This is a genomic window from Pantoea sp. X-Soil-ISGK-259, from assembly GCF_059730705.1.
Window position 1 is genome coordinate 691,823 of record NZ_AP035986.1, and the last position, 57,671, is coordinate 749,493.

At 55.2% G+C, this 57,671-nt stretch carries 50 protein-coding genes and 1 pseudogene (2 of these 51 running past the window's edge); 30 read left to right on the forward strand and 21 right to left on the reverse strand.

Annotated features, from left to right (window positions below; translation table 11 throughout):
* The 16 genes from AC6I77_RS03075 to mutT all read left to right on the forward strand — a co-directional run.
* On the forward strand, positions 1–414 hold the final stretch of the coding sequence (locus AC6I77_RS03075; RefSeq protein WP_003854762.1) for a peptidoglycan glycosyltransferase FtsI. Its footprint begins 1,353 nt before the window's first position; 414 of the gene's 1,767 nt are visible here — the last part of the coding sequence; its start codon lies beyond the left edge, outside the window; it ends in the stop codon at positions 412–414.
* Positions 401–1,888 (forward strand): UDP-N-acetylmuramoyl-L-alanyl-D-glutamate--2,6-diaminopimelate ligase, encoded by a 1,488-nt coding sequence (gene murE / locus AC6I77_RS03080; protein ID WP_105099553.1) that lies wholly within the window; start codon positions 401–403, stop codon positions 1,886–1,888. Before AC6I77_RS03075 ends, murE begins: the two co-directional genes overlap by 14 nt.
* Positions 1,885–3,243: a UDP-N-acetylmuramoyl-tripeptide--D-alanyl-D-alanine ligase gene (gene murF / locus AC6I77_RS03085; RefSeq protein WP_283543814.1), complete on the forward strand. Its 1,359-nt coding sequence runs from the start codon at positions 1,885–1,887 to the stop codon at positions 3,241–3,243. The genes murE and murF overlap by 4 nt, the downstream gene beginning before the upstream one ends.
* On the forward strand, positions 3,237–4,319 hold the full coding sequence (gene mraY, locus AC6I77_RS03090) for a phospho-N-acetylmuramoyl-pentapeptide-transferase (protein WP_013356763.1): 1,083 nt from the start codon (positions 3,237–3,239) through the stop codon (positions 4,317–4,319). Before murF ends, mraY begins: the two co-directional genes overlap by 7 nt.
* 2 nt (positions 4,320–4,321) lie before the next feature.
* The gene (gene murD / locus AC6I77_RS03095) at positions 4,322–5,638 is read left to right on the forward strand and encodes a UDP-N-acetylmuramoyl-L-alanine--D-glutamate ligase (protein WP_003854752.1); all 1,317 of its coding nucleotides are present in this window, start codon (positions 4,322–4,324) and stop codon (positions 5,636–5,638) included.
* A complete protein-coding gene (gene ftsW, locus AC6I77_RS03100; protein WP_003854750.1) occupies positions 5,638–6,852 on the forward strand; it encodes a cell division protein FtsW in 1,215 nt (404 codons plus the stop codon). The genes murD and ftsW overlap by 1 nt, the downstream gene beginning before the upstream one ends.
* The gene (gene murG / locus AC6I77_RS03105) at positions 6,849–7,907 is read left to right on the forward strand and encodes an undecaprenyldiphospho-muramoylpentapeptide beta-N-acetylglucosaminyltransferase (protein WP_003854746.1); all 1,059 of its coding nucleotides are present in this window, start codon (positions 6,849–6,851) and stop codon (positions 7,905–7,907) included. Before ftsW ends, murG begins: the two co-directional genes overlap by 4 nt.
* Before the next feature lie 70 nt (positions 7,908–7,977).
* Positions 7,978–9,456: a UDP-N-acetylmuramate--L-alanine ligase gene (gene murC, locus AC6I77_RS03110; RefSeq protein ID WP_008925575.1), complete on the forward strand. Its 1,479-nt coding sequence runs from the start codon at positions 7,978–7,980 to the stop codon at positions 9,454–9,456.
* A complete protein-coding gene (locus AC6I77_RS03115) occupies positions 9,446–10,366 on the forward strand; it encodes a D-alanine--D-alanine ligase (RefSeq protein ID WP_008925576.1) in 921 nt (306 codons plus the stop codon). The genes murC and AC6I77_RS03115 overlap by 11 nt, the downstream gene beginning before the upstream one ends.
* A 1-nt stretch (position 10,367) precedes the next feature.
* The gene (gene ftsQ / locus AC6I77_RS03120) at positions 10,368–11,207 is read left to right on the forward strand and encodes a cell division protein FtsQ (protein ID WP_003854740.1); all 840 of its coding nucleotides are present in this window, start codon (positions 10,368–10,370) and stop codon (positions 11,205–11,207) included.
* A complete protein-coding gene (gene ftsA, locus AC6I77_RS03125; RefSeq protein ID WP_003854739.1) occupies positions 11,204–12,460 on the forward strand; it encodes a cell division protein FtsA in 1,257 nt (418 codons plus the stop codon). Before ftsQ ends, ftsA begins: the two co-directional genes overlap by 4 nt.
* A gap of 71 nt (positions 12,461–12,531) precedes the next feature.
* Positions 12,532–13,686 carry a cell division protein FtsZ gene (gene ftsZ, locus AC6I77_RS03130; protein WP_003854738.1) on the forward strand — a complete coding sequence of 385 codons (1,155 nt, stop codon included), beginning with the start codon at positions 12,532–12,534 and terminating at the stop codon, positions 13,684–13,686.
* 101 nt (positions 13,687–13,787) lie between these two features.
* Positions 13,788–14,705: a UDP-3-O-acyl-N-acetylglucosamine deacetylase gene (lpxC, locus tag AC6I77_RS03135; RefSeq protein ID WP_008925578.1), complete on the forward strand. Its 918-nt coding sequence runs from the start codon at positions 13,788–13,790 to the stop codon at positions 14,703–14,705.
* Positions 14,706–15,006: 301 nt separating this feature from the next.
* Entirely contained in the window at positions 15,007–15,513 is a 507-nt protein-coding gene (gene secM / locus AC6I77_RS03140) for a secA translation cis-regulator SecM (protein ID WP_003854732.1), read from the forward strand.
* Positions 15,514–15,587: 74 nt separating this feature from the next.
* Complete coding sequence (gene secA, locus AC6I77_RS03145; protein WP_003854731.1) at positions 15,588–18,293, forward strand: preprotein translocase subunit SecA; 2,706 nt, start codon at positions 15,588–15,590, stop codon at positions 18,291–18,293.
* Positions 18,294–18,446: 153 nt separating this feature from the next.
* A complete protein-coding gene (gene mutT, locus AC6I77_RS03150; protein WP_003854730.1) occupies positions 18,447–18,842 on the forward strand; it encodes an 8-oxo-dGTP diphosphatase MutT in 396 nt (131 codons plus the stop codon).
* A gap of 30 nt (positions 18,843–18,872) precedes the next feature.
* On the opposite strand, the gene yacG is transcribed toward mutT, so the two are convergent.
* Genes yacG through coaE form a run of 3 tightly spaced genes read right to left on the reverse strand, consistent with a single transcriptional unit; the run spans position 18,873 to position 20,435 of the window.
* Entirely contained in the window at positions 18,873–19,070 is a 198-nt protein-coding gene (gene yacG, locus AC6I77_RS03155; protein ID WP_003854728.1) for a DNA gyrase inhibitor YacG, read from the reverse strand.
* Positions 19,071–19,078: 8 nt separating this feature from the next.
* Positions 19,079–19,822 (reverse strand): cell division protein ZapD, encoded by a 744-nt coding sequence (gene zapD, locus AC6I77_RS03160; protein ID WP_003854726.1) that lies wholly within the window; start codon positions 19,820–19,822, stop codon positions 19,079–19,081.
* 4 nt (positions 19,823–19,826) lie between these two features.
* On the reverse strand, positions 19,827–20,435 hold the full coding sequence (coaE, locus tag AC6I77_RS03165; protein WP_110411653.1) for a dephospho-CoA kinase: 609 nt from the start codon (positions 20,433–20,435) through the stop codon (positions 19,827–19,829).
* 233 nt (positions 20,436–20,668) lie between these two features.
* On the opposite strand from coaE, the gene AC6I77_RS03170 reads away from it, so the two are divergent.
* Positions 20,669–21,709 carry a GMP reductase gene (locus AC6I77_RS03170; protein ID WP_008925582.1) on the forward strand — a complete coding sequence of 347 codons (1,041 nt, stop codon included), beginning with the start codon at positions 20,669–20,671 and terminating at the stop codon, positions 21,707–21,709.
* Positions 21,710–21,733: 24 nt separating this feature from the next.
* Here the strand turns inward: AC6I77_RS03170 and hofC are convergent, their stop codons facing one another.
* From hofC to nadC, 4 genes are all read right to left on the reverse strand, one after another.
* On the reverse strand, positions 21,734–22,933 hold the full coding sequence (gene hofC / locus AC6I77_RS03175; protein WP_110411652.1) for a protein transport protein HofC: 1,200 nt from the start codon (positions 22,931–22,933) through the stop codon (positions 21,734–21,736).
* The gene (gspE, locus tag AC6I77_RS03180; RefSeq protein WP_110411651.1) at positions 22,926–24,311 is read right to left on the reverse strand and encodes a type II secretion system protein GspE; all 1,386 of its coding nucleotides are present in this window, start codon (positions 24,309–24,311) and stop codon (positions 22,926–22,928) included. The genes hofC and gspE overlap by 8 nt, the downstream gene beginning before the upstream one ends.
* A complete protein-coding gene (gene ppdD, locus AC6I77_RS03185) occupies positions 24,298–24,753 on the reverse strand; it encodes a prepilin peptidase-dependent pilin (RefSeq protein ID WP_003854719.1) in 456 nt (151 codons plus the stop codon). The genes gspE and ppdD overlap by 14 nt, the downstream gene beginning before the upstream one ends.
* Positions 24,754–24,927: 174 nt before the next feature.
* Positions 24,928–25,824: a carboxylating nicotinate-nucleotide diphosphorylase gene (gene nadC / locus AC6I77_RS03190; RefSeq protein WP_105099559.1), complete on the reverse strand. Its 897-nt coding sequence runs from the start codon at positions 25,822–25,824 to the stop codon at positions 24,928–24,930.
* Positions 25,825–26,021: 197 nt separating this feature from the next.
* On the opposite strand from nadC, the gene ampD reads away from it, so the two are divergent.
* On the forward strand, positions 26,022–26,573 hold the full coding sequence (gene ampD, locus AC6I77_RS03195; RefSeq protein ID WP_008925586.1) for a 1,6-anhydro-N-acetylmuramyl-L-alanine amidase AmpD: 552 nt from the start codon (positions 26,022–26,024) through the stop codon (positions 26,571–26,573).
* 16 nt (positions 26,574–26,589) lie between these two features.
* The gene (gene ampE / locus AC6I77_RS03200) at positions 26,590–27,444 is read left to right on the forward strand and encodes a beta-lactamase regulator AmpE (protein WP_003854716.1); all 855 of its coding nucleotides are present in this window, start codon (positions 26,590–26,592) and stop codon (positions 27,442–27,444) included.
* Here ampE and AC6I77_RS03205 read toward each other — a convergent pair.
* The 3 genes from AC6I77_RS03205 to aroP all read right to left on the reverse strand — a co-directional run bounded on the left by AC6I77_RS03205 (position 27,426) and on the right by aroP (position 31,329).
* A complete protein-coding gene (locus AC6I77_RS03205) occupies positions 27,426–28,385 on the reverse strand; it encodes a glycoside hydrolase family 43 protein (RefSeq protein WP_497816716.1) in 960 nt (319 codons plus the stop codon). The genes ampE and AC6I77_RS03205 overlap by 19 nt on opposite strands.
* Complete coding sequence (locus tag AC6I77_RS03210; protein ID WP_003854714.1) at positions 28,382–29,794, reverse strand: glycoside-pentoside-hexuronide (GPH):cation symporter; 1,413 nt, start codon at positions 29,792–29,794, stop codon at positions 28,382–28,384. Before AC6I77_RS03210 ends, AC6I77_RS03205 begins: the two co-directional genes overlap by 4 nt.
* Before the next feature lie 179 nt (positions 29,795–29,973).
* Complete coding sequence (gene aroP / locus AC6I77_RS03215) at positions 29,974–31,329, reverse strand: aromatic amino acid transporter AroP (RefSeq protein ID WP_003854713.1); 1,356 nt, start codon at positions 31,327–31,329, stop codon at positions 29,974–29,976.
* Positions 31,330–31,843: 514 nt separating this feature from the next.
* On the opposite strand from aroP, the gene pdhR reads away from it, so the two are divergent.
* The 5 genes and pseudogenes from pdhR to AC6I77_RS03240 form a co-directional block, all read left to right on the forward strand.
* Positions 31,844–32,608, forward strand: a complete 765-nt coding sequence (pdhR, locus tag AC6I77_RS03220) for a pyruvate dehydrogenase complex transcriptional repressor PdhR (RefSeq protein ID WP_008925589.1) — start codon at positions 31,844–31,846, stop codon at positions 32,606–32,608.
* Between the two features lie 101 nt (positions 32,609–32,709).
* The gene (gene aceE, locus AC6I77_RS03225; protein ID WP_003854711.1) at positions 32,710–35,376 is read left to right on the forward strand and encodes a pyruvate dehydrogenase (acetyl-transferring), homodimeric type; all 2,667 of its coding nucleotides are present in this window, start codon (positions 32,710–32,712) and stop codon (positions 35,374–35,376) included.
* A 14-nt stretch (positions 35,377–35,390) separates the two neighbouring features.
* The gene (gene aceF, locus AC6I77_RS03230) at positions 35,391–37,295 is read left to right on the forward strand and encodes a pyruvate dehydrogenase complex dihydrolipoyllysine-residue acetyltransferase (RefSeq protein WP_110411649.1); all 1,905 of its coding nucleotides are present in this window, start codon (positions 35,391–35,393) and stop codon (positions 37,293–37,295) included.
* Positions 37,296–37,455: 160 nt separating this feature from the next.
* Positions 37,456–38,880, forward strand: coding sequence for a dihydrolipoyl dehydrogenase (gene lpdA, locus AC6I77_RS03235; RefSeq protein WP_033763238.1), 1,425 nt, complete (start codon positions 37,456–37,458; stop codon positions 38,878–38,880).
* Positions 38,881–39,108: 228 nt separating this feature from the next.
* Positions 39,109–39,555: pseudogene (locus tag AC6I77_RS03240) on the forward strand (transposase family protein); the annotation flags it as partial.
* 266 nt (positions 39,556–39,821) lie between these two features.
* Here AC6I77_RS03240 and AC6I77_RS03245 read toward each other — a convergent pair.
* The 3 genes from AC6I77_RS03245 to AC6I77_RS03255 all read right to left on the reverse strand — a co-directional run bounded on the left by AC6I77_RS03245 (position 39,822) and on the right by AC6I77_RS03255 (position 42,163).
* On the reverse strand, positions 39,822–40,475 hold the full coding sequence (locus tag AC6I77_RS03245) for an Ssp6 family T6SS pore-forming effector (RefSeq protein WP_008925593.1): 654 nt from the start codon (positions 40,473–40,475) through the stop codon (positions 39,822–39,824).
* Positions 40,468–40,869 (reverse strand): hypothetical protein, encoded by a 402-nt coding sequence (locus AC6I77_RS03250; RefSeq protein WP_008925594.1) that lies wholly within the window; start codon positions 40,867–40,869, stop codon positions 40,468–40,470. Before AC6I77_RS03250 ends, AC6I77_RS03245 begins: the two co-directional genes overlap by 8 nt.
* 388 nt (positions 40,870–41,257) lie before the next feature.
* Positions 41,258–42,163, reverse strand: coding sequence for a LysR family transcriptional regulator (locus AC6I77_RS03255; RefSeq protein WP_003854707.1), 906 nt, complete (start codon positions 42,161–42,163; stop codon positions 41,258–41,260).
* 105 nt (positions 42,164–42,268) lie between these two features.
* On the opposite strand from AC6I77_RS03255, the gene AC6I77_RS03260 reads away from it, so the two are divergent.
* The 3 genes from AC6I77_RS03260 (at position 42,269) to yacL (ending at position 46,534) form a co-directional block, all read left to right on the forward strand.
* Complete coding sequence (locus AC6I77_RS03260) at positions 42,269–42,778, forward strand: phenolic acid decarboxylase (protein ID WP_003854706.1); 510 nt, start codon at positions 42,269–42,271, stop codon at positions 42,776–42,778.
* A gap of 591 nt (positions 42,779–43,369) precedes the next feature.
* Positions 43,370–45,967 (forward strand): bifunctional aconitate hydratase 2/2-methylisocitrate dehydratase, encoded by a 2,598-nt coding sequence (acnB, locus tag AC6I77_RS03265; protein WP_008925596.1) that lies wholly within the window; start codon positions 43,370–43,372, stop codon positions 45,965–45,967.
* A 189-nt stretch (positions 45,968–46,156) separates the two neighbouring features.
* Positions 46,157–46,534 carry a protein YacL gene (gene yacL / locus AC6I77_RS03270; RefSeq protein WP_039658763.1) on the forward strand — a complete coding sequence of 126 codons (378 nt, stop codon included), beginning with the start codon at positions 46,157–46,159 and terminating at the stop codon, positions 46,532–46,534.
* Positions 46,535–46,582: 48 nt separating this feature from the next.
* Here the strand turns inward: yacL and AC6I77_RS03275 are convergent, their stop codons facing one another.
* The 5 genes from AC6I77_RS03275 to AC6I77_RS03295 all read right to left on the reverse strand — a co-directional run bounded on the left by AC6I77_RS03275 (position 46,583) and on the right by AC6I77_RS03295 (position 52,000).
* Positions 46,583–47,254, reverse strand: coding sequence for an SDR family NAD(P)-dependent oxidoreductase (locus tag AC6I77_RS03275; protein WP_179291181.1), 672 nt, complete (start codon positions 47,252–47,254; stop codon positions 46,583–46,585).
* 8 nt (positions 47,255–47,262) lie between these two features.
* On the reverse strand, positions 47,263–48,459 hold the full coding sequence (locus AC6I77_RS03280; protein ID WP_008925597.1) for a sialidase family protein: 1,197 nt from the start codon (positions 48,457–48,459) through the stop codon (positions 47,263–47,265).
* 1 nt (position 48,460) lies between these two features.
* The gene (locus AC6I77_RS03285; RefSeq protein WP_003854696.1) at positions 48,461–49,876 is read right to left on the reverse strand and encodes a sodium:solute symporter family protein; all 1,416 of its coding nucleotides are present in this window, start codon (positions 49,874–49,876) and stop codon (positions 48,461–48,463) included.
* A gap of 79 nt (positions 49,877–49,955) precedes the next feature.
* Complete coding sequence (locus tag AC6I77_RS03290) at positions 49,956–50,840, reverse strand: dihydrodipicolinate synthase family protein (RefSeq protein ID WP_003854693.1); 885 nt, start codon at positions 50,838–50,840, stop codon at positions 49,956–49,958.
* Between the two features lie 11 nt (positions 50,841–50,851).
* Positions 50,852–52,000 (reverse strand): iron-containing alcohol dehydrogenase, encoded by a 1,149-nt coding sequence (locus AC6I77_RS03295; protein ID WP_039658758.1) that lies wholly within the window; start codon positions 51,998–52,000, stop codon positions 50,852–50,854.
* A 187-nt stretch (positions 52,001–52,187) separates the two neighbouring features.
* On the opposite strand from AC6I77_RS03295, the gene dtnK reads away from it, so the two are divergent.
* From dtnK to AC6I77_RS03310, 3 genes are read left to right on the forward strand one after another with little or no spacing between them, the layout of a single operon-like run.
* Positions 52,188–53,456 carry a D-threonate kinase gene (gene dtnK, locus AC6I77_RS03300; RefSeq protein WP_039658756.1) on the forward strand — a complete coding sequence of 423 codons (1,269 nt, stop codon included), beginning with the start codon at positions 52,188–52,190 and terminating at the stop codon, positions 53,454–53,456.
* Positions 53,449–54,429 carry a D-threonate 4-phosphate dehydrogenase gene (locus AC6I77_RS03305; protein WP_003854687.1) on the forward strand — a complete coding sequence of 327 codons (981 nt, stop codon included), beginning with the start codon at positions 53,449–53,451 and terminating at the stop codon, positions 54,427–54,429. Before dtnK ends, AC6I77_RS03305 begins: the two co-directional genes overlap by 8 nt.
* 6 nt (positions 54,430–54,435) lie before the next feature.
* Entirely contained in the window at positions 54,436–55,200 is a 765-nt protein-coding gene (locus AC6I77_RS03310; RefSeq protein ID WP_003854682.1) for a DeoR/GlpR family DNA-binding transcription regulator, read from the forward strand.
* An 80-nt stretch (positions 55,201–55,280) separates the two neighbouring features.
* Here the strand turns inward: AC6I77_RS03310 and AC6I77_RS03315 are convergent, their stop codons facing one another.
* The 3 genes from AC6I77_RS03315 to speE form a co-directional block, all read right to left on the reverse strand.
* Positions 55,281–56,573, reverse strand: a complete 1,293-nt coding sequence (locus tag AC6I77_RS03315) for a glycoside hydrolase family 28 protein (RefSeq protein ID WP_008925602.1) — start codon at positions 56,571–56,573, stop codon at positions 55,281–55,283.
* Positions 56,574–56,747: 174 nt separating this feature from the next.
* Positions 56,748–57,557, reverse strand: coding sequence for an adenosylmethionine decarboxylase (gene speD / locus AC6I77_RS03320; protein ID WP_003854677.1), 810 nt, complete (start codon positions 57,555–57,557; stop codon positions 56,748–56,750).
* Positions 57,558–57,584: 27 nt separating this feature from the next.
* A protein-coding gene (gene speE, locus AC6I77_RS03325; RefSeq protein WP_008925603.1) for a polyamine aminopropyltransferase crosses the window boundary here: on the reverse strand, positions 57,585–57,671 show its end. Its footprint extends 777 nt past the window's final position; 87 of the gene's 864 nt are visible here — the last part of the coding sequence; its start codon lies beyond the right edge, outside the window; it ends in the stop codon at positions 57,585–57,587.

Genomic DNA, 57,671 nt, shown 5'->3' on the forward strand with positions numbered 1-57,671 from the left:
CCCGTCGCGGGACAACGCGTTTTCGATGAGTCACTGGTGAAAACCGTGATGCATATGATGGAAAGCGTGGCGCTGCCTGGTGGCGGTGGGGTCAAAGCGGCCATCAAAGGTTATCGGATTGCGATAAAAACCGGTACAGCGAAAAAAGTCGGGCCCGATGGTCGCTACGTCAACAAATACATTGCCTATACCGCAGGCGTTGCGCCTGCCAGTCATCCCCGATTCGCGCTGGTGGTGGTGATCAACGATCCCCAGGCCGGCAAGTATTACGGTGGTGCGGTTTCTGCCCCGGTGTTTGGTGCCATCATGGGCGGCGTACTGCGCACCATGAACATCGAGCCGGACGCGTTACCGACCAATGACAAGAATGAGTTGGTGACTAACAGAAGTGAGGAAACAAGTGACAGATCGTAACCTGCGCGACTTACTCGGCCCCTGGGTGCCAGGCGCGCCGGCGCGCCCACTGCGCGACATGACACTGGATAGCCGCATTGCGGCTTCTGGCGATCTGTTTGTCGCTGTTGCAGGCCATCAGGTCGATGGACGCCGCTTTATCCCGCAGGCGATTGCTCAGGGCGTCGCCGCCGTGGTGGCCGAAGCTGAAGGCGAAGCCGCCGACGGCGAAATCCGTGAAATGCACGGCGTACCGGTTATCTATCTGGCCCAATTGCCTCAGCGTCTTTCAGCCTTAGCAGGCCGTTTTTATCAGCAGCCGGGTGAGAAACAGACGCTGATTGGCGTTACAGGTACAAATGGTAAAACCACCACGACCCAGTTGCTGGCGCAGTGGGCAACGCTGCTGGGTGAAACCAGCGCGGTCATGGGCACCGTCGGGAATGGGTTGGTGGGTCACTTGTCCGCGGCAGAAAATACCACCGGCTCAGCAGTTGATGTTCAGCATCTGCTGAACGATCTGGCGGAAAAAGGGGCGACCCTGACCGCAATGGAAGTCTCGTCACACGGACTGGTTCAGCATCGCGTCGCGGCGCTGCCGTTTGCCGCAGCGGTCTTTACCAATCTCAGCCGCGATCACCTCGATTATCACGGTGATATGCAGAGCTACGAGTCAGCCAAATGGCTGCTGTTTTCTGAGCATCAGGTCGGGCAGGCGATTCTTAACGCCGATGATGAAGTCGGTCGTCGCTGGCTGGCGCGCTTACCGGATGCGGTGGCAGTCACCATGGAGAATAACCTCCAGCCTGGCTGCCATGGCCGCTGGCTGAAAGCCGATGCGGTGGAGTACCACGATAACGGCGCACACATCCGTTTCAGCTCCAGCTGGGGCAACGGAGAAATCAACAGTCCATTAATGGGCGCGTTCAACGTCAGCAATCTGATGCTGGCGCTGGCGACGCTGCTGTCACTGGATTATCCGCTGGCGACGCTGATCAACGTTGCACCGCAGTTGCAGCCGGTCAACGGGCGTATGGAAGTGTTCAGCGCCGCAGGAAAACCGACGGTCGTGGTGGATTATGCCCATACGCCGGATGCGCTGGAAAAAGCGCTGGAAGCAGCCCGCCTGCACTGCAAAGGCAAACTGTGGTGTCTGTTTGGCTGCGGTGGCGATCGTGACAAAGGCAAACGACCATTAATGGGCGCGATTGCTGAGCAATATGCGGATGTGGTGGTGATTACCGACGACAATCCGCGCAGCGAAGATCCGCAGGCGATTGTTAACGATATTCTGACCGGTTTGCTGGATCCGGGCCGTGCACGGGTGGTGTCTGGCCGCGCGCAGGCCGTCACTAACACCATCATGCAGGCTCAGCCTGACGATATCGTACTGGTGGCCGGTAAAGGCCACGAAGATTATCAGATCATCGGCAATCGCCGTCTCGACTACTCCGATCGTGCCACGGTTGCGGCACTGCTGGGAGGCGCAGCATGATTCCGGTTTCATTAAAAACGCTTGCGGAGATCACCGTCGGAACGCTGCACGGCAGTGATTTAACCCTGAATGACGTAACGACGGATACCCGCAAAGTGACAGCAGGCAGTCTGTTTGTCGCGCTGGTGGGCGAACGTTTTGATGCCCATGACTTCGCTGAAGAGGCCATTGCCCGTGGCGCACAGGCGTTACTGGTCAGTAAGCATTTACCTGTCTCTGTGCCTCAGGTCGTCGTGGAAGATACCCGACTTGCTTTTGGCCGACTGAGTGCCTGGGTTCGTCAGCAGTCCACTGCCCGCGTCGTGGCGCTGACCGGCTCGTCCGGCAAAACGTCGGTTAAAGAGATGACGGCAGCGATTCTGCGTGAGTGCGGTGAGACGCTCTACACCGCAGGCAATCTCAACAACGATTATGGCGTGCCGATGACGCTGCTGCGTCTGACCGCAGAGCATCAGTATGCGGTAATTGAGCTTGGCGCTAATCATCAGGGCGAAATCGCCTACACCACCGACCTGGTTAAACCGGAAAGCGCGCTGGTGAATAACCTGGCAGCGGCCCATCTGGAAGGCTTTGGTTCGCTGGCGGGTGTCGCTAAAGCCAAGGGCGAGATTTTTCAGGGCTTACCGGCGAATGGCATTGCGATTCTCAATGAGGAAAGCAACGACTGGCCAAACTGGCAGACCACGCTGCAGGACAAAACCGTGTGGCGCTTCTCGCCGCAGGCGGCAGCGTGTGATTTCTCTGCCCGTGATATCCGCATTGCCCAGGACGGCACCCATTTTGTGATGAAGACACCGCGTGGTGAGGCTGAGATTGTGCTGCCGTTGCCGGGTCGGCATAACATCGCCAACGCACTGGCTGCGGCGGCTCTGGCCCTGTCAGTGGATGCCCCGCTTAGCGCCGTTCAGCAGGGGCTGAAAAACCTGCAGTCGGTGCCAGGTCGCCTGTTCCCGGTGCGCCTCTCTGCGCATCAGCTGCTGCTGGATGACAGTTATAACGCGAACGTCGGATCGATGACCGCCGCCGTCCAGGTCCTGTCAGAGATGCCGGGCTACCGGGTGCTGGTCGCCGGCGATATGGCGGAACTGGGTGATGAGACCGAAAAATGCCACCGCGAAATCGGGGATGCGGCACGTGATGCAGGTATTGATCGCGTACTGAGCTGCGGAAAATTCAGCCATTTTATTAGTGAAAACAGCAAAGCTGGCGAACATTTCAGCGATAAGACAGCGCTGACTGAACGTTTGCGTCAATTGTTGTCCGAACACTCAGAAATTACCGTCCTGATAAAAGGCTCGCGTAGTGCCGCCATGGAGCAGGTAGTACAGAGCTTAAAGGAGAAAGGAACATGTTAGTTTGGCTGGCCGAGCATCTGGTCGCTTTTTATTCGGGCTTCAACGTCTTTTCCTATCTGACGTTTCGCGCCATTGTCAGCCTGCTGACAGCACTCTTTATCTCTCTCTGGATGGGGCCGCGTCTGATTGCGTGGCTGCAGAAATTACAGATTGGTCAGGTTGTCCGTAACGATGGCCCGGAATCGCATTTCAGTAAGCGCGGAACGCCCACAATGGGCGGGATTATGATTCTGACCTCCATCACCATTTCGGTGCTGATGTGGGCATATCCGTCGAATCCCTATGTCTGGTGCGTGCTGTTCGTGCTGGTCGGCTTTGGCATCATCGGCTTTGTCGATGACTACCGCAAAGTGGTGCGCAAAGATACTAAGGGCCTGATTGCCCGCTGGAAATATTTCTGGATGTCGGTGATTTCTCTGGGTGTCGCGTTTGGGCTTTATGCAGCAGGTAAAGATACCCCGGCGACCCAGCTTGTGGTGCCCTTTTTCAAAGACATCATGCCACAGTTAGGCCTGTTTTATGTGCTGCTGGCCTACTTTGTGATTGTCGGAACGGGTAACGCGGTCAATCTGACCGATGGTCTCGATGGTCTGGCGATCATGCCCACCGTCTTTGTCGCCGCAGGCTTTGCGCTGGTTGCCTGGGCCACCGGTAACGTGAAGTTTGCTGAATATCTTCATATTCCTTATCTGCGTCACGCCGGTGAGCTGGTGATTGTCTGTACCGCCATCGTCGGGGCAGGGCTGGGCTTCCTGTGGTTCAACACCTATCCGGCTCAGGTCTTTATGGGTGATGTCGGCTCACTGGCGCTGGGCGGCGCGCTGGGAACCATCGCCGTGTTGCTGCGTCAGGAATTTTTACTGGTGATTATGGGTGGCGTGTTTGTGGTTGAAACGCTGTCGGTAATCCTGCAGGTGGGATCGTTTAAGTTGCGCGGCCAGCGTATTTTCCGCATGGCGCCGATCCATCACCACTATGAACTCAAGGGCTGGCCGGAACCGCGCGTCATTGTGCGCTTCTGGATTATTTCGCTAATGCTGGTGCTGATTGGCCTGGCCACGCTGAAGGTGCGTTAATCATGGCTGACTATCGGGGTAGAAAAGTTGTCATTATCGGGCTGGGCCTTACCGGGCTCTCCTGTGTTGATTTCTTTTTAGCGCAGGGCGTAACGCCCCGCGTGATGGACACCCGTGTCTCGCCGCCGGGGCTGGATAAATTGCCCGGGCAGGTTGAACGTCACCTGGGCGGCATCAACGGTGACTGGCTGCTGGCGGCCGATCTGATTGTTGCCAGCCCTGGCGTCGCGCTGGCGCATCCGATTCTTAGCGAAGCCGTCGAAGCCGGAATCGAAATCGTCGGTGATATTGAGCTGTTCTGCCGCGAGGCGCAGGCACCTATCGTGGCGATCACCGGTTCCAACGGCAAAAGCACTGTTACAACGCTGGTGGGTGAGATGGCGAAAGCCGCGGGCTGGCAGGTGGGCGTTGGCGGCAATATCGGTCTGCCCGCGCTGAGTCTGCTGCAATCACCCGCGCAACTTTATGTACTGGAACTTTCCAGCTTCCAGCTTGAGACCACATACAGTCTGAAAGCGGCTGCGGCAACCGTGCTCAACGTCAGTGAAGATCATATGGATCGCTATCCGCTGGGTATGCAGCAGTATCGCGCCGCCAAGCTGCGGGTTTATGAGAATGCACAGATCTGCATCGTTAACGCCGATGACGCACTGACAATGCCGGTCCGCGGCGCAGATACCCGCTGTGTCAGCTTTGGTGTCGATTTTGGTGACTATCACCTGAATAAGCAGCAAGGCAGCATCTGGCTGCGGGTGAAGGGCGAGAAAGTCCTGAACACCGCTGAAATGAAGATGGTGGGACAGCACAACTATACCAACGCGCTGGCGGCACTGGCGCTGGCCGATGCGGTCGGTCTGCCACGCGCTTCAAGCCTGGCGGCCTTAACGCACTTTAACGGTCTGGCGCATCGTTTCCAGCTGGTCCATGAACATCAGGGCGTGCGCTGGATCAATGACTCCAAAGCGACCAATGTCGGCAGCACCGAAGCGGCGCTCAATGGCCTGCAGGTTCAGGGAACGCTGTGGCTGCTGATGGGCGGTGATGGTAAGTCAGCCGATTTTACGCCGCTGATCCCCTGGCTGCAGGGCGACAACGTGCGTCTTTACTGCTTTGGCCGCGACGGTGATGCGCTGGCCGCGCTGCGTCCTGATATCGCCGTGCGCACAGAAACCATGCGGCAGGCGATGGAGCAGATCGCGCCGCAGGTTAACGCAGGCGATATGGTTCTGCTGTCGCCGGCCTGCGCCAGCCTTGACCAGTTCCGTAACTTTGAGCAGCGCGGTGAGCAGTTCGCGCAACTGGCGAAGGAGTTGAGCTGATGCGTATTCCTGGTGCCGGACTGGCGGGATATTTCTCAGGACGCCTGAAAGATTGGGTCATGGGCGCACGTGAAAGTGATGACTCTTCACTGGTGCTCTATGACCGCACACTGCTATGGCTCACGCTGGGCCTGGCGGTGATTGGTTTTGTGATGGTGACGTCGGCATCAATGCCGGTGGGTCAGCGTCTGAATGACGATCTCTTTTACTTCGCCAAGCGTGATGCTTTCTACATCGTGCTGGCATTAGGTATGGCACTGGTCACGTTGCGGGTGCCGATGGATTTCTGGCAGCGCTACAGCAACGTGATGCTGATGGTCACGGTGGCGATGCTGCTGATTGTTCTGGTAGTTGGTAGCTCGGTAAACGGTGCATCGCGCTGGATTGCACTGGGTCCACTGCGTATCCAGCCGGCTGAGTTGTCGAAGCTCTCTCTGTTCTGTTATCTCGCCAGTTATCTGGTGCGCAAAGTGGAAGAGGTGCGTAACAACTTTTGGGGCTTCTGTAAGCCGATGGGCGTGATGGTCGTGCTGGCCGTGTTACTGCTGGCACAGCCGGACCTCGGTACGGTGGTTGTGTTGTTTGTGACTACGCTGGCGATGCTGTTCCTGGCAGGTGCCAAGCTGTGGCAGTTCATGGCAATTATCGGCTCCGGCATTTTTGCGGTAATTCTGCTGATCATTGCAGAACCCTACCGTATGCGCCGTGTGACGTCGTTCTGGAATCCGTGGGAAGATCCCTTTGGTAGCGGCTACCAGCTGACTCAGTCGCTGATGGCATTTGGTCGCGGTGAATTCTGGGGGCAGGGGCTCGGTAACTCTGTGCAAAAGCTGGAATATCTGCCGGAAGCCCATACCGACTTTATTTTCGCCATCATCGGGGAAGAACTCGGCTACGTCGGTGTGGTATTGGCACTTTTAATGGTATTCTTCGTCGCTTTTCGTGCGATGTCGATTGGCCGTCGTGCTCTGGAACTGGATCAGCGTTTTTCCGGCTTTTTAGCCTGTTCGATTGGTGTCTGGTTCAGCTTCCAGGCGCTGGTTAACGTCGGGGCTGCCGCGGGTATGTTACCGACCAAAGGTCTGACCTTACCGCTGATCAGTTACGGTGGGTCGAGTCTGATCATTATGTCGACCGCCATCGTTTTTTTATTACGCATAGATTATGAAACGCGCCTGGCGAAAGCGCAGGCGTTTACCCGAGGTGGTCGATGAGCGGTAAGCGATTGATGGTGATGGCAGGCGGAACCGGCGGACATGTCTTTCCCGGTCTGGCTGTCGCCCATCACCTGATGGAACAGGGCTGGCAGGTTCGCTGGTTAGGCACCGCCGACCGTATGGAAGCCGATCTGGTGCCGAAGCACGGCATCGAAATCGACTTTATCCGCATCAGCGGACTACGCGGTAAGGGCATGAAAGCGTTGCTGCTGGCACCGCTGCGCATCTTCAATGCATGGCGTCAGGCGCGTCGCATCATGAAAGCGTGGAAGCCGGATGTCGTGCTGGGCATGGGCGGCTACGTTTCCGGTCCGGGCGGCTTAGCGGCCTGGAGCTGCGGTATTCCGGTTGTGCTGCATGAGCAGAACGGTATTGCCGGTCTGACCAATAAATGGCTGGCGAAAATCGCCACCAAAGTTTTGCAGGCGTTTCCGGGCGCGTTTCCTGCCGCCGACGTGGTAGGAAATCCGGTTCGCACTGACGTTCTGGCACTGCCTTTACCTGCGCAACGTCTGGCAGACCGTCATGGCCCGATTCGGGTGCTGGTGATTGGTGGAAGTCAGGGCGCACGGATACTGAACCAGACGCTACCGCAGATTGCGGCGCTGGTGGGTGATGAGATCACCCTGTGGCATCAGACCGGTAAAGGGGCGTTGCCTGAAACAGAGAAAGCGTATCAGCAGGTCGGTCAGACGCAGCATAAAGTGACCGAATTTATTGATGATATGGCTGCTGCCTATGCCTGGGCTGATGTGGTGGTATGCCGCTCCGGTGCGTTAACCGTGAGCGAAGTTGCTGCCGCTGGTTTACCGGCCATTTTTGTGCCGTTTCAGCACAAAGATCGCCAGCAGTACTGGAACGCGCTGCCGCTGGAAAAAGCGGGCGCCGCCAGAATTTTTGAGCAGCCGCAATTTACTGCGGAGGCTGTAGCGGATCTGCTACGCCACTGGGATCGTGCAACACTGCTGACGATGGCTGAACAGGCCCGTCAGGTGGCTATCCCCGATGCGACTGAACGAGTCGCTCAGGAAGTGGCTCGCGCCGCAAAGTAATCATTCCGGTCAGCGCGTCTGACCTGTACCCGGACTGGGTACAAACTGAAATAGCAGGTAACAGAGAGCGATGAATACACAACAATTGGCAAAACTGCGTTCTATCGTGCCCGAGATGCGTCGCGTCCGGCACATCCACTTTGTCGGCATCGGCGGTGCTGGCATGGGCGGTATTGCCGAAGTGTTAGCAAATGAAGGCTACCATATCAGCGGTTCAGATCTGGCCCCTAACCCGGTGACGCAGAATCTGATTGCGCTGGGTGCCACTATTTATTTTAACCATCGCCCTGAAAACGTGACCGATGCCAGCGTGGTCGTGGTCTCCAGCGCCGTTTCGCAGGATAACCCTGAACTGGTAGCGGCACGTGAACAGCGCATTCCGGTGATCCGTCGCGCGGAGATGCTGGCTGAACTGATGCGTTTCCGTCACGGCATTGCCGTTGCAGGGACCCATGGCAAAACGACGACGACGGCGATGGTGTCGAGCATTTATGCGGAAGCGGGTCTCGATCCGACCTTCGTTAACGGCGGACTGGTTAAAGCAGCTGGAACCCATGCCCGTCTGGGTAACAGCCGGTATCTGATTGCTGAAGCGGATGAGAGCGATGCGTCGTTTCTGCATCTGCAGCCGATGGTGGCGATTGTGACCAACATTGAAGCTGACCATATGGACACCTATCAGGGCGATTTTGAGAACCTGAAGCAGACCTTTATTAACTTCCTGCACAACCTGCCGTTTTACGGTCGTGCGGTGATGTGCGTGGATGATGCAGTTATTCGTGACCTGCTTCCTCGCGTGGGCCGTCATATCACCACGTACGGTTTCAGTGACGATGCGGATCTGCGCATTGAAAACTACGAGCAGAGTGGTGCGCAGGGGCATTTCACTCTGATTCGTCAGGATAAAGCGCCGCTGCAGATTACGCTGAACGCGCCGGGCCGCCACAATGCCCTGAACGCAGCCGCCGCTGTCGCCGTCGCCAGTGAAGAAGGCATCGAAGACAATGCGATTCTGGCCGCACTGGAGAGCTTCCAGGGCACAGGTCGTCGCTTTGATCTGCTGGGTGAATTCCCGACCGAGCCGGTCAATGGACAACCGGGCACCGCGATGCTGGTGGATGATTACGGTCATCACCCAACCGAAGTTGACGCGACGATTAAAGCCGCGCGCGCAGGCTGGCCAGATAAAAAGCTGGTGATGGTGTTTCAGCCGCACCGTTATAGCCGTACCCGCGATCTGTTTGATGATTTCGCCAACGTACTGTCGCATGTCGATGTGTTGCTGATGCTGGATGTGTACTCCGCTGGTGAGACCGCGATTCCAGGCGCTGACAGTCGTTCGCTCTGCCGTGCCATTCGTAACCGGGGCAAGGTCGATCCGATTCTGGTGCCGGAACATGACGCACTGCCGGAGATGCTTGCACCGCTGCTGTCAGGCAATGACCTGATTCTGGTACAGGGTGCCGGGAACGTCGGCAAGGTTGCCCGCAAGCTGGCGGACACGAAGCTCCAGCCGGAACGCAAAGCGGAGGATCGTCATGGCGGATAAAGTTGCAGTATTAATGGGTGGCACGTCGGCAGAGCGCGAGGTTTCGCTCAACTCGGGTCAGGCCGTGATTGCCGGATTGCGGGAAATGGGTATCAATGCACATGGCATCGATACCCGCCATGTCTCCGTGCTGACGCTGAAAGAGCAGGGGTTCACCAAAGCCTTTATCGCGCTACATGGTCGCGGCGGTGAAGATGGCACGATGCAGGCGGTGCTGGAATTCCTGCAACTGCCTTACACCGGCAGCGGCGTGATGGCATCGGCGGTGACGATGGATAAGTTGCGCACCAAACTGCTGTGGCAGGGTCGTGGTTTACCATCAGGAAAATTTGTCTGGCTGACGCGTCAGCAGTTTGAGGGCGGGCTGGATGAGGAGAGCAACGCGGCGATTGCAGCGCTTGGCCTGCCACTGTTTGTGAAGCCAGCCTGTGAAGGCTCCAGCGTGGGCATCAGCCGTGTTAACGATCTGCACGCGCTGCCAGCGGCACTGGAGATGGCGTTTAAGTACGACAATGACGTACTGGTCGAGGCGTTTCTCAGCGGCGCGGAGTATACCGTCGCGATTGTGGGCGATCGTATCCTGCCCTCAATAGAAATAAAGAGCGCCAGCGAGTTCTATGACTATGAAGCTAAATACATTTCTGACGATACTCAGTACGTCTGTCCGGCCGAGTTAAGTGCTGAACGTGAAGCTGAATTGCAGCAGCTGGTGCTGGCGGCCTGGCGTGCGCTGGGCTGTCGTGGCTGGGGACGGGTTGATGTGATGACCGACGGGGAAGGGCGCTTTCAGTTACTGGAAGCCAATACCTCGCCGGGCATGACCAGCCACAGCCTGGTCCCTATGGCAGCGAAACAGGCGGGCATGAGCTTCCCGCAGCTGGTTGCTCATATTCTGGAGCTGGCCGACTGATATGTCACAGGCGGCGATGAGAGTTCGAAACCGTGAACCGCAGGAGCGTATTCGCACCGGGCGCAGTAACGGTGCCCGACTGTTCGGCATTTTTTTCCTGCTGATCGTTATCGGGATTATGGTTGCCGGCGGGCTGGTGGTGCTGAAGTGGATGAACGATGCGTCCCGGCTGCCGTTGTCAAAACTGGTGGTGACAGGACAGACGCATTACACCACGCACGACGATATTCGACAGGCGATTTTGTCGCTGGGTCCGCCCGGCACGTTTATGTCACAGAATGTGGACATTCTGCAGCAGCAGATTGAGCGGTTGCCGTGGATTAAGCAGGTCAGTGTGCGTAAGCAGTGGCCGGACGAACTGAAGATCCACCTGGTGGAGTATACGCCGGTGGCGCGCTGGAACGATTTGCATATGGTGGATGCAGAAGGTAACGCCTTCAGCGTACCCGCCAGTCATGTCGGCAAAGAGACACTGCCGATGCTGTATGGGCCAGAAGGGAGTGAAAAAGAGGTCCTGGCAGGCTATCACAGCATGGATGATGTGCTAAAAGCCCGGAAGTTTACTCTGAAGGTGGCGTCAATGACGGCCCGTCGTTCATGGCAGCTGGTCACCAGTGATGATGTACGCATCGAACTGGGACGCAGCGACACCATGAAACGACTGAATCGCTTTATTGAGCTCTACCCGGTACTGCAACAGCAAGGTCAGAACGAGAGCAAACGTATCAGCTACGTGGATTTGCGATATGACTCGGGCGCTTCTGTTGGCTGGACACCGGTCGTGATGGAGCCACAGGACAGTAATCAGCAACAGAACCAGGCACAGGCTAAACAACAATGATCAAGGCAACGGACAGAAAACTGGTAGTTGGACTCGAAATCGGCACTGCGAAAGTTGCCGCCCTGGTTGGGGAAATTCTGCCCGATGGTATGGTCAACATTATTGGGGTGGGCAGCTGTCCTTCCCGTGGTATGGATAAAGGTGGCGTAAACGATCTTGAGTCGGTGGTGAAATGCGTTCAGCGCGCCATCGATCAGGCTGAGCTGATGGCGGATTGCCAGATCTCCTCCGTCTACCTTGCTTTATCGGGCAAACATATCAGTTGTCAGAACGAAATCGGGATGGTTCCGATTTCAGAAGAGGAAGTGACTCAGGATGATGTAGAGAATGTCGTACATACCGCTAAATCGGTGAGAGTGCGCGACGAGCATCGCATCCTGCACGTTATTCCTCAGGAATACGCGATCGACTATCAGGAAGGGATCAAGAATCCGGTTGGGCTTTCTGGCGTGCGTATGCAGGCGAAAGTGCACCTGATCACCTGCCACAACGACATGGCGAAGAACATCGTTAAAGCCGTTGAGCGTTGCGGACTGAAAGTAGATCAGCTGATTTTTGCCGGTCTCGCCTCCAGTTTTGCCGTTTTGACTGAAGACGAACGTGAGCTGGGCGTGTGTGTTGTCGATATTGGTGGCGGTACAATGGACATAGCCGTATATACCGGCGGCGCTTTACGGCACACTAAGGTTATTCCGTATGCAGGCAACGTTGTCACCAGCGATATCGCCTATGCGTTTGGCACACCGCCAACGGATGCTGAAGCGATTAAAGTGCGTCATGGTTGCGCGCTGGGCTCGATTGTCGGCAAAGATGAGAACGTTGAGGTACCGAGCGTGGGCGGACGTCCACCACGTAGCCTGCAACGTCAGACGCTGGCGGAAGTGATTGAGCCGCGTTATACCGAACTTTTGAATCTGGTTAATGACGAGATTCTGCAGTTACAGGAACAACTGCGTCAGCAGGGCGTAAAGCATCACTTAGCCGCAGGCATTGTCCTGACCGGTGGTGCAGCGCAAATTGAAGGACTGGCGGCCTGTGCGCAACGCGTATTCCATACGCAGGTGCGTATCGGACAGCCGCTGAATATTACCGGCCTGACTGACTATGCGCAGGAATCGTACTACTCCACTGCCGTGGGACTGTTGCATTACGGCAAAGAGTCGCACATGAACGGTGATGCAGAGACCGAAAAACGGGTCTCAGTAGGTAACTGGTTCAAGCGTATTAACAGTTGGTTAAAAAAAGAGTTTTAATTTTTGTGAAAGGGGATCATGCTGTTTTCTTTAGTGATCTCCAGGCGACAGGCACATAACGGAGAGAAATCATGTTTGAACCTATGGAATTAACCAACGACGCGGTGATTAAAGTCATCGGCGTCGGTGGCGGCGGCGGTAACGCCGTAGAGCACATGGTACGCGAACGTATCGAAGGTGTGGAATTCTTTGCTGTGAATACCGACGCGCAAGCGCTGCGTAAAACAGCTGTCGGCCAGACCATTCAGATCGGTAATAACATTACCAAAGGTCTGGGTGCGGGTGCGAATCCGGAAGTAGGCCGTAACTCAGCAGAAGAAGATCGCGAAGCACTGCGGGCTGCGCTGGAAGGGGCAGACATGGTCTTCATCGCAGCAGGCATGGGCGGCGGTACCGGTACCGGTGCAGCCCCTGTAGTTGCTGAAGTGGCTAAGGATCTCGGTATCCTGACGGTGGCCGTTGTTACCAAGCCGTTCAACTTCGAAGGCAAAAAGCGCATGGCGTTTGCTGAGCAGGGGATCGCTGAACTTTCTAAGCACGTCGATTCACTGATCACTATTCCCAACGACAAGCTGCTGAAAGTGCTGGGCCGTGGTATTTCCCTGCTGGATGCATTTGGCGCTGCTAACGACGTGCTGAAAGGCGCAGTCCAGGGTATTGCCGAGCTGATCACCCGTCCGGGCCTGATGAACGTCGACTTTGCTGACGTGCGTACAGTGATGTCCGAAATGGGCTATGCCATGATGGGTTCAGGCGTTGCGTGCGGTGAAGATCGTGCGGAAGAAGCGGCTGAAATGGCGATCTCCAGCCCACTGCTGGAAGATATTGATCTGTCAGGCGCCCGTGGCGTGCTGGTCAACATTACGGCGGGCTTCGACCTGCGTCTGGATGAGTTTGAGACCGTGGGTAACACTATCCGCGCCTTCGCCTCTGACAACGCAACCGTTGTAATCGGTACCTCTCTGGATCCGGAAATGAATGACGAACTGCGCGTCACTGTCGTGGCAACCGGTATCGGCATGGACAAACGTCCGGAAATCACGCTGGTCACCAACAAGCCAGCCAGCCAGCCAGTGATGGATCATCGCTATCAGCAGCACGGTATGTCACCGCTGCCGCAGGAGCAAAAACCAGCTGCCAAAGTCGTTAACGACCAGGCTGCGCAGTCGAACAAAGAGCCTGACTATCTTGATATTCCGGCCTTTTTGCGTAAGCAGGCCGATTAGGATTAACCCTATAATTGGGATTATCCGCTCTTTGTGCTAAAGTGTCTGTCCGCTGGTAAAGTATACTGGCGGTCGGAAAGGTGATACTGCGAGATAATGCGATGATCAAACAAAGGACATTAAAACGTATTGTTCAGGCGACGGGTGTCGGTTTACATACCGGCAAAAAAGTCACACTGACATTACGCCCTGCGTCGGCTAATACCGGGGTCATCTATCGTCGCACCGACTTGAATCCACCGGTAGATTTTCCGGCTGATGCAAAATACGTGCGCGACACCATGCTGAGTACCTGCCTGGTGAATGATGAAGGCGTGCGTATTTCAACGGTTGAACACCTCAATGCCGCCCTGGCGGGTCTGGGTATCGACAACATTATTGTTGAAGTCGATGCGCCGGAAATCCCGATCATGGATGGCAGCGCAGCACCGTTTATCTATCTGCTGATGGATGCGGGTATCGAGCAGCTCAACAGCGCGAAGAAATTTGTGCGTGTTAAGCAGACCGTGCGTGTGGAAGAGGGTGACAAATGGGCCGAGATCAAACCGTACAACGGTTTCTCGCTTGATTTCACCATCGACTTCAAACACCCGGCTATCGACTCCAGCTCACAGCGCTATGCGATGAACTTCTCTGCTGACGCCTTTGTTCGTCAAATCAGCCGGGCGCGTACATTTGGCTTTATGCGTGAAATCGAATATCTGCAGTCTAAAGGCCTGTGCCTGGGCGGTAGCTTAGATTGTGCGATAGGTCTGGATGATTTCCGCGTACTGAATGAAGAAGGTCTGCGTTTTGAGGACGAGTTTGTTCGTCACAAAATGCTGGACGCGATTGGCGACTTGTTTATGTGTGGTCACAACATCATTGGCGCATTCTCTGCGTTTAAATCGGGTCACGCGCTGAATAACAAGTTGCTGCAAGCGGTTCTGGCTAAGCAGGAAGCCTGGGAATGGGCAACCTTCGAAGACGAAGCTGAACTGCCAGTGGCATTCAAAGCACCGAATCTGGTTCTGGCTTAACTACCCCAGAACGTGAAACGGCTGGTTATGCTGACACCCTCTCCGGTCAGCGGCGCCAGCCGTTTTTTTATGGCTTTCTGTCATACTCCTGACGATTGCGACGTCGCTCGCAACACATTGTCTGTTCTGCTGAATTGCTGAACAATCACACGCGTTTTCTCACACCGCCACTTTAATCCCAGGTGTGGATGCCCCACATTAATGTTACTATCTGTGGCGCTTTTACAGGCCGAAATCCGTTGCGGCTCGCGGCGGGTACACGAAAACAAGAGCGCAACAGAGCGTGCGCGATGGAAAGGTTGTGATCGGGATTCTTCAGCGCTGGCGACAATTAGGTAGACGCTATTTCTGGCCTCATCTCCTGTTAGGGATGGTAGCGGCCAGCTTTGGCCTGCCAGCCTGTGCGCAAAGCGCCGAACCCAACGCGTCCTCTGAATCGCCAGCCAGCAGCCTCTTTCTTGGCAATGCCACACGCTTTGATCATTTAATCCGGCTCCAGGAAGCGTCACGGCGCCCGAGCTTCAGCGTGGATTACTGGCATCAGCACGCCATCCGCACCGTTATTCGTCACCTCTCTTTCACGCTTGCTCCCCAGGCGCAGGCGGAACAACAGCAGTTACCGCTGGCGGCCCAAAAGCTGGCGCTTATTGACTCACTGCATAATTTACTGACATCGCATTCTGCGCTGCATACCGCACCGCAGCAGATGGCAACACCGCCTCTCTTCATGGCCGTTACCCGTTCATGGGTAGAATGGCATGCCAGTGTGCATGGCATCCGCGCCGGACCCGCCCGATTGTTCTGCTAATAGTATTGGTTTTACTCACTCTGTTTAGATTTCGCAGTCCGGAATATTCCGGCTGAATTGAGAATATATTTATTATGTTTAGCAAAATATTAACCAAGGTTTTTGGTAGCAGTAACGATCGTACGCTGCGTCGTATGCGCAAGGTGGTAGATGTCATCAATAAGATGGAGCCTGATTTTGAGAAGCTCTCTGACGATGAACTGAAAGCTAAAACCGACCTGTTCCGCGAGCGTCTGAAAAAAGGCGAATCGCTGGAAAGTCTGATCCCGGAAGCGTTCGCGACCGTACGTGAAGCGAGTAAACGTGTGTTCGGTATGCGTCACTTTGATGTGCAGCTGATCGGCGGCATGGTGCTGAACGACCGCTGCATCGCTGAGATGCGTACCGGTGAAGGTAAAACCCTGACCGCAACGCTGCCAGCCTACCTGAATGCGCTGTCTGGTAAAGGTGTTCACGTGGTGACCGTCAACGACTATCTGGCACAGCGTGATGCGGAAAACAACCGACCACTGTTTGAGTTCCTGGGTCTGACGATTGGTATCAACATGTCGGGCCTGCCGGCTGTGGCGAAGCGTGAAGCATATGCAGCAGACATTACCTACGGCACCAACAACGAGTATGGCTTCGACTACCTGCGTGACAACATGGCGTTCAGCCCGGAAGAGCGCGTACAGCGTAAACTGCACTATGCGCTGGTGGATGAGGTCGACTCCATCCTGATCGATGAAGCGCGTACACCGCTGATCATCTCCGGTCCGGCAGAAGACAGTTCTGATCTCTACACCAAAGTGAACAAGATCATCCCTCACCTGGTTCGCCAGGATAAAGAAGATACCGAAACCCATCAGGGTGAAGGCGACTTCTGGGTCGATGAGAAAGCGCGTCAGGCTCATATGTCTGAACGCGGTCTGGTGAAAGTGGAAGAGCTGCTGGTCAGCCAGGGCATTATGGAGGCGGGCGAGTCACTTTACTCGCCGACCAACATCATGCTGATGCACCACGTCACTGCGGCACTGCGCGCGCATGCACTCTTTACCCGCGATGTTGATTACATCGTGAAAGATGGCGAAGTGGTAATCGTTGATGAACACACCGGCCGTACCATGCAGGGTCGTCGCTGGTCAGATGGTCTGCATCAGGCGATTGAAGCGAAAGAAGGCGTAGAGATCCAGAACGAGAACCAGACGCTGGCCTCTATTACCTTCCAGAACTACTTCCGTATTTACGAAAAGCTGGCCGGTATGACCGGTACTGCTGATACCGAAGCGTTCGAATTCAGCTCTATTTACAAGCTCGACACCATTGTCGTGCCGACTAACCGTCCGATGGTGCGTAAAGATCTGGCTGACCTGGTCTACATGACAGAGAAAGAGAAGATCGATGCGATTATCGAAGATATCCGTGAGCGTACAGCCAATGGACAGCCGGTACTGGTGGGCACGATCTCGATTGAAAAATCAGAAGTGGTCTCTAATGAACTGACCCGCGCCGGTATCAAACATAACGTCCTGAACGCCAAATTCCACGCCCGCGAAGCGGACATCGTGGCGCAGGCTGGTCAACCGGGCGCGGTCACTATCGCGACCAACATGGCCGGACGTGGTACGGACATTATGCTGGGCGGTAGCTGGCACGCTGAAGTGGCCGAACTGGAAGAGCCAACTGAAGCGCAAATCGAAGAGATTAAAGCGGCCTGGCAGATTCGTCATGACGCGGTGCTGGCGTCAGGTGGTTTGCATATTGTGGGTACCGAGCGTCACGAATCGCGTCGTATCGATAACCAGCTGCGTGGTCGTGCAGGTCGTCAGGGTGACGCCGGTTCTTCACGCTTCTACCTGTCGATGGAAGATGCGCTGATGCGTATTTTCGCCTCAGACCGCGTGTCAAATATGATGCGTAAACTGGGCATGAAGCCAGGCGAAGCGATTGAGCACCCGTGGGTGACTAAAGCGATTGCCAACGCGCAGCGTAAAGTCGAAAGCCGTAACTTCGATATCCGTAAGCAGCTGCTGGAATATGATGATGTGGCTAACGACCAGCGTCGTGCGATCTACAGTCAGCGTAATGAGCTGCTGGATGTGTCTGATGTGAGCGAAACCATCAACAGTATTCGCCACGATGTCTACAAAGCCACTATCGATACCTACATTCCGCCACAGTCGCTGGAAGAAATGTGGGACGTGCCTGGCCTGGAAGAGCGTCTGCGCACTGACTTCGATCTTAACCTGCCGATTGCAGAGTGGCTGGACAAAGAGCCCGATCTGCATGAAGAAGTGCTGCGTGAACGCATCATGACCCATGCCATGGAAAGCTACGCAGAGAAAGAAGAGATCGTGGGCGCGGAAATGATGCGCAACTTCGAAAAAGGCGTGATGCTGCAGACGCTGGACTCTCTGTGGAAAGAGCATCTGGCAGCGATGGACTATCTGCGCCAGGGTATCCATCTGCGCGGCTATGCGCAGAAAGATCCAAAGCAGGAGTACAAGCGTGAATCCTTTGCCATGTTCGCCGCAATGCTTGAATCACTGAAGTATGAAGTGATCAGTACGCTGAGCAAAGTTCAGGTGCGCATGCCAGAAGAAGTTGAAGCGATGGAGCAACAGCGTCGCGAAGAAGCTGAACGTCTGGCACAGCAACAGCAGCTGAGCCATGTGGAAGAAGATCTGCTGGCAGCTGAGCCTGTGGCTGAGCAAAGTGGAGAACGCAAAGTGGGCCGCAACGATCCCTGCCCATGTGGTTCCGGTAAAAAGTATAAGCAGTGTCATGGCCGTATCGCCTGAGGCTAAATGCTGATAAAAAAGGAGCCGCTGGCTCCTTTTTTTATGGCCTTTGCCACTACGATGACTATGCCCATGCTGAGCTAAAGCGGTTAACTTCCGTTACGGCATGCTCTAAAATTAGCCTTCATTCACCATTACTACCGGATAGTCTTCATGAAGCACCTGCAGGTTGCAGTTGGCATCATTCGCAATGCCAATAAACAGATTTTCCTTGCCCAGCGCGCATCGACCTCTTATATGGCAAATAAGTGGGAGTTTCCTGGCGGTAAGATTGAAGCGGGCGAAAGCGCCGAACAGGGACTCATAAGGGAGCTCCAGGAAGAAACCGGGATCGATGTCACCGAGGCTCGCCCGATTGGTCATGCAGATCACAGCTATGACGATCTGCGCGTAACGCTGCACTTCTTTCTGGTTGAAGGGTGGAAAGGGGAGCCGTGGGGCAAAGAGGGGCAACCGCAGCGCTGGGTTGATCAGCATGCGCTGGTCGCGGAGGAGTTTCCGCCAGCGAATCATCAGCTGATTGCGCGTCTGGTCGCCGGCGAACTCTGAGTGGATGGGGCAGCGCGCCCCATCCTGTTATCAGCGCTCTTCTTCACTCCAGTTGTCACTGTCGTTCATATCGTCGCTGCTGGGAATGCGTTTCTCTTCTGCGGCCCACTCGCCTAAATCAATAAGCTGACAGCGCTTACTGCAAAAAGGGCGCCACGGGCTGAGCTCATCCCAGATGACATCTTTGCCGCACTGCGGACAGGAAACGGTCATGACTTCTTGCTGCATGTTTACCTCTAACAACAGGCCAACTGGAAGTTAAGGCGGGCCGGAACTTCACCGCGCTCACTATCAAATGGCATAAAACGGATGGCGTAGCGGCTTTTATGTCCGGACACCTGTGGATAGAGGGCATCGTCCAGCGATAACTGCAATCGCAGCAGATCGGCACCCTCGGCATTATCCTGATAAAAACCGTTCAGACTGGTCTGCATATGGAATGCGCCGGACTGGCGGATCAGATCCAGTATCATCGCCAGCGCATGATGCAGGGGCGCGAGCGTCTGCATCCAGGCTTCGACCTGCGCATCGCGTGTTTCCTGCGGCAGATGGAGCCAGATGTGCAGGCCTGGCAAATCAAAGCTGCAGCATCCGCCGGGAATGCTGAGTCGCTGGCGCACCAGGGCAATCAGACGATCTTCACGGAGCTGTTGCCCCATACGCGGGGCATTCATCAACTGCGTTGACTGAATTTTTAGTTTATCGTGCAGAGCATCCACCAGCGTCATGTCGACACCCGGCACATCAGCCCAGGCACGTAATTTTTGCTGCTGACGCTCCAGCTCTTTCAACAGTTCAGTCCGCATATCGCCGCGCTCGAAAATGTCGAGCAACTCGCCAATCAGGCGAAAAAAGGTCAGCGCATTAACGGTTTTATCCAGTGGCGTGGTTTCATCTAACTGATTAATCAAAAATTCAACCCGCAACCAGGTTCGCATTTTTTCATTCAGTGGGTGTTCAAACAGAACGGGTGTACTCATGGTATTAATCCTGTTTCGTTGCCGCCAGCCTGAGATAGCGCTGATGGAGTTCGGCAACCTGTGGCAGGGCGTCGTCGGGCTCGCCGCTGTTATCAATAATGTCATCGGCACAGGCGAGGCGTTGCTGGCGCGTGGCCTGTGCGGCAAGAATACGTTTCGCCTGTTCGACGGAAAGATGGTCACGCTGCTGAGTCCGCGCTAACTGCGTTGCCTCATCAACATCCACCACCAGTACCCGATCAGCCTGGTGCTGTAATTGATTTTCCACCAGTAATGGCACTACCCAGAGCACATAAGGTGAGGTGGCCTGGGCGATCAGCTGTCGCGTCCGGGCGTTTATCAGCGGATGAAGCAGTGCGTTTAACCAGCTTTTCTCTTCCGGCTTCTGGAAAATAATGTCGCGAAGCTGTTTACGATCAAGCATGCCCTGCTCCGTCACTATCGACGCGCCATAGCGCCCCTTTATAGCCTGCAAAGCGGGCGTGCCGGGTTCAACAACTTCACGGGCAATCAGGTCAGCATCAATAATGTCCACGCCAGACGCGGCGAATGCCTGGGCAATCGTACTCTTTCCACTGCCGATCCCCCCTGTAAGCGCGACGATATAGGGCATGTTTCTCACCTGACTTCTTTTACGACATGGGTTCAGGGTAATGATCTGACTAAAAAAGGCAAAAATGGGTGTCAGATCACACCGATAAATCACAACTAAATTTAACGGATTGTAGCGTAAATAAAGTGAAATTCGCAGTCTTGTCGCACAGCGAGAGGCGCGTATCATAACGCTACTGGAGCTGTGCTTACTTCGCGAACGACGATTCGTTGCCACTTACCAGGACACTATTTATGCGTATTGAAGAAGATCTGAAACTGGGCTTTAAAGATGTCTTAATCCGTCCCAAACGCTCCACGCTGCAAAGTCGCTCACAGGTTGAGCTGGAACGCAGCTTTACCTTCAGACATTCGGGCCTGAGCTGGAGCGGCGTACCCATCATCGCCGCCAATATGGATACCGTCGGCACATTTTCGATGGCCGAGGCGCTCGCCAGCTTCAATATCCTTACTGCAGTCCACAAACATTACAGCGTTGATGACTGGCGCGCGTTCATTCAGCGCGTGCCTGCGACATGCCTTAAACATGTTATGGTCTCCACCGGCACTTCAGAGTCCGATCTCAGTAAACTGGTCGCCATTATGGCGCTGTCAGACGATCTGCAGTTTATCTGCATCGACGTGGCCAACGGTTACTCACAACATTTTGTCGATTTTCTGCAACGCGCGCGTGAAACTTTCCCCTCTAAAACAATCTGTGCCGGTAATGTCGTCACGGGCGAAATGGTGGAAGAGTTGATTCTTTCCGGCGCGGATATTGTCAAAGTGGGCATTGGCCCGGGTTCGGTCTGCACAACCCGGGTAAAAACCGGTGTAGGTTATCCGCAGCTTTCTGCCGTTATCGAGTGTGCTGATGCGGCGCATGGTTTAAGCGGACAGATTGTCAGTGATGGCGGTTGTTCAGTGCCGGGGGATATCGCCAAAGCCTTTGGCGGCGGTGCTGACTTCGTGATGCTGGGTGGCATGCTGGCGGCACATGATGAGTGCGAAGGGCAGGTTGTTGAAGAGAATGGCGAAAAATCCATGCTCTTTTATGGCATGAGTTCCGAATCGGCGATGAAGCGTCACGTTGGTGGTGTTGCGCAGTACCGTGCGGCAGAAGGCAAAACGGTCAAGCTGCCCTTAAGAGGTCCGGTGGCGGAGACAGCACGCGATATCCTGGGTGGGCTGCGTTCCGCCTGCACTTACGTAGGGGCCGAGCGCCTGAAAGAGCTGACCAAACGCACGACCTTTATTCGGGTTAACGAGCAGGAGAACCGGGTTTTCAACCGATAGCCATCCGGGGCGCAGCGTGCGCCCCTAATGCATCGCATCACCCAGCCCGAAGACCGGCAGATACATGGCAATCACCAGTGTGCCAACAATGCCGCCAATCACCATCATCATCATCGGTTCCAGCGAAGCCGCCAGTGTGTCAGCGCGCTCTCGCGTTTCGGCCTCATGCCATTCAGCCAGACGTGCCAGCATCAAATCCAGGGCGCCCGCCTCCTCACCGACGCGAATCAGCTGACCACATAATGGCGTGAACAACGGATGCTGCATCAGCGCCTGATGCAGAGGACTTCCCTCAGCAATATGTTGCTGCAGTCCGGCTATCGCGTCCCGCCAGAGCAATGAGGAGAATGTTACCTTAACGGCGGATAGCCCCTGTAACAGCGTTAACCCGGCGCTCTGTGTGAGATGCAGAATGGTATAGATCTGCGTCAGTTGTGTGCCGCGCCACAATCCGGAAAGCAGCGGGATGCGCAGGAAAAATGCCTGCTCACGGCGTTGCCAGCCCTCAGATCGTCGTCGCAGCTGATGCCATCCAGTCAGCATCAGCGAGACACCCAGGGCCAGCACACCTCCCCATTCCTGAAGCGCGGCAGATAACTGCATTACCGCTGCGGTAAAGGCGGGCAGGGGCGCATCAAAGGCGTCATAAACCGCAACGAACTCCGGCAGCACGAAGAGCAGCATGCCGCAGGTGACAGCCATCGCCACCAGCAGAATAAAAAGAGGATAGCGCAGCGCTTTACCCACCTGATGCCATAACTGCTGCTGGCGGATCTGCTGCTGAGCCAGTTCGCTGCAACAGACATCCAGCTGACCGGTGAGCTCACCTACCTCCATCAGGGACGGATAGAGTGCCGGAAAGATCTGCGGCCATTCACGCAAAGCCTGTGAAAAAGGCGCACCGCTGAGTACCCGATGATGCAGAGCTAGCATCAGGGCCCGCCAGCCAGCATGCGGCTGCCCCTCCGCCAGCAAAACCAGACTCTCTGCCAGCGGCAGGCCCGCTTTGAGCAAGGTGGCCAGTTGGCGAATGAGATCGGTTTTGTGCTGCCACTTCCAGTCCGTCGGACGCCAGACTTTTTCACGCTTCCAGCTCACCGGCAAAAGATCACGCTGCGCCAGCATCAGCAGCAGATTGTCACTGTCGATAGCCAGTAGCTGACCGCTGAGTAACTGACCCTGACTGTCGACCGCCTGCCAGCTGAATAAAGAGGCATTAGCCATCGTCCAGCCCAATCACCCGTTGCATCTCCTCCAGGGAGGTATCGCCCCGACTTACCGCTTCTAAACCGGAAACCAGCAGGGTGCGCAATCCCTGCTGTTTCGCCAGATTCAGCAGATTCTCCAGCGGCATCTCGGCGGCGATCGCATTTTGCAGTCTGGCATTAATGGGCAGCAGTTCAAACAACGCCAGCCGGCCAAAATAGCCGGAAAAGCAGTGGTCGCAGCCTGGGGCACGCCAGGTTTGCAGGGTGCCAGGCCAGAGTTCCGGAGGATAGTGTGCCACTGCCTGAGCAGGCTGACGGCAGTGAGGGCAGAGGCGTCTGACCAGACGCTGAGCAACGATCAATTTCAGTGCTGACCCAAGCAGATAACCGGGAATTCCCATCTGTCGAAGCCGGGTCAGCGTCTCGGCGGTGGAGTTAGTGTGCAGCGTGGAAAGGACCAGATGTCCGGTTTGTGCTGCTTTAACCGCAATCTCTGCCGTTTCGGCATCGCGAATTTCGCCCACCATGATGACGTCGGGATCCTGTCTCAGCAGCGCCCGCAGCACGCGGTTAAAATCGAGCCCGTTTTTAGCATGGATCTGTGTCTGATTGATGCCCGGCAGTGGGATCTCAATCGGATCCTCAACGCTGCAGAGATTTTTTTCAGGCTTATTCAGCGCACTAAGCCCGCTGTAGAGCGTGAATGTCTTGCCGCTGCCGGTGGGGCCCGTCACCAGAATCAATCCCTGCGGCTGGGCCAGCGCAGCGCAGAACAGACGTAGCTGCGCAGTGGGTAAACCGAGCTTATCCAGTGACAGCGCCGCGCTTTCACTCTGCAATAGCCTGACTACGGCTTTCTCCCCGCCGTAGATGGGCAACGTGGCCAGACGAAACGAGGCGGGTTTACCGGCGATCTCCATGCTGAACTGCCCATCCTGCGGTAACCGTCGTTCGGCGATATCCAGCCCGCCGAGAATCTTCAGTCGTGCCAGCAGCGCCGCAGGTTGAGTGGCAGGTAATGAAGAGAGCGGATGCAGTACGCCATCAATGCGCAGTCGCACGCGTAAACCCTCGCGGCAGGGTTCGATATGCACATCGGAGGCGCGGCGTTCGAGTGCCTGACGCAGGATCAGCTGTGTTGCCTCAATCGCTGACTCTGCGGGCGCCTCTTCACGCGCCACCAGCGGTGTGTCGGCATGCCGAAGCTGGTCGAGCCGGGCCTGCGGCCAGCATTCGATCTCAATCTTACACTGGCTGGCAAAATGAAGCGCTTCAGACAGTCCGGGCGGCACGCTTTCTGCGACGGCCACACGCAGCTGACTGGCATCATGGTGTAACACCAGGGCGCGATAGCGCTGACATAAAGCCGCGATCGCTTCATCAGGCTTGTTCATCGCTGGCCCCTTTATCCGCAAAGCGGAACTGATCCTGACAATTGTCGCGCAGGCTATTGTTGCTACTGGTGCAACTGCGTTGCCATCTGATGCCGCCATCCGTGCTGTCCCAGACCGGCAGCATTTCAACGCTCAGGCCATTGAGACTTTCCTGGCCAGTCAATGCAATCACACCGTTGGTCACGCTCAGTGCCGAGACATAGCGCGATCCTCTGGCTGCCGGAATGCCCGCTTCTCCTGCATGACACTGGGTTGGGCCACCACGCTCCATGGCGCAGAGCTCTACCGCAGTTTTAAACGGCACCATTGTTTGCAACATGTCGGTGAGGGCAGCGCGCTGCAGATAATTTTGATAAGCGGGCAGGCCGATGGCACTTAAGATCGCCACAATACCGACCACAATCATCAATTCAACCAGCGTAAATCCACGTTGATGATTCATCACATCGTCTCCTGATTAAGAAGGCGACAGGTTAAAAATCAGTAGCAGTAAAAGACAGTCAGAGAGGGGAAAACTGGAAAGTGTGGTGTGAACAGATTTCAGGATTGCAGCGCAGTCGAAACTGCGCCGGAAGCGGGGTCGCAAAATCGCCGGGCCGGGTTACGGTAGCGCAGGCTACTTTTGTTTGAAACGCATCGAGAGATCCAGCGCCCGCACATGCTTGGTCAGTGCGCCAACAGAGACATAGTCCACGCCGGTCAGAGCGATCTGTGGCAGGGTTGTTTCGGTAACGTTACCGGAGACTTCCAGCAGCGTCCGACCCTGGTTGATGTCGACGGCGGTACGCATTTCTTCCAGGCTGAAGTTATCCAGCATCACAATATCGGCTTCGGCTTCCAGCGCCTGACGCAACTCCTCCAGTGATTCCACTTCAACTTCAACCGGCACATCGGGTTGCAGCCATTGCGCTCTTTCCACTGCCTGCGCAATTGAGCCGCTGGCAATAATATGGTTCTCTTTAATCAGGTAGGCATCTGAGAGGCCCAGGCGATGATTGCTGCCACCGCCACAGAGCACGGCATATTTAAGCGCGGTCCGCAATCCGGGCAGGGTTTTACGCGTGTCCAGCAGCTGTGTCTGGCTTCCCGCCAGCAGTGCGACATAGCGGCTGACTTCGGTGGCAACGCCCGAGAGTGTTTGCACAAAATTAAGCGCGGTACGCTCCGCAGTCAGCAGCAGTCGGGCAGGACCCTCGATTTCAAACAGCAGCTGGTCTGCCTCGATCTGATCACCATCTTCGACATGCCAGCTCAGTGTCGCGTGCGAGCCGAGTTGAATGAAGACTTCTTCCACCCAGCGTTTACCACAGAAAACACCCGCTTCACGGGTAATGACCTGCGCATGAGCCTGGATATCGGCAGGTAACAACTGGGCAGTAATATCCCGGTCAGCGTCGATCTCTCCACCAAGATCCTCTTTTAACGCCAGTGCAACCGCATCCGGGATGTCACTTTCAATGCGTTTGATGAGTGCCTGACGGCGGCTGTCAGGATCATAACCACGAGATGACATAGGTGTTTTACTCCAGAACGAGAAATGACAGAGGGTGACACAATAGCCTGAACCGCCATCAGGTTCCAGCAACGAATCGTATTTTGTTTAGTATCCTTAACACGCAGCGTTGTCATGTGACCCAACCGGCACACTAAGAGGCAAGAATCCTTTATTATTCATGCTATTCTCAGCCAGCTGAAACAAGGAAAATGGGTATGAAAATCGAACAGGGCTGGCTGACCGGAGCGCGTCACGTGCCGTCAACGCATTGCAATGAACGGCCAGACAATGAAGCGCCTTCACTGCTGGTGATTCACAATATCAGCCTGCCACCCGGTGAATTTGGCGGGCCGTGGATCGACAAGCTGTTCACCGGCACACTTCCGCCGGATGCTCATCCCTATTTTGCGGATATCGCCGCGCTGAAAGTCGCGGCACACTGCCTGATTCGTCGTGACGGGGAGATCGTGCAGTATGTCCCTTTTCATAAACGTGCCTGGCATGCAGGCATTTCGCAGTTTGAAGGACGTGAAAACTGCAACGACTTCTCTATAGGGATTGAGCTGGAAGGAACAGACAGTGAGCCCTATAGCGAAGCGCAATATCGGGCCCTGCAGCAGGTAACCCTGTTGCTGCTGCAGCATTACCCGTTAACGCCTTCACGTATCACGGGGCACAGTGACATCGCGCCGGTACGAAAGACCGATCCCGGACCTGCTTTTGACTGGGACTACTACAAACAGCTGTTAACGCAGCAAAAATCCTGATTTTTGCGGAGTCAGTATGACGTTGTTTACCTTGTTGTTGGTTTTAGGCTGGGAGCGCCTGTTTAAACTGGGCGAGCACTGGCAGCTCGAACACCGGCTGGAGCCGATTTTTCGGCATCGCCGACATTTCTCCATGATGCGTACTCTGCTAATGACTGTGCTGGCGATGGCGCTGACTGCGCTGGTCATCTGGGCGCTGAAAGGGCTGCTGTTTGGTATACTGCAATTACTGTTCTGGATCGTCGCCGGCTTGCTCTGCATCGGTGCCGGTTCGGTGCGTCAGCACTACCATAGCTATCTGAAAGCAGCCAGTCATGACGACGACGCGGCGCATCAGGCGATGGCGGCTGAGTTGACGCTGATTCATGGCGTGCCGGTAGAATGCAGCGAACGCGAGTTCCTGCGTGAACTGCAGAATGCACTGATCTGGATAAACTTCCGCTTCTACCTTGCGCCGATGTTCTGGCTGGTGGTGGGAGGGCCGTGGGGTCCGGTGCTGCTGGTGGGTTATGCGTTTCTGCGAGCCTGGCAAGGCTGGCTGGCAAAACATGGTACACCGATGGCGCGTTCGCAGTCTGGCGTGGATGCGATACTGCATCTTCTCGACTGGATCCCGGTGCGGCTGGCGGGGGTGGCTTACGCGCTGCTGGGCCACGGCGAAAAAGCGCTGCCTGCGTGGTTTGCTTCGCTGACTGATCGTCACCGTTCTCAGTATCAGGTGCTGACGACGCTGGCGCAGTTCTCCCTGTCACGCGATCCGCACACCGATAAAGTAGAAACGCCACGGGTTGCCGTGGCGTTAGCGAAACGCACTTCACTGGTGCTGGTGGTTGCCGTTGCGTTGCTGACGATTTACGGCACGCTGGTGTAATCGGCAGGTGGCACGCCAAAATCGGGCGTGCCATCTTCCCGCCAGCTGAAATATTTCAGTCGGGTGTGGCGGTTCGGATCCCACAACGGATCGCCCTCAATTTCAGTGTAGTTACGCGCGTGATAAACCAGCACGTCGCGTCCCGCCTCATCCTGGGTAAAACTGTTGTGGCCTGGCCCATACTGATGGTTGTCCCAGCTGGATACAAAGACCGGGCGTGCCGATTTTTGCCAGGCGGTGACATCAAGCGGATCGGCATCAGCGGCAATCGACAGTATCCCCAGACAGTAATTTTCATCGGTAGCGCTGGCGGAGTAGGTCACGAACAGCCGATCGCTGTGACGAATCACCGCCGGACCTTCGTTCACGCTAAACCCTGCGCACTCCCACTCATATTCTGGCCGACTCAGCATCACCGGTGTACCTTTCAGCGTCCAGGGATTCAGCAGCTCAGCCAGGTAGAGATTAGAGTTGCCGGGAATCACGGGATCTTTTTGCGCCCAGAGATACCAGTTTTTGCCCTGATGTACGAAGTGCGTGGCATCCAGAGAGAAGCTGTCGAGCTGGCTGAAAACCCGGCGGCAGGGCTGCCATTCGCCCTGCAATGGATCTGCCGCCTCACACACCAGCGCATACATCCGGTGCTGAAACAGTCCCTCTTTGATCTCCCGCGTCGGCGCTGCTGCGAAATAGATAACCCACTGGCCGTCAATGTAGTGCAATTCGGGTGCCCAGATTAACTCGCTACAGGGGCCGCTATCAGGCTTGCGCCAGACCACGACCGGCTCGGCGCTGCGCAGGCCAGCCAGCGTTGTGGCGCGTCGGATCTCCAGCCGGTCATACTCCGGTACTGATGCCACAAAGTAGTAGTACTGTTCATGGCGAAGGATAAAGGGGTCGGCGCGCTGCTCAATAAAAGGATTCGGCAGGATTGCAGTCATTTAACATCTCCGGTTGGCGTAGCAGCACCGTCGCGCAGGCGAACAGCGTGTAACTCGTGGAAGTTTTCGCGGCGCAGCGCGAGATCCTGCTGGATGGTAATCATCATTTTGCGGTCGACCTTCATCAGCCGCACCACGCCGGCGGTAATCAGATAGCCGACGCCTGGAATGATGGTGAAGAGCAGCATGATGCCGTTAATCGCTTCAGGGGACTGCTGTTTAGCACCCGCATTGTAGCCATAGATCGACAGCAGAAAGCCGACCATTGCACCGGCCACTGCCAGTCCCACCTTGAGGAAGAACAGGTTGCCGGAGAAGCTGATGCCGGTGATGCGCTTGCCGGTTTTCCACTCGCCGTAGTCATCCACATCCGCCATCAGCGACCAGTGCAGCGGAGAAGGGATCTGATGCAGGATATTCAGCACAAAGTAAGCCACTACGACCATCACCGTGGCGTGAGGATCGATCCAGTAAAAGCCGCAGGAGAAGAGCGCCAATGCGATATTAGTCCAGAAGAAGACTTTGAGTTTGCACCAGCGATCGGTGAGCAGTTTCGCCAGCGTGCTGCCGAACATCATGCCAATCACGCCCAGGCTGATAAACAGCGTGGCGAAGTGCGTGGACTGACCCATGACCCAGGTGACGTAATACATGGTGGCTGCCATGCGGATGAAGCCAGGACAGACGTTACAGAAGGTCAGCAGCAGAATGCGCACCCACTGGTCATTCTTCCAGACGTCACGCAGATCTTTTTTCAGGTCATCATTGCTCGGTACAGCAGGGCGGATACGTTCACGAACTGTGGCAAAGCAGAACAGAAACATCGCCAGACCAATCGTGGCCAGCACCGCCATCGCCATCTGGTAGCCGCGCGCTTTATCTTCCCCACCAAACCACTCCGCCATCGGCAGCAGCGACAGAGAAAGTATCAGCGTGGCGATACCGACCATGACAAAACGGTAGGACTGGCAGGAGACGCGTTCACCAGGGTCGTTGGTAATCACGCCACCCAGCGAGCAATAAGGAATATTAATCGCGGTATACGTCAGTGACATCAGGAAGTAGGTGACGAACGCCCAGATGACCTTGTTGTGATAGGTCCAGTCTGGTGTGGTGAACATCAGAACGCTGAAGACCACATAGGGAACGGAAACCCACAGCAGCCAGGGACGAAAACGGCCCCAGCGACTCTGGGTGCGATCGGCGATGGCGCCCATAATCGGATCGGTAACCGCATCCAGCACCCTGACCGAAAGCAGCAGGGTTCCCACCAGCGCCGGAGCAAGGCCGAAAACATCGGTATAGAAGTAGTTCAGGAACAGCATGATGGCACCGCCAATCATGTTGCATCCGGCATCACCCATGCCATATCCCAGTTTTTCCCGAAACGGGAGAGCTGTACCTTTCATGGTTTATTCCTGCGCATCCAGTGTGAACAGGAAGTATTGTCAGGAAATCAGTGAGATGAACGGGAGAAATTCGTCATGAAGATGGACAAAACAGGTGCGGGAAGAGAAGTGTGAGCTGGATCGGGCATCAGAGGTACGTGCTGCAACCTCCCTGAGAGGTCGCAGCACGTAGTAGAGCATCAGGCTTTCTGCGTCTGGTTTTTAATAAAGTAACCAATACCCAGAATGACCAGCCAGACCGGGATCAGCCAGACGGAGATCGCCATGCCCGGCGTGGTCGCCATCAGTACCAGAATCCCTGCCAGGAAGATCAGGCAAATCCAGTTACCTGCCGGATAGAGCAGCGCTTTAAAGCGGGTTGTGACGCCCTGCTGATCTTTCTTACGACGGAACTTGAGGTGCGCCAGGCTGATCATCGCCCAGTTGATGACCAGTGCAGAGACCACCAGCGACATCAGCAGGCCAAACGCTTCGCCCGGCATCAGGTAGTTGATCAGCACACACAGCGCAGTAGCCACAGCAGAGACCAGAATCGTTAACACCGGTACACCGCGACGATCGACTTTCAGCAGTGCTTTCGGCGCATTGCCCTGCTGTGCCAGACCAAACAGCATGCGGCTGTTACAGTAAACGCAGCTGTTATAGACCGACAGGGCAGCCGTCAGGATCACCACGTTAAGCGCATTCGCCACCATGGCATCGCCCAGTTCGTGGAAGATAAAGACGAACGGGCTGACTTCTGAGGTGACGCGGGTCCACGGCATCAGTGACAGCAGGACCGCCAGCGAACCAATGTAGAAAATCAGGATACGCCACAGCACCTGGTTGGTCGCTTTTGGAATGCTCACTTCCGGGTTATCCGCTTCAGCTGCGGTGATACCCACCAGCTCCAGACCCCCGAATGAGAACATGATAATCGCCATGACGGTGACCAGGCCGCCAATGCCATGCGGGAAGAAGCCGCCCTGTTCCCACAGGTTGCGTACTGTCGCCTGCGGACCGGCATGACCACTGAACAGCAGCCAGCCGCCGAACAGGATCATGCCAATGACCGCAACCACTTTAATGATGGCGAACCAGAACTCCATCTCACCAAACACTTTCACGTTGGTCAGGTTGATAGCATTGATCATCACGAAGAAGAGGGCAGCCGACGCCCAGGTCGGAAAGTCAGGCCACCAGAACTGGACATATTTGCCGACGGCAGTGAGTTCTGCCATGGCAACCAGCACATAGAGCACCCAGTAGTTCCAGCCCGAAGCAAAACCCGCAAAGTTGCCCCAGTATTTATAGGCAAAGTGGCTGAAGCTGCCGGCAACCGGCTCTTCCACGACCATCTCACCTAACTGGCGCATGATTAAAAAGGCAATAAACCCGGCAATCGCATAGCCCAGAATAACGGCCGGTCCGGCGGATTCAATGACCGATGCACTGCCCAGAAACAGGCCGGTTCCCACTGCACCACCCAGCGCGATGAGCTGAATATGGCGGTTCTTAAGACCACGTTTCAGCGCTTCGCCTTGCTGCTGTTCCATACAAACCTCGTGATGTTTTTATTCTTCGTTCGCAGCGCAATCCGCTGTAATGAAGTAGTTACAATAACGTATTGATTATTTTACGGTATCTGGCGTGCTTAATGCGGCCATTTGCTACCCTGGCGACAAGAATAGTGATAAGCGATTCGCTTTGCACCTGCTTTCGCCTTTCGTGCTGAGACTTGACTGAAAAAACGCCGTCCTGGTCATGTCTGCCTGTCGAAACTTCTGCCATGAAATTCGGGTAATGACGAATAGCTTTCACTTATGGCTGCCGCACTCATCAGGCGCTAAGCAGGTGTAAGGTTTGGTAAAAGTGCAATTATTTAACATTTGCCGTAGCGGATTTTTTCATTTTTTTAACCGCGAGTTAGCGCCAGGACAGGCTTTAAGGCGAGGTGAATGTCGCAGACACCATATAGACACAAGGTGAATACTTTGTTACTTTACCGGCACCTCATTGCAATTGGTATTACCAATTTACTCCGGACGCCTGGCTTAATAAGAAGGGATGATGGCTTACAGTAAGATTCGCCAACCTAAGCTCTCCGATGCTATCGAGCAACAGCTCGAATCCCTGATTATGGAAGGCACGTTGCGTCCGGGAGAGAAGCTGTTGCCTGAGCGCGAACTCGCCAAACAATTCGATGTCTCACGTCCGTCTCTCCGCGAAGCGATCCAGCGCTTAGAAGCGAAAGGATTATTGCTGCGCCGACAGGGTGGCGGAACGTTCGTGCAGGAGAATCTCTGGCAAAGCTTAAGCGATCCACTCGTTGAGCTGCTCGCCGGCCATCCGGAATCCCAGTTTGATCTGCTGGAAACGCGCCATGCCTTAGAGGGCATTGCCGCCTATTACGCGGCACTGCGCGGCACAGAGGAAGACCTGCGGCGCATTCGCGACTGCCATCTGAATATCCAGCAGGCGCAGGACAGCGGCGATTTAGACGCCGAAGCGGACGCAGTGATGCAGTATCAGATCGCTGTCACAGAAGCAGCCCATAATGTTGTGCTTTTACATTTGCTACGCTCAATGGGCCCTATGCTGGAACAAAACGTTCGTCAGAATTTCGAATTGCTCTACTCGCGCCGGGAAATGCTGGCAAAAGTGAGCGGTCACCGCGCCAGAATCTTTGAGGCGATTGTGGCCCGTGAGCCAGAAAAAGCGCGCGAGGCTTCACACCGTCACCTGGCGTTCATAGAGGAAATCTTGCTGGACAGAAGTCGGGAGCAGAGCCGTCGAGAACGCTCCCTGCGTCGTTTACAGCAACGTAAGGAATGACGTGCGACAAAGATCGTACTGATATCAGACGAGCCTGCCTGCATCTGCTTTAACAGGCTCCCGATTATTCAACGTATTAGACACAGATAAGGAACACACCCATGTCAGAACGTTTACACAATGACGTGGATCCGATTGAAACTCGTGACTGGCTACAGGCGATCGAATCGGTCATCCGTGAAGAAGGTGTTGAACGTGCACAGTATCTGATTGATCAGGTACTGGGTGCAGCCCGCAAAGGCGGCGTAAACGTGGCTGCAGGATCTTCTGCAATCAGCAACTACATCAACTCTATTGCCGTTGAAGATGAACCCGATTATCCGGGCAACACCTCTCTTGAACGTCGTATCCGTTCCGCAATCCGCTGGAACGCCATCATGTCGGTGCTGCGCGCATCGAAGAAAGATCTGGAACTGGGTGGCCACATGTCCTCCTTCCAGTCTTCTGCGACAATTTATGAAGTGTGCTTTAACCACTTCTTCCGCGCGCGCAGTGAGAAGGATGGCGGCGATCTGGTCTATTTCCAGGGCCACATCTCTCCGGGTATCTATGCGCGTGCGTTCCTTGAAGGCCGCCTGACCGAAGAGCAGATGAACAACTTCCGTCAGGAAGTTGACGGTAAAGGCCTCTCTTCTTATCCGCATCCGAAATTGATGCCGGAATTCTGGCAGTTCCCGACCGTATCAATGGGCCTGGGTCCATTGTCAGCGATCTATCAGGCGAAGTTCCTGAAATATCTGGAACACCGTGGCCTGAAAGATACCTCTGCGCAGACCGTTTACGCCTTCCTGGGTGACGGCGAGATGGATGAGCCAGAATCTAAAGGTGCGATCACCATCGCCACCCGTGAAAAACTGGATAACCTGGTCTTCATCATCAACTGCAACCTGCAGCGTCTGGATGGCCCGGTAACCGGTAATGGCAAAATCATCAACGAGCTGGAAGGCATCTTTGCCGGTGCTGGCTGGGAAGTGATCAAGGTCATCTGGGGCGGTCGCTGGGATGAGCTGCTGCGCAAAGATACCAGCGGCAAGCTGATTCAGCTGATGAACGAAACGGTCGACGGTGACTACCAGACCTTTAAATCCCGCGATGGTGCCTATGTGCGTGAGCACTTCTTTGGCAAATATCCGGAAACCGCCGCGCTGGTTAAAGATATGTCCGATGATGAAATCTGGGCATTGAACCGTGGCGGCCACGATCCGAAGAAAATCTACGCGGCACTGAAAAAAGCGCAGGACACCAAAGGCAAGCCAGTATTGATCCTGGCGCATACCATCAAAGGTTATGGTATGGGCGACACCGCGGAAGGCAAAAATATTGCTCACCAGGTGAAGAAGATGAACATGGATGGCGTGCGCTATATCCGTGATCGCTTCAACGTGCCGGTTGCTGATGACAAAATCGAATCACTGCCGTACGTGACCTTCGAAAAAGGCTCAGAAGAACATGCTTATCTGCATGGTCAGCGCGAGAAGTTAGGCGGCTACCTGCCAACGCGTCAGCCGAAGTTCACTGAAAAGCTGGAAATGCCAGCACTCGAAGAGTTCAGTGCGCTGCTGGAAGAGCAGAACAAAGAGATCTCGACCACCATCGCCTTTGTGCGTGCCCTGAATGTGATGCTGAAGAACAAGTCGATCAAAGATCGTCTGGTTCCAATCCTCGCCGATGAAGCGCGTACCTTTGGTATGGAAGGTCTGTTCCGTCAGATCGGTATCTACAGCCCGAACGGTCAGCAGTACACCCCGCAGGACCGCGAGCAGGTTGCATACTATAAAGAAGACGAGAAAGGCCAGATTCTGCAGGAAGGGATCAACGAGCTGGGCGCAGGTTCTTCCTGGCTGGCTGCGGCGACCTCTTACAGCACCAACAACCTGCCGATGATCCCGTTCTACATCTATTACTCGATGTTCGGCTTCCAGCGTATCGGCGATCTGATGTGGCTGGCGGGCGACCAACAGGCGCGCGGCTTCCTGGTCGGCGGCACCTCGGGTCGTACTACCCTGAACGGCGAAGGTCTGCAGCATGAAGATGGTCACAGCCACATTCAGTCTCTGACTATCCCGAACTGTATCTCTTACGATCCTTCATACGCTTATGAAGTGGCTGTCATCATGCATGACGGTCTGGTGCGTATGTATGGCGAAGCGCAGGAGAACGTGTACTACTACATCACCACGCTGAACGAAAACTACCATATGCCAGCCATGCCGAAGGGCGCGGAAGAGGGTATCCGTAAGGGTATCTACAAGCTGGAAACGGTAGAGGGCAGCAAAGGTAAAGTACAGCTGCTGGGCTCAGGTTCTATCCTGCGTCACGTTCGTGAAGCCGCCCAGATTCTGGCGAAAGATTACGGTATCGGCTCTGATGTCTACAGCGTCACCTCGTTCACCGAACTGGCTCGTGATGGCCAGGATTGTGAGCGCTGGAACATGCTGCATCCGACTGAAGAAGCGCGCGTACCTTACATCGCTCAGGTGATGAATGACGCACCTGCTGTTGCTTCAACCGACTACATGAAACTGTTCGCTGAGCAGGTTCGTAGCTATGTCCCAGCCAGCGATTATCGCGTACTGGGTACCGATGGCTTTGGTCGCTCTGACAGCCGTGAGAATCTGCGTCATCACTTTGAAGTTGATGCATCTTATGTGGTGGTTGCCGCGCTGGGTGAGCTGGCTAAACGCGGCGAGATCGAGAAGAAAGTGGTGGCTGACGCTATCACCAAATTCAATATCGATGCCGATAAAGTTAACCCGCGTCTGGCTTAAGAGGTAATAGAGTAATGGCTATCGAAATTAAGGTACCGGATATCGGGTCTGACGAAGTTGAAGTCACCGAGATTCTGGTGAAAGTTGGCGACAAGGTGGAAGCCGAGCAGTCGCTGATCACCGTGGAAGGCGACAAAGCCTCAATGGAAGTGCCGTCGCCACAGGCTGGCGTAGTCAAAGAGATTAAAATCTCTACCGGTGACAAAGTTGAGACCGGTTCGCTGATCATGGTGTTTGATGCTGAAGGCGCTGCGGAAGCAGCCCCTGCCGCCGCCGAAGAGAAGAAAGCGGACGCGGCGCCTGCGCCAGCCGCTGCTGCGGCCACTGCCAGCAAAGAAGTGGCTGTGCCGGATATCGGCGGTGATGAAGTTGAAGTCACTGAGATTCTGGTTAAGGTTGGCGACAAAGTCGAAGCCGAGCAGTCACTGATTGTTGTCGAAGGTGACAAAGCGTCAATGGAAGTTCCGGCTCCGTTCGCGGGTGTGGTCAAAGCGATCACCATTGCGACCGGCGACAAAGTCAGCACCGGTTCAGCCATCATGGTCTTTGAAGCAGAAGGTGCAGCACCGGCCTCTGATGCGAAGCCAGAAGTGAAAGAAGAAGCGGCATCGGCACCTGCCGCGGCTGCGGGCGCAAAAGACGTTAACGTTCCGGATATCGGGGGAGACGAAGTTGAAGTCACCGAGATCCTCGTTAAGGTTGGCGATAAGGTGGAAGCTGAGCAGTCACTGATCGTGGTTGAAGGCGACAAAGCCTCTATGGAAGTGCCGGCACCGTTTGCGGGTATCGTCAAAGAGCTGAAAGTCGCGACGGGCGATAAAGTCAGCACCGGCTCACTGATCATGGTGTTCGAAGTCGAAGGTGCTGCTCCGGCTGCCCCTGCGGCTGCGAAACAGGAAGCCGCACCGGCGCCTGCTGCCAAATCTGAAGCGAAAGCCGCAGCAGCACCTGCCGCCGCTAAAGCAGAAAGCAAAGGTGAGTTCGCAGAGAACGACGCTTACGTTCACGCTACCCCGGTGATTCGTCGCCTGGCGCGCGAGTTCGGTGTTAACCTGGCGAAAGTCAAAGGCACCGGCCGTAAAGGTCGCATTCTGAAAGAAGACGTGCAGACTTACGTGAAAGAGGCCGTGAAACGCGCTGAAGCAGCACCTGCTGCTGCCAGCGGCGGCGGTCTGCCTGGCATGCTGCCATGGCCGAAAGTTGATTTCAGTAAGTTTGGCGAAATCGAAGAAGTAGAACTGGGCCGTATCCAGAAAATTTCTGGCGCGAACCTGAGCCGTAACTGGGTGATGATCCCGCACGTTACGCATTTCGACAAAACTGATATCACCGACCTGGAAGCTTTCCGTAAGCAGCAGAATGCTGAAGCAGAGAAGCGTAAGCTGGATGTGAAATACACCCCAGTGGTGTTCATCATGAAAGCGGTCGCTGCGGCGCTTGAGCAGATGCCACGCTTCAACAGTTCGCTGTCTGAAGATGCGCAGAAACTGACGCTGAAGAAATATATCAATATCGGTGTGGCGGTTGATACGCCAAATGGCCTGGTTGTTCCGGTCTTTAAAGACGTGAATAAGAAAGGCATTACCGAGCTGTCCCGTGAACTGATGGCGATTTCGAAGAAAGCGCGTGACGGTAAGCTGACAGCGGGCGACATGCAGGGCGGATGCTTCACCATCTCCAGCCTGGGCGGCCTGGGCACTACCCACTTCGCGCCGATCGTTAACGCGCCGGAAGTGGCTATCCTGGGTGTCTCTAAATCGGCGATGGAACCGGTGTGGAACGGTAAAGAGTTTACTCCGCGTCTGATGATGCCGATTTCTCTCTCCTTCGACCACCGCGTGATCGACGGTGCTGATGGTGCGCGATTCATCACCATTATCGGCAATATGCTGTCTGATATTCGTCGTTTAGTTATGTAAATGTTAAGAAGGCCGGCGAATGCCGGCCTTCCTTTAACGATTCGTCGCGCCGCTGTTGGCAGTTTGTTAACAATTCTGTAAACTCTTGCGGTGAAAGTCCCGGTGGAACAAGGGCATTATAAGAACGTCTGACCCGCCGGATATCAATTAAGAGGTCATGATGAGTACAGAGATGAAAACCCAGGTCGTGGTACTTGGGGCAGGTCCTGCAGGTTACTCTGCAGCCTTCCGTTGTGCGGATTTAGGTCTGGAAACCGTACTGGTAGAGCGTTACAGCACCCTCGGTGGTGTTTGTCTGAACGTCGGTTGTATCCCATCTAAAGCGCTGCTGCACGTTGCTAAAGTGATTGAAGAGGCGAAAGCCCTTGAAGAGCATGGCATTGTGTTTGGCCAGCCATCTACTGATATCAACAAGATTCGCAGCTGGAAAGAGAAGGTTATCAACCAGTTGACTGGCGGCCTGTCAGGTATGGCAAAAGGTCGTAAAGTCACCGTGGTTAATGGCCTGGGCAAATTCACCGGTGCTAACACCCTTGTGGTTGAAGGAGAAGGCGGCGCGACCACCATCAACTTCGATAATGCCATCATCGCTGCGGGTTCACGCCCAATCGAACTGCCATTCATTCCACATGAAGATCCACGCGTCTGGGACTCTACCGATGCGCTGGAACTGAAAGAAGTGCCGAAGCGTCTGCTGGTTATGGGCGGCGGCATCATCGGTCTGGAAATGGCGACGGTTTATCATGCGCTGGGTTCAGAGATCGATGTGGTTGAGATGTTCGACCAGGTCATCCCGGCTGCGGATAAAGACGTGGTGAAAGTCTTTACCAGGAAAATCAGCAAGAAATTTAACCTGATGCTGGAAACCAAAGTGACCGCCGTTGAAGCGAAAGACGATGGCATTTACGTTTCAATGGAAGGCAAAAAAGCACCAGGTGAAGCGCAGCGTTATGACGCGGTGCTGGTAGCTATCGGTCGTGTGCCGAACGGTAAAGGTCTGGATGCTGGTAAAGCGGGCGTGGAAGTGGACGATCGCGGTTTCATCCGCGTCGACAAGCAGATGCGTACCAACGTGCCACACATCTATGCTATCGGCGACATCGTCGGTCAGCCAATGCTGGCGCATAAAGGTGTGCATGAAGGCCACGTTGCCGCCGAAGTGATCTCCGGTCTGAAGCACTACTTCGATCCGAAAGTGATCCCTTCAATTGCCTATACTGAGCCAGAAGTTGCCTGGGTCGGTCTGACCGAGAAAGAAGCGAAAGAGAAAGGCATCAGCTACGAGACCTCCACCTTCCCGTGGGCTGCTTCAGGCCGTGCTATCGCTTCTGATTGTGCAGACGGTATGACCAAACTGATTTTCGACAAAGAGACGCACCGTATTATTGGTGGCGCGATTGTCGGCACTAACGGCGGTGAGCTGTTAGGCGAAATCGGTCTGGCGATTGAGATGGGTTGTGATGCGGAAGATATCGCGCTGACCATCCATGCTCACCCGACCCTGCATGAGTCAGTGGGTCTGGCTGCAGAGATCTTCGAAGGTAGCATCACCGATCTGCCTAACGCGAAAGCGAAGAAGAAATAAGTTTCTGCCGCAGCTATTGAGAAAGCTCCCGTAATGGGGGCTTTTTTTTGGCCTGGATTCTGGTGGTGGGATTAGGTGTGATGTTGGGTAAAATCAGAGCGTTAAATTTGGTGGAATTTTTGAGTGCGAATAAGTATTTAGTAATCAGGCAAATAAATTTAGAGTGCTCCACGCGTTAGCAGGGGATAAACCGCCTGTAAATCATGGTTATCCCACGTGACACGTTTTATTGCAGCGGCAGATCTGCTGAATGAACGTGTACTGTCAATTTATGCGTCTCAGGGCCTGCCAATTCTAAGAATACTGACCGAAGGAGGCATAGAGTACTGTGGCAAAGTGGAGCAGCATGATTATCAACTTTGTCTGGCAATAAATGATATAGACCATACGAAGACCAAAGCGATGTCACCATAGACGAACGGCAACTGCGATGCGGTTCCACATCACGATATTGCAGGAATTATATCAGGTGACGTTCCACAAAAACCTGTATGGTGAACCCGACACATTAAAATCTGATCTTAATGACTGGCTGGCTCACTTAATAATTAGCGAACTCATCAGGGGAAAATGTGCCCTGGCCGGACGCTTATGGAAATATTACTTGATGGAAAACGCCTCTGGGCTGAGAAGAATTCAATCCAAATATACTCTGATAGATACCTGTATAAATAACGGGTAACTTTCAGATGAGGCCTGAGCTGATAAAACTTAGTATAGCCCCATGAGGGGCTTACTGATTTGGCCGTTCAGGTAAGACCTTACCTATCAGATAGACAACCCCTATAGATAAGCCAATCGCTATAAGCCTCTCATGCCACGTTTCATAGTGAAAGAACCAGTAGCAGCATAGTAAGAGCAAGAACCCGCCTATGATCGCACCTGACGCCTCTATAAGGCTATACATGATGCGTTTACCTAAGCTCAACTTAGCCGGCCCATTATCTCGCATTAGCGTTTACCTCCTGGTCTACCATCTCAATGATCTTCTCAAAAGCCGGTTGTCCCTGAGTTCGCTTTACATTCAGAGCTTCTAAGAAGGGGTTCAGAGCTGGCTCAACTAAGAAGTAAAGTAAATCATAGTTCCGCACGCGTAGCGCGTTGTAGACTTCTGGGTTGTTCTTTTGAAGCTTTTCAGAGGTGTAGACACATCTCTCTGTCATGCCACCGATCAGTAAAGCATTACCAATCAGGCCACCTCTGACCGCAACAAGGAAGGAGCTACGCTGCGCAATGGTAGTTGCTAACCTTCCGGCTATTAGTGAGTTCGTAAGCGTCCGGCCAGCAACTGAAGCCATCGTTTTGCTATAGATAGCGTTCTGCTTGAATTCAGGCACATTCTTGTTGAAGATATTGAGCACAGTCTCGATTGTCTTCATGAAGTTGTGATTTTCAAGAATGCCATGCCTGATGGCACTAACCATCCTTATTTTCTCTGTTTCACGTTGATAGCGGCTGTCTGTATCAAGAAATCCATAGGCAAGATAGCCAATGTCTGTAGGCACAGACAGGACTCCATGCATTAATCCTATCGCTGACTCAGGCGATATAATGATTTTGGCTATACGCTTTGCGATCTCACTGTAGCTACGCATCCTGAAGGTCCTTATCCTCGCTTACTTTGACTACATAGTAGTCCCTTGCTTCCGGCACTATCCTATCAACCTTGATGCCGACTGTGCCATTGCTTACCTCATCGTAAGGAACACGGTCTATCTCAATGCTTTCAATATTGAGTAAGTGCCAATGATTCTCACTGTGCTGTATTGCGATTTTATCAAACCTTGAGACAGTAAAGTTGCTGTCGGCAGGGATTATAAGGGAGTAAACCACCGCTCGATCATAGCAGTGATTGAAGTCGAGCCGGTGAAGGCTGTGTCTGAAGTCCATGAGGCATTCTTGCTTGAAGGCTTCACGAGCAGCCTCTTTGCTGATAACCCCTGATTCTATCATGTGATAGATGTTGAAAAGCTCATAGGTGAATGTCATACCTCGATTAGCTATCTCAGCATCAGTAATTTGGTTTTCGTTAAAGGGGATCGGCTCTCGTTCTTTAGGCGCTTTGTATCGACGGTGATTGACTGTGTAGATAGCTTTAGTGCCGGATAGACCAAAGATTACCGCTTTGGGCCAGCAATCTGACCGTATGAGAACGTTTGGTATATTAAGATATAGATTACTATAATCTATACATAATGATTGCGATTACTTGAGCAGCGTTCCGGCCTTCACCACAGCCTTATATAACCACAATCAGGGGCCTGCCAATGATCGCCAATCTGGTGTTCCACGCTTGAGGGGGATAAACCGCAGCTTAATCTTTGGAATGCGTGTTTTTTGCGTGTTCCCCGCGTCAACGGAAACAATCTCAGCCTCTTTAGCGCTCAGCTATGCGCTTCTCCTGCGCCACCCGTTCAATAAACATCTGCGCCAGTGCCGCAATGGCGCTATTGGCCGGCAGTCTCTCTTCGTTTATATGCATCACCAGTGAACTGCTGCGTCGGCGGCCCTGCAGTAGCGGCAGGGGACGAAGCTCACCGCTCTCTAAAAGCGCGGCGATATTCTGTTCCGGCAGCCAGCCATAACCTAACTGGTGCTGGACCGCCTCAATCGCGGCCGACAGTGTTGTAAATGACCAGTTTTCCGCTTGTTCGCCATTCACCTCTGACTGCTGCTGTTGCTGACGATCCAGTATGGTAATGCAGGGCCAGCGAGCCAGCGTGGCCGCATTAAGCGGGGCGGGTTCGCGGTGTAATGGGTGGTCACGATGGGCAACGGCGACGAAATCGACACTCATCAGGCTTTCGCCTGCAAACTGCGTATCGCCCTGCTGCGCCACCAGCCAGAGATCGGCCTGATTTTCCGCCAGTCTGTCAGGCGTTTCACTTCGGACGATTTCGCTGAACCAGATACGCACATGGGGATAGCGCTGCTGAAAGGTCTGGAGCACATCAAACAGCAAAGGTTTGGGCAGCGTCGCATCGACCATCAGATCGATGCGTGACCGCTCGCCGCGTTGTAGTGCATTAGCCTGCGCCTCAAGCGCACTGAATCCCGCCAGCAAAGGACGCACCTGCGCGAGCAACTGATGTCCCTCTGCACTCAGCATCGCACGGCGGCCCTCCTGCTGTAACAGCGTCAGCCCCAGCCGCTGCTGAAGCAGGCCCAGCTGGTAGCTCAATGAAGACTGGCTGCGATGGTTCTTCTCCGCTGCCAGCGCAAAACTCCCTTCATTGACTACTGCATCGAGCAGATACCACTGTTCCAGCGTTGTCCTGTACATGTTGACTCATCTAAAAAATGAATTATTTAGCGCTAAAAATAGCGTTATTCATCGCTTTTGTAACGCGCAATAATCCTCTCAACGGAAACAAATGAGGAGTTAATCATGAGTACTTTTGATAAACATGACCTGTCTGGCATCGTCGGTAAACATCTGGTTTATACCTATGACAATGGCTGGAACTACGAGCTCTACATCAAAAATGCCAGCACCATCGACTACCGTATTCACAGCGGCATGGTGGGAAATCGCTGGGTTAAAAATCAGCATGTCTATGTCGTTCGTCTGGCGCAGGATGTCTATAAAGTCTCCTGGACCGAACCTACCGGCACCGATGTCAGCCTGGCCGTTAATCTGGCCGATAAAATCTTCCATGGCACCATCTTCTTCCCTCGCTGGGTAATGAACAACCCGGAAAAAACCGTCTGCTTCCAGAACGATCATCTGGAAGAGATGGCAAAATTCCGCGAAACGGGTCCGGCTTATCCAACTGAGATTATCGATGAATTCGCGACGCTGACCGTTATCCGCGAAGTGGGCGAAAATAATGAAAGCGTGATTGATTGTCCGCCTGACCAGCTGCCTGCCAATTGGCCAGCTAACCTGCAAAATTAACGCAGAACAAAAGCGGTCATGGCGTCCATTTGTTAAAAATGGATTGCCCAGGCAGGCAGTGCAGGTATTAAAAGAGAATTGAGCCCTCTTGCCATGACGGAAAGGGAAGAGGGCGCGTTCTGGCGGCGGGACTAGCCACTATCACTGCAGGAAATGAAAACTACGCTGTAATCCTCTGACGCCAAAAGAACCTCACACTTCGCTCTGGTGTTGAGATTTTGTCAAACTCACCGCTGTTTTACACCCGATTCACACCGCGTTCTATTCCTGTCGGTTATCTATTTCACTGAATCATTTCGCTTAAACCGCTGCAAAGCTGACCTTATCGTGTCGCCATTTCACTGGAATACGGTAAGCTGCTGTGAGACCAAATCGGCTCACTCAGGAGCCTGATGCGGGGAGATAAGCGGGCAGAATGGGCGTAGTGGATTATGTTGTATTTTTGTAAACAGATTAACAAACAGACGGAATCCTGCTATTCTGCCCTCCGCGAAACCGGGCACCTCAACCTGGACGAGAAAGGGAAGTGTGTTCTCCATAAGTGAGCAAGGTGGTCGGAAAGCCCTACATAATGAGAGCGAGGATAACGTCGTGCTAGAAGAATACCGTAAGCACGTTGCCGAGCGTGCTGCCCAGGGAATTGTACCTAAGCCTTTAGAGGCTTCCCAGATGGCCGCGCTGGTTGAACTGCTGAAAAATCCACCTGCGGGTGAAGAAGAATTTTTGACCGATTTATTGGTCAACCGAGTCCCACCTGGCGTCGATGAAGCGGCGTATGTCAAAGCCGGTTTCCTGGCGGCTGTCGCTAAAGGCGAAGCAACCTCTCCTCTGATATCTCCTGAAAAAGCGGTTGAACTGCTCGGCACCATGCAGGGTGGTTACAATATTCACCCGCTGATTGAAGCGCTGGACGATAGCAAGCTTGCCCCAATCGCGGCGAAAGCCCTTTCACACACCCTGTTGATGTTCGATAACTTCTATGATGTTGAAGAGAAAGCGAAAGCGGGTAATGAATACGCGAAGCAGGTGATGCAATCGTGGGCCGATGCGGAATGGTATCTGTCACGTCCTGAACTGGCTGAGAAAATCACCGTTACGGTGTTCAAAGTCACTGGCGAAACTAACACCGACGATCTCTCTCCAGCCCAGGATGCCTGGTCACGTCCGGACATTCCACTGCACGCCCTGGCGATGCTGAAAAATGCCCGTGAAGGCATTGAGCCGGATGAGGCAGGCAACATCGGTCCGATCAAACAGATCGAAGCGCTTAAGACCAAAGGCTTCCCGCTGGCCTATGTCGGCGATGTGGTCGGAACCGGTTCCTCGCGTAAATCTGCCACCAACTCGGTGCTGTGGTTTATGGGCGACGACATCCCGAACGTGCCAAATAAAAAAGGCGGCGGCGTGGTGCTGGGCAGCAAAATTGCGCCAATCTTCTTCAACACCATGGAAGATGCAGGCGCACTGCCGATTGAAGTTGACGTCAACAACCTGAACATGGGTGATGTCATCGACATCTATCCGTTTAAAGGCGAAGTCCGCAATCACGAAACCAACGAACTGCTGGCCAGCTTCGAACTCAAAACCGAAGTGGTGATTGACGAAGTGCGTGCCGGTGGCCGTATTCCGCTGATCATCGGTCGTGGACTGACCACCAAAGCGCGTGAGTCACTGGGTCTGCCGCACAGCACCGTATTCCGTCAGGCGAAAGATGTTGCGGAGAGCACCCGTGGCTTCTCACTGGCGCAGAAAATGGTGGGCCGCGCCTGTGGCGTAGCCGGTGTTCGTCCAGGCGCCTATTGCGAACCGAAGATGACCTCGGTTGGCTCGCAGGATACCACCGGCCCGATGACCCGTGATGAGCTGAAAGATCTGGCTTGTCTGGGCTTCTCGACCGATCTGGTGATGCAGTCCTTCTGTCACACTGCCGCGTATCCTAAGCCAGTGGACGTGAGTACGCACCACACGCTGCCAGACTTCATCATGAACCGTGGTGGTGTATCACTGCGTCCGGGTGACGGCATTATCCACAGCTGGCTGAACCGTATGCTGCTGCCGGATACCGTGGGCACCGGTGGTGACTCCCATACCCGTTTCCCTATCGGCATCTCTTTCCCGGCGGGTTCAGGCCTGGTGGCGTTTGCCGCCGCGACCGGCGTTATGCCGCTCGACATGCCTGAATCGGTGCTGGTGCGCTTCAAAGGTAAAATGGAGCCAGGCATTACGCTGCGCGATCTGGTTCACGCCATCCCGCTGTATGCGATCAAACAGGGTCTGCTGACCGTTGAGAAGAAAGGTAAGAAAAACATCTTCTCTGGCCGTATCCTGGAGATTGAAGGTCTGCCGGATCTGAAGGTCGAGCAGGCGTTTGAGCTGTCTGATGCGTCAGCAGAGCGTTCCGCTGCGGGCTGTACCATCAAGCTGGATAAAGCACCGATTATTGAATACCTGAACTCCAACATTGTACTGCTGAAGTGGATGATCGCAGAAGGCTACGGCGATCGTCGTACACTGGAGCGTCGTGTTGAAAGCATGCAGAAATGGCTGGCCGATCCTCAGTTGCTGGAAGCAGACGCCGATGCTGAATATGCTGCGGTGATCGAAATCGATCTGGCTGACATCAAAGAGCCGATCCTCTGCGCACCAAACGATCCGGACGATGCACGTCTGCTCTCTGACGTTCAGGGCGAGAAGATCGACGAAGTGTTCATCGGCTCATGCATGACTAACATTGGTCACTTCCGTGCCGCCGGTAAACTGCTGGATAGCCACAAAGGTCAGCTGCCAACGCGTCTGTGGGTGGCACCGCCAACCAAGATGGATGCAGCACAGCTAACCGAAGAGGGCTACTACAGCGTATTCGGCAAAAGCGGTGCGCGTATCGAGATCCCAGGCTGTTCACTCTGCATGGGTAACCAGGCACGTGTTGCAGACGGTGCGACGGTGGTTTCCACCTCGACCCGTAACTTCCCGAACCGTCTGGGTAATGGCGCTAACGTCTACCTGGCATCTGCGGAGCTGGCTGCGGTCGCGTCTCTGCTTGGCAAACTGCCAACGCCGGATGAGTATCAGCAATTCATGGAGCAGGTTGATAAAACAGCCAGCGACACTTATCGCTATCTCAACTTTGACCAGCTGGCGCAGTACACTGACAAAGCTGACGGCGTGATTTTCCAGACTGCGGTCTGATTCTTCACCTGGCAGTAACAGAAAGGGGCGATGATTCGCCCCTTTTTTTCGTCCCGGCATTGGCCAGAGAGACGATCAAAAGCTGGATTTCGCCAGACAGCCTGTAATAATGCGCGACGTGTCACACTTTGCCGCGCAGGCAGCGCTGACACTCATTTAGTGACGCGATGACGTTAAGAGGAACGGGCGATGGAATATGAATTTTTACGCGATGTGACCGGACAGATTAAAGTTCGTATGTCGATGGATCATGAAGCGGTCGGCCACTGGTTCAACGAAGAGGTGAAAAACGATCCAGGATTGCTGGATGAAGTCGAAGCCGCAATCGAAGACGTCAAAGGCAGCGTGCGTCAGTGGCAGCGCGTCGGTAGCGAGTACACCATCCTGCTGGATGAGGAAGAGGTAATGATTCGCGCCAACCTGCTGGCTCTGGAGGATGACGGCATGGAAGAGGGGATGAACTACTACGACGAAGAGAGCCTCTCATTCTGTGGCATTGAAGATTTTCTGCTGGTGATCGCCGCCTACCGCCAGTTTGTTAATCAGTACGGTAAACCCGTACGGTAATTTTTACGCTGATACAGGCCGGGCTACCCGAGTCGCCCGGCCTGTTCATCAACTCAGCGACGCACCGCCGCACATCACCAGCTGCTGACCGGTGATTGTCGCGGCCGCAGGCGAAAGCAGGAACCCGACCAGTCCGGCGACTTCCTGCGGCTGAATATAGCGGCCTATCGGTGGCAAGCGCGGCGGGGAACTGGCCCGGCCCGGCTGTTGTAGCATCGGCGTTTCGGTGGCACCTGGCGCCACGATATTGGCTGTAATGCCGCGCGGTGCCAGCTCTGCCGCCCAGCTGCGCACCATGCCGATCATCGCCGATTTAGTGGCCACATACTGACTACGGCACGCCGCACCGCCTGACGTGCGACTACCCAGCAACACGATTCTGCCGCCCGCGTTCATCCGGGGCGCAAAATGGTTGGCCAGCTGTTCTGCGGCGGCAACATGCAGTTGCCACAGGCGTGTGCTGGCGTTCAGATCCAGCTCCCCGAGCGGCGCGGCCTGCATCATTCCCGCTGCATGGATCACCGCCTGCGGCACCGGCAGTTTGTCCAGTAAAGCCTGCAATGCCGCACTGTCGCTGATATCGATCTGATGGCTCTGCCAGCCCGCGTCTGACCGGTTTATCGCCGATCGGCTCAGGCCAATCACCTGCCAGCCCTCATCCAGCAGGCGATCCACAATCGCCTGACCGATGCCGGAACTTGCGCCGGTCACCAGCGCCATCTTTTCAATCACGCGTCACCTCCCTGCACCCAGGACTCCCCGACCCGCACATATTTAATTGCCTGGCGATACCAGGTGTAGGCGATATGGAGTTCGCCGTTCACACCCTGCTTGATGCTGGGGTAAGAGAACTCACGGTTTAACTTCTGCTGAGAGTTATTGGTCATGCAGTAGCCGTCGCCCTCATCCAGATTGCGCTGCAGCGGCCAGCTTTTGCCGCCATCTGTTGAGATCGCCAGCGTCATTGGCGCTCGTGGCGCGCCCCAGAAGGCGGTGCGCCCGCTGTGCACCACCGGCTCGGCGGCAACCGCAACGTCACCGTCTTCTTCATCATCTTCAATTTCGTCATACAGCGACAACCGGCGCTCGCTGGCCCCTTCGGCGCTCATCGCATTGAACACCAGCGCCAGATGACCGTTGCGCAGCGTCGTGACCTGAATGGAGGAGTTATTGTTGGGCAGCGACAGCGGCTCGGGCGCACTCCAGCTTTCACCCTGATCAAACGAGCGGCTCTGGTAGATATGGTCGGCCCAGCGACTGCGGTAGAGTGCCAGCAGCGAGCCATCATCCAGCAGGGTCACGTTCATATGAACGCAGCCGGTGCTGTCAGGCACGCTGACGTCGCGCCAGCTCTGGCCTTTATCTTCTGAGATTTTTACCGCGCTGACGTCATAGCTGCCGACCCACTTTTCGCCGGGCTGCGTCAGGCAGTAAAACACCGGCAGCAGCCAGTTGCCGTTGGGCAGCACGACAATCGGCTGACGAATAAAGGTGCCGGGCTTATCCAGCAGGGTTTTGATCTCGCCCCAGCTTTTGCCCATATCGTGAGACTGGCGATAGCGCACGATCGCGGTGTCCTGATTACCTGATTTCTGCGCCGTCCACAGCAGCCACAGTACCTGGTCGGGATCGAGAAACAGCACCGGATTCTGTTCTGAGCGACCCGGATCGTCAGAAAGCTTCTGCGCGTCACTCCAGCGATCGCTGCCTTTTGTCAGCCGGGAACACCAGACTGAGATATCGGCAATCCCTTCCTGCGTGCCACCAAACCAGACGCAAAGCAGATCGCCATCGGGCAGCGGCAGCAGGTTAGCCGCATGGTTTTGCGGGCAGGAGGAGGGCAGCATCGCAATCTGCTGGGCGCTATCCTGCGGGTGCGGCGCAACCAGGCCGGTGCGTTCTGCGGTGACGGTTTCCTGAGTCATATTAGGCTCCACTATTTTGTGCATTGTGTTGCGGTTGAGGCTGAGACTGGCGTGACGGGATACAGCGGTCAATCACCATAATGATGGCCGGCGTAATCAGCGCCAAATACATATTGTCGATACCGAACGGATTACCCATCAGGAACCAGACGGACGTGACCACGCAGGCACCAATCAGACCGGCGTTGGCACCGCGCGTGCTCTTAAACCACGGCAGATAGAACGCCATGATCGCCACCACGGTGATCGACAGGCGAATCGCGCGGGTAAAGAACGAGAGCTTCAGCACTTCCGGGAAGAACAGGACAAACAGCAGCGGGAAGAAGCCGATGCCAATCGAGATCCAGCGCGTCACTTTAAATTCGCGCTCCGGCGTCGGATTACGATAAGGCACGTAAAAATCTTTCACCACCAGCGAGGCGATGGCCAGCGCAACGGTGCCGACGCTGACGAAAATCGAGGCCACCAGCGAGGTGGTGACGATACCCGCCAGCCACGGTGACATATCCTGCAGAAACACTGGCAGCGCATAGAGGCTCTTGATATCGGGATGCGCAAACTTCGCCGCCACGCCAATCAGCGCCATCGCCAGACCGATCGGCAGGCAGAAGATGAAGGCGACCCAGGTAGCGCGCTTCGCGGACTTCACATCTTTGGTGGAGGAGATCGCCTGGATCACAAACTGCGTACAGAAGATCGAACCCACGGTCCCGATCAGCCAGGCCACAATGGTACTGGCACCGACGTGACCATCCCACGTCCAGTAGAACGCCGGCATTTTCTCGATCATCGGGGCCACGCCGCCGGTCATTTTCAGCGCCACATAGAGAATAATCAGAATCCCGATGTACTTGATGGCGCTGTGCAGCAGCGTAACCCAGGCGACGCCTTTCATGCCGCCAAACGCAAAGTAGAAGGTACTGACCACCGCGGTGATAAAGGCCGCCTGCGTCAGGTCGATCTTCAGCACGGTGGAGATCGCCGCCGCACCGCTGATGTAGTTCCCGACGTTCACCAGCAGCAGCGCATAGATCATAATCAGCGAGATAATGTTCTTGGTTGAGCTGCCATATTTCTCGGCGATGGCACCGGAGATCGTGATTTTTCCGGTGTTGTAGATGCGTTTGACCAGAATCAGGCCAAACAGCGGGAACCCAATCGCCGCGCCAATCACCGACCAGGAGGCGGCGAAGCCATCCTCAAAGGCTGCCTGCGCCGTGCCAATGGTCGATTTTGCCCCGATATACTCTGACATCAGCATAATGCCAACGATAAAGGCGGGCATGGCGCGGGAGCCTTCCATAAAGTCGCCGCTGGTTTTACTGCGCAGCCGCCAGGTCAGCCAGGTGGTGAACAGGATATAGGCGACCACCATGCCGACGATCAGTAAGGTGCTCTCAGTTGAAAATGCTTTCATCATGACCTCGATTGTTCTGGCAGATGGCGACCATCAGGTTCGTTCTCATCTGACCGATAGGGTACAAAGGCGATGGACGTTATTGCAGGTAGTGGTTCACGATTTGACGGATCTGCTGCTGCTCGTCGGCGCTGAACTGCACCGCATAGCGGCTTTCACCCACCTCAAAGCCCTGCAGGCTGACCGCTTTTTTCACGGCGGCCGGTGAGAAACCGATGCTGTACAGCGCGGTGCGCAGGCCGGTGACGTTCTCCTGTGCCTGATGCGAACCGGCAATATCGCCGGCACGGAAGCGCGCCCAGATGGCGTTAATCGCCTCCGGTGCCACGTTTGCCAGTCCGGAAATGGAGGCGGAGCAGCCATCAACGAATCCCTGATGAATCAGCGAGTCAGGGCCGTTCAGCACATCAAAGCCCTCACAGTCGGCGGTGGCCTGCAGAAATCCGCTCAGACTTTCATAGCTGCCTGCGGAGTCTTTAATACCGATGATGTTCGGGTGCACGGCCAGCGTGCGAACGGTCTCTGGCTGCAGGGTATTGCCGGTTCGCGCCGGGATGTTGTAGAGGAACAGCGGCACCGTCAGCGCGTCCGCTACGCGCTGATAGTGGTCGATCAGCTCCTGCTGTTTCAGCGGCACAAACCATGGGGTGATCGCCGAGACGGCATCCACGCCCAGGCGTGCAATCTGTTTGCCGAGCCGGATCGTTTCGCGGGTCGAAATTTCGCCGATGTGCGCCACGACAGGCGCGCGGCCGTTGATCTCATCGACGCAGGTGGTGGTGACGGCGATCTTCTCCTGCTCGTTCAGCACAAAGAACTCGCCATTGGTGCCGCCACAGAAGATGCCGTTTCCGGCGTTGATCTGGCGTCTGACCTGTTCACGCTGTTTCATCGGATCAAAGGCACCTTCACGGTCAAAGGTGGTGACGATGGCGGTCAGTACGCCGTTGATTTTCTTATTCATGACAATCCTCATTACGCCTGGCAGGAAGGGAACAGCGTCAGGTAGACGGCGCGCACATCGTCGGCGGTGACCGCCATCGGCACGTTTTTCATCAGGCGCTGCACGTCGAGCGCCGCTTCCACTAAATAAGGCAGGTGATTCGGGCCGATGCCCAGTGCTTCCAGGCTGGCAGGCAACTGCAGCCGTGCAACCAGCGCGGTGAAGTAGTCGACCAGCGCGTGTGATTTCTCTTCATCGCTTAAACGGACGTCGGCGTCGGGCAGCAGGTCATAGGCCTGAGCGAATTTGCTCACCGCGGCCGGACGGACAAAGCGCATGCAGGGGGCCAGCAGAATGGCGTTGGCAACGCCGTGAGGCAGGTGATATTTGCCGCCAAGCGGATAGGACATCGCATGCACCAGATGCGTCCCGGCATGGGCAATCGATGCGCCGCCATAATAAGAGGCCCAGAGCATCTCCAGCCGTGCCTGCAGATTCTCCGGCTCGCGCAGCGTGGTTTCGAGATTCGCGAACAGCTTCTTCATCCCAATCAGCGCATAGTTGTCGCTGACCGGATTGGCCACGTTGGCGGTGAAGCACTCGATCAGGTGACACAGGGCATCAATGCCGGTAGACGAGGCGATGTGCGGTGGCATGCTGGTGGTGAGTTCCGGCACCAGCGCCACCACATCGGGCAGCATCACTGGTGAAATAATGCCGACTTTGGTCTCTTTCTCCGGGATCGCCAGAATCGCATTCGGCGTCGCTTCAGAACCGGTGCCGCCAGTGGTCGGGATGAGCATTGAACGGGTGCGGCGCTGCGGTTTTTCGCCTGCCAGCAGAGCGTCCAGCGACGGTGCTCCGTCGATGCACAGCACCGAGAGCAGCTTCGCCACATCCAGCACGCTGCCACCGCCGATGCCAATCACCATGTCGGCCTGGCGCTGCGCGAGCGTTTCTATAATCGCGGCCACATCATGCTGGCTCGGCTCGGGCGGCACGCTGTTGACCACGCTGATACGCGGAATCTGATCCCGGAGTTGCCCCATCAGCGCCTGAACCGCCGGAATCGCTTCAATGTTCCGGTCTGTCACTACTATCGCTGTCGTTACGCCATTCAGCAGATAGCGCATGTCGTTTAACGCCTGATAACCGCTAATCACCGTGCTGTTAATATTCATTTCATACCCTTTTTTCTGTCATGACTGAGCAGATGATTAATTTTGCTCAGCGCAATGCGAAGTCAGTCACTCTCTGTGGCTAATTTTATAAGGCATATCGATTTCGATTAATTTGAACTTGCTCACATATAATCAATCATGATTGAATATAATCAAATACAGCGGCAATAGCCTGACAGGAGTGAGGATGGGCTCATCAATATGGAAAACCCCGGTGCTGGTCATCGCCGATGACTTTACCGGTGCTAACGATGCAGGTAGTGGACTGGCACAGGCCGGTGCCCGTGTACATGTGCTGTTCGGCACCGCCGCGCCGCAGCCCGACGAGGCGGCGGATGTGCTGGTAATCAGTACTGACAGCCGGGCGGTCAGCATCAGTCAGGCGGCAGAGCACGTCACGCAGGTGGTACAGCATTACGCGGCACAGTTTCAGCAGGGCTGGCTGTTCAAAAAGATCGACTCCACGCTGCGTGGCAACGTCGGTGCTGAAACGGTGGCGGCACTGCGCGCCAGCGGCAAAAGGCTGGCGCTGGTGGCACCGGCCGTGCCGCGCCTGGGCCGCACCACACGTGAGGGCAGCGTGTGGGTGAATCAGCGGTTACTGACGGATACCGAATTTGCCAGCGATCCCAAAACCCCGATCCTCAGCGCCCGGATTCTCGATCAGATGCAGATCGACGGTATGGAGATCGATCTCGCCACGCTGCGCAGCGATCGGCTGGATGCCGTGCTGGCAGCTGCGCAGGGCGTGGTGGTGGTAGATGCCGAAACGGAGGCCGACCTGGCGCGACTCATTACCGCTGCGGCGCGGCTGGCAGAGAAGCCTCTGCTGGTCGGGGCCGCCGGATTAAGCGATGCGCTGGGTGCTGCGCTCTCAGTTCGTCCTTCTTGTCCTTCGCGGCCTGTGCTGGCGGTGGTGGGATCGATGAGTCGTCAGGCAGAGCAGCAGATCGCCACGCTGCTTAACCAGCAGGCAGTGGAAATCGTGGATGTTGATATTCGTCAGCTGTTTCAGCAGCCCGCCTGGTGTGGCCGGGATAGCTGGATTGAACAGGCGGCTGCCGCACTGCGTGCCGGTCGCCACACGGTGATCCGTACCTGCCAGCATGAATCCCAGCGACACGCGATCGAGGATCTCTGCCAGCAGCACAGCGTGACGCGCCAGCAGCTGGGTGAGGCGATCTGTCAGCTGCTGGGCGAAATGACCCTGAGTCTGTGCCGGGCACAGCTGCCGCATGCGCTCTATCTGTCGGGCGGCGACGTGGCGATAGCCGTTGCTCAGGGGCTGGGGGCCAGCGGCTTTAAAATTCAGGGTCTGGTGACGGGTTGTGTGCCGCACGGGGTTCTGCTTAACAGTGAATTTACTCTGCCGGTGATGACCAAAGCGGGTGGCTTTGGTGATGAAAATACCCTGGTAGCAGCCATTGGTTTTATTGAGGAGAAGTCGAGTGAGTAAAATTATTGCGATCACCATGGGCGATCCGGCGGGCATCAGCCCGGAAATCATCATTAAAGCGCTCTCTGAAGGTGAGCTGAATGGCATTCCTGCCGTGGTGATTGGCTGTGCCAGTACGCTGCGCCGCATTATGGCGATGAACATCACGCCACAGGCCGAGCTGCGGGTGCTGGATCGGGTACAGGATGCACGGTTTGCGCCCGGCATTATCAATGTGATCGATGAGCCGCTGGCCGATCCCGACGCGCTGAAACCTGGCGTGGTGCAGAAAGAGGCGGGGGATCTGGCATGGCGCTGCGTAAAGCGTGCCACCGAACTGGCATTGGCCGGTGAGGTGCATGCCATAGCCACCGCGCCGCTGAACAAAGAGGCGATGCATGCGGCGGGCCATCTCTATCCGGGTCATACCGAACTGCTGGCGCACCTGACTGACACCAAAGATTACGCCATGGTGCTCTACACCGATAAGCTGAAAGTCATTCATGTCACAACCCACATTGCACTGCGTAAGTTCCTCGACACGCTCAATCAGACGCGCATCAAAACGGTAATTGGTATGGCGGACACCTTCCTGCGTCGTGTCGGCTACAGCGCCCCGCGTATCGCCGTGGCAGGTGTTAATCCGCACGCTGGCGAGAACGGGCTGTTTGGCGATGAGGAGATCACCACCGTTGCCCCCGCGATTGAGGCGATGAAAGCGCAGGGGATTGATGTCTCCGGGCCTTGCCCGCCGGACACGGTGTTTCTGCAGTGCCAGGATGGACGCTATGACATGGTGGTGGCGATGTACCATGATCAGGGGCACATCCCGCTTAAACTGCTGGGCTTCTATGATGGCGTGAACATTACCGCAGGCCTGCCGTTTATCCGCACCTCTGCTGACCACGGCACGGCATTTGATATCGCCTGGACAGGTAAAGCGAAGTCTGACAGCATGGCGATCTCGATTAAACTCGCGATGCAGCTCGCATAGGGAAATATGAAGGGACAGAGCCGTCTTGACCAGATTATGGATTACCTGAAAAGCCATAATCTGGTGACTGTTGAGCAACTGGTCAGTGCGATTTCCGCCTCACCCGCCACGATTCGACGTGATTTAATTAAGCTGGATAAAGAGGGCGTGATCAGCCGCAGTCATGGCGGCGTCACCCTGAATCGTTTTATTCCTGCCCAGCCGACTACGCTGGAGAAAATGCAGCGGAACCTGGCCGAGAAGCAGGCGATCGCCGCATGCGCCGCCAGTTTTGTCCGGGCGGGCGATGCGGTGGTGCTGGATGCAGGAACCACCATGCTGGAGCTGGCGCGACAGCTCACCCATCTGCCGCTGCGGGTCATTACGGCCGACCTGCACATTGCACTGTTTCTGTCTGAGTTTAAGCAGATCGAAGTGACGATTATTGGCGGCCGGATCGACGACTCCAGTCAGTCCTGTGTGGGTGAACATGGACGGCGGTTGCTGCGCAGCATCAATCCCGATATTGCGTTTGTCAGCTGTAACTCCTGGAGCCTTGAGCGCGGTATTACCACGCCGACTGAAGAGAAAGCGGGGCTGAAACATGACCTGCTGGCCAATGCGGCGCGTCGGGTTCTGCTGGCGGACAGCAGTAAATATGGCTCCTGGTCGCTGTTCTGCGCGTCACCGGTGGATGATCTGACCGATGTAGTGACCGACAGCCGGTTAGACGAGGATGTCTGCCGCACGCTGCGCGAGCGCGGTATTACGCTGGCGCTGACCTCTGCCTGAACTGAACGCGCCGTGCTTCTCTGACCTCATCGTAAAGCAGGGTGAGAGCAGCACTGCGCGTTTATCTTCTGCAGTCGCCGTTAACGCGCGTAGGCGTCATGCTCTTCGCGCGTCATTGCCGGCGCGTCTACCGTAACCCGCTCAAACCTCAGATTCGTTACGCCCGCTATTTTGCCAAACTCCTGCGCCTGCAGCGTAATATCGCTGAAACTCAGCTGTTCGATTGGGTTTTCCGGCGTGCCTTCAACAAAAAAGGCGCGGGAAAACGCCGCTGGCTGAGTCAGGCTGCTGCTGATATGACTGATACTGATATTCTCAACCCGCGTCAGGCCAGCATCACCCGTGACGCCTGATGCCAGCTTACGCCAGTGTGGCGGCTGTTTGGTGTCGGCGGGCTGTTCGCTGTAGCTGTACTGCGGGAACCAGTTCAGCTGCAGCATAAACGGATAACAGACATCCTCCATCTTCAGATGGCGAACCACGATGTTTTTGATCCAGCCGCCGCGATTTCGGGCGGACTTGATGCGAAAGCCGACGCCAGTGCCGGAAAAACGGTTGTGTTCGATGATGACATTTTCGATACCGCCAGAGGTTTCGCTGCCCAGGGTAATGCCCGAACCTTTCAGCAGAGTGCAGTCGCGAATAATGATATCGCGTGCGGTTCTGCCGAGCTGCTGTGCTTCCGCGCCGCGACCCGATTTCACGCAGATATTGTCGTCATTGCAGGAGACCGTACAGCTCTCCACACGCACTAACTGGCTGGAATCAATATCAATGCCGTCGGTGCTGGGGCCGGTGGCGTTCATGACACGTAGCCTCTGCAGATTCACCTGTTTCGAATAGCAGACGTGCAGGTTCCAGAAGCCGGAATCCTGTGAGGTGAAGTCCTCCAGCGTCACGCATTCGCTCTCGTAAACCACTACGTTACGTGGACGCCTGCAGTCGTAATCCACCACCCAGCGCAGGCCGCGACGGGTATAGTCCGCCAGCATCCCGCTGTTCTCGTCGTCGCCCCAGAATTTATGCCACCAGACGGCACCCTGTCCGTCGAACGTGCCGCTGCCGCAGACGGTGACGTTGCGGCAGTGATTAATGTTAAGCATCGCCGCGGGCCAGACCATATCAATTCCCGCCACGCGCGTAGGGATGTCCGGGTAGTCCTCCAGCCGCTGGCTGCCGAGCAGCATGGCATCTTTCGCCAGCTCCAGCGTCATCTCACTTTTCAGAAACAGCGCACCGGTCAGAAAGCGGCCAGCCGGGATCAGCACCGTGTCGCCTGCTGATGCGCTATCAATCGCGCGCTGTATCGCCTGAGTGGAAAGTGAGGTGGCGTCCGGGACGGCAGCGAAATCAATAATGTTAATTCTTGCCATTTTTTTTGCCTGTAGTGGTTGAGAAATGAGCGTTCAGCGCTGAAAGTAGCACGCTCTGGCAGGCAAATTATTGCTGGCGATCAGGGAATTACGGCGGTTGCCGTGATGAAAAGTCGGAGGGATAAGTGGGAAGAGACGCGCAGGTTATGGGGTGTCACGCTGCGCGCCGGATCATCAGAGGGTTTTCAGGCCCACTGAGGGGATATTTCTGCCGTAGTAGATCTCACGCATCTCTTTCCACAGCAGGTCAGTAATACGCTTATGCTCCTGCGGGCTGAGATCTTCCGGGCGGGTGTTAAACAGGTAGTGTTTCAGGTCGAACTCTTTCAGCAACATCTTGGTGTGGAAGATGTTCTCCTGATAGACATTCACATCCACCATGTCATACATCGCTTTCATATCGTCAGACATGAAGTTCTGAATCGAATTGATCTCGTGATCGATAAAGTGCTTCATCCCTTTCACATCACGGGTAAAACCGCGCACCCGGTAATCGACGGTGACAATATCTGACTCCAGCTGGTGGATCAGATAGTTCAGCGCCTTAAGCGGTGAAATCACGCCACAGGTTGAGACTTCGATATCGGCGCGGAAAGTGCAAAGTCCGCCTTCCGGGTGGCTCTCCGGATAGGTATGCACGCAGATATGGCTTTTATCGAGATGCGCCACCACCGAGTTTGGCAGCGGGCCTGGATGCTCGGAGTTATCGATATCTTTGGGATCGATCGGCTCTTCACTGACCAGAATCGTGACGCTGGCTCCCTGCGGTTCATAATCCTGGCGTGCAATGTTAAGCACGTTAGCCCCGATAATTGAGCAGGTCTCCGTCAGGATTTCCGTCAACCGGTTAGCGTTATATTGTTCATCAATGTAGGCGATGTAACCATCGCGTTCAGCTTCAGTATTCGCGTAACAGATATCGTAAATACAAAAACTCAGGCTTTTCGTCAGGTTATTGAAGCCATGTAGTTTTAGCTTTTGCAATTTTGTTAACCCCTTAAAAATGCCCGATCAGCACGCGGCAGATAACGCATTTAACAGATATTGAGGCAGAGCGAAGCTGCCGGTATGAATCGCTGGTGTGTAATAACGGCAGGT

What these genes read in the sequence shown, in the direction of transcription:
- murF (WP_283543814.1), top strand. Translation starts at nt 1,885, where the DNA reads ATGATTCCGGTTTCATTAAAAACGCTTGCGGAGATCACCGTCGGAACG.
- mraY (WP_013356763.1), top strand. Translation starts at nt 3,237, where the DNA reads ATGTTAGTTTGGCTGGCCGAGCATCTGGTCGCTTTTTATTCGGGCTTC.
- murD (WP_003854752.1), top strand. Translation starts at nt 4,322, where the DNA reads ATGGCTGACTATCGGGGTAGAAAAGTTGTCATTATCGGGCTGGGCCTT.
- ftsW (WP_003854750.1), top strand. Translation starts at nt 5,638, where the DNA reads ATGCGTATTCCTGGTGCCGGACTGGCGGGATATTTCTCAGGACGCCTG.
- murG (WP_003854746.1), top strand. Translation starts at nt 6,849, where the DNA reads ATGAGCGGTAAGCGATTGATGGTGATGGCAGGCGGAACCGGCGGACAT.
- murC (WP_008925575.1), top strand. Translation starts at nt 7,978, where the DNA reads ATGAATACACAACAATTGGCAAAACTGCGTTCTATCGTGCCCGAGATG.
- AC6I77_RS03115 (WP_008925576.1), top strand. Translation starts at nt 9,446, where the DNA reads ATGGCGGATAAAGTTGCAGTATTAATGGGTGGCACGTCGGCAGAGCGC.
- ftsQ (WP_003854740.1), top strand. Translation starts at nt 10,368, where the DNA reads ATGTCACAGGCGGCGATGAGAGTTCGAAACCGTGAACCGCAGGAGCGT.
- ftsA (WP_003854739.1), top strand. Translation starts at nt 11,204, where the DNA reads ATGATCAAGGCAACGGACAGAAAACTGGTAGTTGGACTCGAAATCGGC.
- ftsZ (WP_003854738.1), top strand. Translation starts at nt 12,532, where the DNA reads ATGTTTGAACCTATGGAATTAACCAACGACGCGGTGATTAAAGTCATC.
- lpxC (WP_008925578.1), top strand. Translation starts at nt 13,788, where the DNA reads ATGATCAAACAAAGGACATTAAAACGTATTGTTCAGGCGACGGGTGTC.
- secA (WP_003854731.1), top strand. Translation starts at nt 15,588, where the DNA reads ATGTTTAGCAAAATATTAACCAAGGTTTTTGGTAGCAGTAACGATCGT.
- mutT (WP_003854730.1), top strand. Translation starts at nt 18,447, where the DNA reads ATGAAGCACCTGCAGGTTGCAGTTGGCATCATTCGCAATGCCAATAAA.
- yacG (WP_003854728.1), bottom strand. Translation starts at nt 19,070, where the DNA reads ATGCAGCAAGAAGTCATGACCGTTTCCTGTCCGCAGTGCGGCAAAGAT.
- zapD (WP_003854726.1), bottom strand. Translation starts at nt 19,822, where the DNA reads ATGAGTACACCCGTTCTGTTTGAACACCCACTGAATGAAAAAATGCGA.
- coaE (WP_110411653.1), bottom strand. Translation starts at nt 20,435, where the DNA reads ATGCCCTATATCGTCGCGCTTACAGGGGGGATCGGCAGTGGAAAGAGT.
- AC6I77_RS03170 (WP_008925582.1), top strand. Translation starts at nt 20,669, where the DNA reads ATGCGTATTGAAGAAGATCTGAAACTGGGCTTTAAAGATGTCTTAATC.
- hofC (WP_110411652.1), bottom strand. Translation starts at nt 22,933, where the DNA reads ATGGCTAATGCCTCTTTATTCAGCTGGCAGGCGGTCGACAGTCAGGGT.
- gspE (WP_110411651.1), bottom strand. Translation starts at nt 24,311, where the DNA reads ATGAACAAGCCTGATGAAGCGATCGCGGCTTTATGTCAGCGCTATCGC.
- ppdD (WP_003854719.1), bottom strand. Translation starts at nt 24,753, where the DNA reads ATGAATCATCAACGTGGATTTACGCTGGTTGAATTGATGATTGTGGTC.
- nadC (WP_105099559.1), bottom strand. Translation starts at nt 25,824, where the DNA reads ATGTCATCTCGTGGTTATGATCCTGACAGCCGCCGTCAGGCACTCATC.
- ampD (WP_008925586.1), top strand. Translation starts at nt 26,022, where the DNA reads ATGAAAATCGAACAGGGCTGGCTGACCGGAGCGCGTCACGTGCCGTCA.
- ampE (WP_003854716.1), top strand. Translation starts at nt 26,590, where the DNA reads ATGACGTTGTTTACCTTGTTGTTGGTTTTAGGCTGGGAGCGCCTGTTT.
- AC6I77_RS03205 (WP_497816716.1), bottom strand. Translation starts at nt 28,385, where the DNA reads ATGACTGCAATCCTGCCGAATCCTTTTATTGAGCAGCGCGCCGACCCC.
- AC6I77_RS03210 (WP_003854714.1), bottom strand. Translation starts at nt 29,794, where the DNA reads ATGAAAGGTACAGCTCTCCCGTTTCGGGAAAAACTGGGATATGGCATG.
- aroP (WP_003854713.1), bottom strand. Translation starts at nt 31,329, where the DNA reads ATGGAACAGCAGCAAGGCGAAGCGCTGAAACGTGGTCTTAAGAACCGC.
- pdhR (WP_008925589.1), top strand. Translation starts at nt 31,844, where the DNA reads ATGGCTTACAGTAAGATTCGCCAACCTAAGCTCTCCGATGCTATCGAG.
- aceE (WP_003854711.1), top strand. Translation starts at nt 32,710, where the DNA reads ATGTCAGAACGTTTACACAATGACGTGGATCCGATTGAAACTCGTGAC.
- aceF (WP_110411649.1), top strand. Translation starts at nt 35,391, where the DNA reads ATGGCTATCGAAATTAAGGTACCGGATATCGGGTCTGACGAAGTTGAA.
- lpdA (WP_033763238.1), top strand. Translation starts at nt 37,456, where the DNA reads ATGAGTACAGAGATGAAAACCCAGGTCGTGGTACTTGGGGCAGGTCCT.
- AC6I77_RS03245 (WP_008925593.1), bottom strand. Translation starts at nt 40,475, where the DNA reads ATGCGTAGCTACAGTGAGATCGCAAAGCGTATAGCCAAAATCATTATA.
- AC6I77_RS03250 (WP_008925594.1), bottom strand. Translation starts at nt 40,869, where the DNA reads ATGACATTCACCTATGAGCTTTTCAACATCTATCACATGATAGAATCA.
- AC6I77_RS03255 (WP_003854707.1), bottom strand. Translation starts at nt 42,163, where the DNA reads ATGTACAGGACAACGCTGGAACAGTGGTATCTGCTCGATGCAGTAGTC.
- AC6I77_RS03260 (WP_003854706.1), top strand. Translation starts at nt 42,269, where the DNA reads ATGAGTACTTTTGATAAACATGACCTGTCTGGCATCGTCGGTAAACAT.
- yacL (WP_039658763.1), top strand. Translation starts at nt 46,157, where the DNA reads ATGGAATATGAATTTTTACGCGATGTGACCGGACAGATTAAAGTTCGT.
- AC6I77_RS03275 (WP_179291181.1), bottom strand. Translation starts at nt 47,254, where the DNA reads ATGGCGCTGGTGACCGGCGCAAGTTCCGGCATCGGTCAGGCGATTGTG.
- AC6I77_RS03280 (WP_008925597.1), bottom strand. Translation starts at nt 48,459, where the DNA reads ATGACTCAGGAAACCGTCACCGCAGAACGCACCGGCCTGGTTGCGCCG.
- AC6I77_RS03285 (WP_003854696.1), bottom strand. Translation starts at nt 49,876, where the DNA reads ATGAAAGCATTTTCAACTGAGAGCACCTTACTGATCGTCGGCATGGTG.
- AC6I77_RS03290 (WP_003854693.1), bottom strand. Translation starts at nt 50,840, where the DNA reads ATGAATAAGAAAATCAACGGCGTACTGACCGCCATCGTCACCACCTTT.
- AC6I77_RS03295 (WP_039658758.1), bottom strand. Translation starts at nt 52,000, where the DNA reads ATGAATATTAACAGCACGGTGATTAGCGGTTATCAGGCGTTAAACGAC.
- dtnK (WP_039658756.1), top strand. Translation starts at nt 52,188, where the DNA reads ATGGGCTCATCAATATGGAAAACCCCGGTGCTGGTCATCGCCGATGAC.
- AC6I77_RS03310 (WP_003854682.1), top strand. Translation starts at nt 54,436, where the DNA reads ATGAAGGGACAGAGCCGTCTTGACCAGATTATGGATTACCTGAAAAGC.
- AC6I77_RS03315 (WP_008925602.1), bottom strand. Translation starts at nt 56,573, where the DNA reads ATGGCAAGAATTAACATTATTGATTTCGCTGCCGTCCCGGACGCCACC.